The following is a 57671-nucleotide window of genomic DNA, read 5'->3' on the forward strand; positions in this document are numbered from 1 at the left end:
GGTTTCAGCATTTTCGCCCTGATAATGCTGCCATAACTGAATGAACTGTTGTTGCAGGCGAGGGTTCGGCATAAAAGAGGAACTCCACTGATTTTTCCATCAATTTTTATTTCCTTATATTAAGCCGATAATAAGTCAGATTTAAAGTCATTTATAAGTGGAAAGTTATCACTTACTGACTCCCGATTTTTTGAGTAATGGTATTTTTACCAGCCAGTAAGGCGACTTACTGGCCTATTTTCTTTTATACCAGTTTAATTTTGTTCGATGATATTTCTGGCAATAATATCACCCATTTCATCAGTGCTGATCGCTTTTCCGTTACCTGCTAAGTCAATGGTTCTATAACCCTGTTCCAGTGCAGTATTGACCGCTATTTCAATGGCATCTGCGACATCATCCCGTTTAATGCTGTAACGCAGCAAGAGGGCGGTGGATAAGATCTGGGCGATTGGATTGGCAATATTTTTCCCTGCGATATCGGGAGCAGAACCCCCGGCAGGTTCATATAAACCAAAGCCTTTTTCATTCAGGCTGGCAGACGGCAGCATACCCATTGAGCCGGTGATCATGGCACATTCATCAGACAAAATATCACCAAAGAGATTAGAACAAAGCAGTACATCAAACTGAGAAGGTGCTTTGATGAGCTGCATCGTGGCGTTGTCGATATACATGTGATTAATTTCAACGTCAGGATATTCTTTCGCAATTTCATTGACAATTTCACGCCACAGAACAGAACTTTGCAAAACATTGGCTTTATCAATCGAAGTCACTTTATGCCGACGTTTGCGGGCTGATTCGAAAGCAATACGGGCAATTCTTTCTATTTCAAACCGATGGTAGATTTCCGTGTCGAAAGCGCGTTCGTATCTTCCTTCTCCTTCCCGTCCTTTGGGCTGACCGAAATAAATCCCGCCAGTCAGTTCACGGACGCATAAAATATCAAAACCTTTTTCCGCAATATCATGACGCAGCGGGCAAAAAGACGCCAGACTGGTATATAAATGGGCCGGACGTAGGTTACTGAATAGTTTGAAGTGCTTGCGCAGTGGCAATAATGCCCCGCGTTCTGGTTGACTGGCCGGGGGTAAATGCTCCCATTTAGGGCCACCGACAGAGCCAAATAGAATGGCATCCGCTTTTTCACAACCAGCCACAGTGGCTTCAGGTAAAGGGCAGCCATGCCGATCAATGGCAATTCCGCCAACATCGTATTCACTGGTTGTGATGCGAATAGAAAAACGATGACGAATAGCATCCAGTACTTTATAGGCTTGCTTCATGACTTCAGGGCCAATACCATCACCGGGTAACACTGCAATATGATAATGAATTGTGTGATCGTGAACAGGTTCCTGCTGTTTTGCGATAGAGTGGGTAGACATTGTTATTCAGTTTCCTTTGTTGTGCTTTTGGAAATATTGTCTTGTATGCGTTGTTTTTCTTTCTTGACCTGTTCCGCCTGCCAGATATTGTTCAGCGCGTGGATCATTGCTTTAGCAGAAGACTCAATCACGTCTGTCTCTAACCCCACGCCGTGAAAACGGCGACCAAAGCATTCTACGATAATATTGACCTGACCAAGCGCATCCTTCCCATGCCCTTTGCCGGATAATTGATAGGAAAGTAATTTTATTGGATAGCCCGTAATCCGGTTCATTGCTTGATAGATAGCATCGACAGTCCCGTTTCCGGTTGCGGCTTCAGATTTAATTTCATCGCCACAGGCCAGACGTACTGTTGCTGTTGATACTATGCTGGTTCCGGACTGAATACTGAAATAATCCAGACGATAGTGCTCATCTTCCTGCTGTTGCTGGTTAATGAACACCAGTGCTTCCAGATCGTAATCAAAGACCTGACCTTTTTTATCAGCCAGTTTCAAGAAGGCTTCATACAGGGCATCCAGATCATAATCTTTCTCCTGATAGCCCATTTCAGTCATGCGATGTTTTACGGCAGAGCGGCCAGAGCGGGAAGTCAGATTCAGTTGGGTATCTTTCAGGCCGATGGAATCCGGCGTCATGATTTCGTAGGTTTCACGATTTTTCAGAACACCATCCTGATGAATACCGGATGAATGAGCGAAAGCATTGCTGCCTACAACAGCTTTATGAGCCGGGATCGGAGTATTACAAATTTGACTGACTAACTGGCTGGTGCGATAAATTTCTTTATGGTTAATATTGGTATGAACCCCTAACATTTGCTGGCGGGTTTTTATCGCCATAATCACTTCTTCCAGTGAACAGTTTCCGGCTCGCTCGCCCAGCCCGTTAATGGTTCCTTCAACTTGTCTGGCGCCTGCTTGGACGGCGGTAATGGAGTTAGCGACTGACATCCCCAAATCGTCATGACAATGAACAGAAATGATCGCTTTATCAATATTAGGTACGCGATTAAATAAGGTCTTAATAATACCGCCAAATTGGTAGGGAGTTGTATAACCGACGGTATCAGGAATATTGATGGTCGTTGCGCCTGCTTTTATGGCCTGCTCGACGATGCGGCACAAGTTATCAATATCAGAGCGTCCGGCATCTTCACAGGAGAATTCCACGTCATCAGTATACCTGCGCGCCCGTTTGATGGAGCGAACCGCCATTTCGACGATATCATCAAATCCTTTTTTTAATTTATGCTCAACATGCAGGTTGGAAGTCGCCAACACCATATGCAGGCGGAAAGCTTCTGCAACACTCAGGGCTTCTGCCGAAACATCAATATCATTATCAACACAACGGGACAGGGCACAGATACGGCTGTTTTTGATCTCGCGAGCGATAGTCCGGACTGATTCAAAATCGCCGGGGGAAGATACAGGGAAACCGGCTTCAATGATATCAACGCCCAGTCTTTCCAGTGCATACGCGATTTGCAGTTTTTCTTTGACACTCAGGCTGGCTTGTAACGCCTGTTCACCATCTCGTAATGTAGTATCGAAAATAATCACTTGCTGGCTCATAGTTGTGTTCCTGTCAATGGGTTGTGATGTTTTAGTTTTTAGGGCGCCGAGCAGGTATAAAAAAACCCGCGTTAGCGCGGGTTTTTATCTCTGGTAAAGATTAACTCTGAATTCAATCTACCAGCATACCGCGCACATTAAAGGCGTTTAGTAGTAGGCTTAGTAGACGGATATTGTGAATCATGTAAGTCAACCTTTGAAAATCTGTTAATTGAGTATTACCGTTTCGATATAATTATTGATACGTCATCTGAAAAACATTGTCAAGCAGTACAAATTTAGTCCGGGAATGAATAATGTGCATTAATAGGTTTTTTTTTGACCTCATCATAGCAAGAGTGACTATTTTTTACATTTTTAACGATGTTTTTATCTATTTTTCATATCTATATATGAAGTAAAATCCGGCCCTAATGGATAATAAATATAATGCTTATAATGTTACAAAGATGTTTATTAACGGGACAGGGATAGAATGAATACTCACTATGGTGTTCTTAGCTTACTAATCAATAATCACATTAATTATAAATATATTAACAAAAATAATTTATTCATCATATGAATAAATTGTGCCTCTATGCGTTGGAAAATGACCAACCATAGTTAACATAACAATTTAATCCTGCTGAAAATTTATATATATAAATTCACAAGGATTATTCTAATTCAGAGTTATGGGTTAATAATTTATTTTTGATTATTTTTAATAATATATAATTGTCTTTATACAAGGAAGGATCTCAATTAAATTATCATAGATTGAGATAAATGATCTTATTATTTGAAGTGGCTCTTTAAAATGTTGAAACTTACATGGTAAGGCAGTCTATATTCATTTATTAATAATAAGATCGCCGCAATAAATATAGTGGAGTGAAATTAAATAATGGCTGGATGCAACCTGGTAAACACAGGAAAAAAAGAACCATGTGAAGTTCAATTACGTAGTGTAGATCTCAATTTGCTGACTGTTTTTGATGCTGTTATGCAAGTACAGAATATTACACGTGCAGCTCAGGCATTAGGTATGTCACAACCGGCAGTCAGTAACGCAGTAGCTCGATTAAAAACGATGTTTGATGATGAATTATTTGTGCGGCATGGGCGTGGTATTCAGCCAACGGCGAGGGCAAAACAACTTTTCGGGCCACTCAGACAGGCACTTCAGATTGTACATAATGAGTTACCCGGAGCAGGGTTTGATCCCGATAATAGTGTAAGAACATTTAATCTTTCTATTTGTAGTCCACTTGATATTCGTTTAGCTGCTCAAATTGTTGGTGAAATAAAGAGGCATTCTCCCAATATCGATGTCGTGATTAAAACTCAAATAAACGACAATATTGAGAAGAAATTAAAATATCAAGAAATCGAGTTTGTTATCAGTTATACCCAATTTGAACATCCTGATTTTCAGCATCTTCCATTATTTGATGATGAATTGGTTCTGGCTGTTTCTCAAAGTCATCCCCGAATTGGGGACTGCATCAGTCAGCAGCAATTGCAGGATGAGAGGCATGCAATTGTAGCATTAGATAATTCAGATTCATTCAGCAAACCTTACTATGAAAACAGTGAACTAATAGATTCTATCTCTTATCAGGGAACTGATTTAAATAGTGTTCTTAATATCGTATCTCAGACTTATCTGGTTGCTATCGCGCCTAAATGGATGGTTGAGCACTATTCCGGGCAGTTAAATATCCGCGCTGTATCATTACCTAATAACCGTGTTTCCCGTCCGTGTTATTTAATATGGCATGCTTCGATGAACAGAGATAAAGGACATCAGTGGATGAAATCATTACTGAGTTGCCTTGGCGAGCGGTAATAAAACGGTATATACACCTGTCGTTATCTTTTAAGTTATATAGCCAATCTATTTCGAACCGTATTACGGTAGCAGGCCTTCCTCTTTTTAGGGAGGCCTGTCTTATTAAAAATACGCTTCCCCCTTTCACCAGGAATGGGTAGACTGCGCGGAAATAGCTAACACATGTAAGCTGAGAATTAGGCCGTTTTCTTGCTGAATGTGATGAACCAAAGATTTAGAACAGGAATATATTGTGGTAACAAATTCTCTCCACTCCTATCACTTGATCACGCGATTACAACAGCAAGTCAGCAAATACCCTGAAAAGATTGCATTTCGCCAATGGTCAGCATCAGAACAGCTTGAAATGAGCTGGCAGGATGTTGATAGTCAAACGAAATCCATCGCAAGATCCCTGCTGTCACTTGAGGTGGGAATTCAGGAAAAAGTCGGTATTTTTGCCGATAACTCAATGGCATGGTCATTATCGGATCTGGCTATTTTGCAGTTACGGGCCGTCACAGTACCGCTTTATGCGACAAGTAGCCGTGATCAGGCGGCATTTATTCTGAATGATGCGGGAGTACGGATATTATTTGTGGGAGGGCAGGAGCAATACGATATCGCGTTGACACTGTTAGCGCTTTGCACGCAGCTTAATCATCTGGTTGTTCTGGATGAATCTGTCGATTTGAAAGAATGTCCACAAGCATTGTATTTATCGGCATTTATTGCGGCTGACAGGTCACAGCATCAGGCTGAACTTGATAGCCGCATTGCCGAGTTGGATTTGCATGATCTTTTTACGCTGATTTATACCTCCGGTACAACCGGGGAGCCAAAAGGTGTCATGCTGGATTACCAGAATATCGCCGCCCAGCTTTATCTGCATGATAAGCGCCTAACGCTGACTGAACAGGATGTATCGCTCAGTTTTCTGCCGTTATCCCATATTTTTGAGCGAGCATGGAGTTATTACGTCATGCATACCGGCGCCTTAAATGTCTATCTGACCGACACCAATTTTGTTCGGGAGGCGATGGTTGATGTGCGTCCGACAGTGATGTGCTCCGTTCCTCGTCTTTATGAAAAAATCCATAGTGCAATTCTTGAGAAAGTTTCCCGCGCTCCATTCTGGCGCAGAATGATTTTCCAGTGGGCGATTAAACAGGGCGAACGCCGTTGGTTAAATCAATTAAACGGTAAAAAGGGCTGCCTGTTTTCTTTATGTGGTGAAAAACTGGCTGATCGTTTGGTGCTGAACAAACTCCGCCAGCTATTAGGCGGGCGGATCCGTTTTCTGCCGGTAGCCGGAGCACGCCTTGAAGATTCCATTATGCGTTTCTTCCTGTCCGTGGGTCTTAATATCAAATATGGCTATGGAATGACAGAAACCTGCGCCACAGTTTCCTGCTGGGAAGAGAAAGATTATCTGTTGGGTTCAATTGGGACTCCGTTGCCCGGAGTGGATGTTCGTATCAGCGCAGAGGGTGAAATTCAGGTACGTGGCCCTATCGTCATGAAAGGGTATTACAATCGGCCGGAAGATACGGTTCACGCCTTTACCGAAGATGGCTGGTTGCGGACTGGGGATGCCGGAGGGCTGGATGATACCGGGAACCTGTTCATTACAGAACGCCTGAAAGATTTAATGAAAACATCAACCGGAAAATACATTGCTCCGCAATTAATTGAAGGAGCACTGGGGCAGGATCGTTTTATTGAGCATATTGCTGTGATTGCCGATGCTCGTCAGTTTGTTTCAGCGTTGATTGTTCCCAGCTATGAAGCGCTGGAGGATTACGCAAAATCGATAAATATTCATTATCAGAGTCGTTTGGAATTACTGCGTAATCATCAGGTTATCGGATTATTTGAACAACGCCTGAAAGAATTACAGAAAAATATCGCCAAATTCCATCAGGTAAAACGCTTTACTTTGTTACCGGAGGCCTTTTCTATGGAAAAAGGCGAATTGACTCCGACGCTGAAATTACGGCGTAAGGTGATTTCTCAACGTTATCAGAGTGAAATAGAATCCATGTATCGGGATTGAATCATCACTGAATAATCACGCTCTTACTTTGGTTTAACTGAGAACAACGGAAACATTTTCATTAAAAAAATGTTTTCAATATGTGAATTGTTGTTTGATAACCTTGAGATCTGACGTTATGTTAATGGCTTAGTGTATTAATGAAATGCGTGTCATTACGAATGCTAATCTAATAATCACTGCGAATAAATAGAATGGGATAAATAAGGCCACTCTCATGATGGCCTTATGAAATCCTGACATTAACTTGCAAACAGAGCCTGGAGGCAAACTCAATGGAGATGTTGTCAGGAGCCGAAATGGTCGTCAGATCGTTAATCGATCAGGGCGTTGAGCATGTATTCGGTTATCCGGGAGGGGCCGTCCTGGATATTTATGATGCCTTACATACGATTGGCGGAATAGAACATATTCTGGTTCGTCACGAACAGGGCGCTGTTCATATGGCGGACGGGTATACGCGTTCAACAGGGCAAACGGGGGTTGTTCTGGTCACTTCAGGGCCGGGCGCAACCAACGCAATAACCGGAATTGCAACGGCGTATATGGATTCGATCCCAATGGTGGTGTTGTCTGGTCAGGTGGCCAGTTCTTTGATCGGTAACGATGCTTTTCAGGAATGTGATATGGTGGGGATCTCCCGTCCTATCGTCAAACATAGCTTTCTGGTGAAGAAAGCGGAAGATATTCCAAATATAATCAAAAAAGCCTTTTATTTAGCGGCAAGTGGCCGTCCGGGTCCTGTTGTTATTGATTTTCCTAAAGATACCGTTAATCCAGCGCTGAAATTTCCCTATATTTATCCAGAAAAAATCAATATGCGTTCCTACAATCCAACGATTCAGGGGCATAAGGGGCAGATTAAGCGAGCACTGAAAGCATTACAGGAAGCGAAAAAACCGGTGCTTTATGTGGGAGGCGGTGCGATTAATTCGGATTGTTCAGCAGAATTGCTGAAACTGGCGGAATCTCTTCGTCTTCCCGTGACCAGCTCGTTGATGGGGCTTGGTGCTTTTCCTGCTACGCATCAGCAGAGTCTGGGCATGCTGGGGATGCATGGCACGTTTGAAGCCAATAAAGCGATGCATAATGCCGATATTATTCTTGCTGTAGGGGTGCGTTTTGATGATCGCACGACCAATAATTTAGCAAAATATTGCCCGCAAGCGACGGTATTACATATTGATATTGATCCAACATCTATTTCTAAAACGGTGACTGCTGATATTCCGATTGTTGGTGATGCGAAACAGGTACTCGGCCAGATGGTGGAGCTGTTGAACACTACGGAAAGCCTTCAGGACCCTGATGCAATAAAAGATTGGTGGTTATCTGTTGAACAGTGGCGTAATCGCAAATGCCTTGATTATGATCGCACCAGTCCGAAAATAAAACCACAGGCAGTCATTGAAGCACTTTATCATTTGACCAAAGGAGATGCGTATATTGCATCCGATGTGGGTCAGCATCAGATGTTTGCTGCATTACATTATCCATTTGATAAGCCAAGGCGCTGGATTAACTCTGGTGGTCTGGGCACTATGGGCTTTGGTCTGCCTGCGGCTCTGGGCGTTAAGCTGGCAAACCCGGAAGCAACGGTCATATGTGTGACCGGCGATGGCAGTATTCAGATGAATATTCAGGAGTTGTCCACCGCATTACAGTATGGCTTACCCGTTCTGGTACTGAACCTGAACAACCGTTTCTTAGGCATGGTGAAACAGATACAGGATATCATTTACGCAGGTCGCCATTCTCAGTCCTACATGGAGTCACTGCCTGATTTTGTCAGGCTGGCAGAAGCTTACGGGCATATTGGTGTCTCCATCCAGCATTATGATGAGCTGGAAAGCAAACTGGCTCAGGCTTTGCGTGAAGTAACAGAAAACCAGCGTCTGGTTTTTGTTGATGTTACCGTTGATGAAACAGAACACGTTTATCCAATGCAGATCCGTGGAGGAGCAATGGATGAGATGTGGTTAAGCAAAACAGAGAGGACCTGATCATGCGCCGGATTTTGTCTGTATTACTTGAAAACGAATCGGGAGCGTTGTCTCGCGTGGTGGGTCTGTTTTCCCAACGGGGTTATAATATTGAAAGTCTGACAGTGGCACCAACGGAAGACCCGACACTGTCACGCATGACCATTCAGACTAAAGGTGATGCAAAGGTATTGGAGCAGATAGAAAAACAGCTGCATAAACTCGTGGATGTTCTGCGGGTCAATGAATTAACCGCCGGTGCTCATGTTGAGCGTGAAATCATGCTGGTGAAATTGCAGGCCAGTGGATACGGGCGTGAAGAAATTAAACGCAGCACTGATATTTTCCGTGGGCAGATCGTTGATGTGACTTCGTCACTGTACACTGTTCAGTTGGTGGGCACGAGCGAAAAGCTGGATGCTTTTCTTGATGCGGTGCGGGAAGTCGCGGAGATCGTGGAAGTGGCTCGTTCAGGCATTGTAGGTGTTGCGCGCGGAGAAAAAATTATGCGATGAAAATTCGCAATCTGCGGGTTAATATACAGATAATTACCGGGCCCTACTGTAACGTAGGGCTTTTTCTATCATATTACTGAGGGGTTAATGTGAAACTGGATGAGATCGCCCGCTTAGCAGGTGTTTCACGTACTACGGCCAGTTATGTTATCAATGGTAAAGCTAAACAGTACCGGGTCAGCGATAAAACAGTAGAAAAAGTGATGGCGGTGGTCAGAGAACATAACTATCACCCTAATGCTGTTGCTGCCGGTCTACGGGCAGGACGTACCCGTTCCATTGGTTTAGTCATACCGGATTTGGAGAATACGAGCTATACCCGTATTGCCAACTATCTTGAACGTCAGGCACGGCAGCGTGGATACCAGTTATTGATAGCCTGCTCTGAAGACCAGCCAGATAACGAAATGCGTTGTGTTGAGCATCTTTTGCAACGGCAAGTAGATGCAATTATTGTTTCCACTGCTCTGCCTCCTGAGCATCCATTCTACCAGCGCTGGGCGAATCGCTCCCTGCCTATTATTGCGCTGGATCGCGCATTGGACAGCGAACACTTTGTCAGTGTTGTCGGGGACGATCTTGAAGATGCGAAAATGCTGGCACAGGAATTACGCCAGTTCCCTTCAGAATCTGTTCTTTATTTGGGTGCATTGCCTGAATTATCCGTCAGTTTTTTACGTGAGCAGGGGTTCCGCGAAGCGTGGGAAAGTGATCCGCGTCAGGTGAACTATCTCTACGCGAACAGCTATGAACGTGAAGCAGCGGCTGACGTTTTTGCTTCATGGCTGGAAAAAAATCCTTTGCCTCAGATACTTTACACGACTTCATTTGCCTTGCTTCAGGGAGTGATGGATACCATCCTGAAACGCAGTGGGCGGTTGCCTGAACAGTTAGTCATAGCAACCTTTGGTGATCATGAGTTGCTTGATTTTCTTGAGTGCCCGGTCTTATCGGTAGCACAGCGTCATCGTGAAGTTGCTGAACAGGCTTTATCACTGGTATTGGCTAGCCTTGATGAAAAACAGAGGCCGGAACCGGGAATAACCCGTATGCGCCGTCATTTATGTCGTCGGGGAAGCCTGAGTCGTAAAGACTGATTGATGTACCCTCATTTCAGGTGAGGGTGCAATAGATGCTGCAAAAATCATTCAAATAGGTTCGTTGATTTAATTTTGAGATTATTCCGACTAAAATTTTTCTGAACGAAAACCTACGCGTGAAAAAATGGCAAATAGGCTATTGAAGGTGAAAGAAACGATATCTTTGCTCAATAAATATATTATAAATGCAAGTTATTTCTTTTTTAGGAGTTATTTGGTTATATACTTTGTATTCAAATAATTGCAGGTTTTTTTGTTCTGCTTTATTTCAGTTTATTATTACTTTTTATACTATTTTAATCTGAGTATATTTTTATTATTGATAGATTACGATTGATTAACAATTGTGCAATAATGAGATATGGATTGCATAAATTAATTTAAGTGATAATTATTTATCCTAAAAAAAATTTTTCAGGTTAGGCTTGGTGTTCTTCATAAATAATTCAGTTTTATCATGGTGTTAGCCGACAATAATATTGTCAAATCTAAGAAATCCTTCTTTTTCTCTCTTAAATCTTTCTGTAAATCTAGCTAAAGCATACTGGCTCTGGCTTGACAAGGTTTTCATACCATCCGTAAACTCTTAATTGTGGTGATTTGTGGGATAATGTGGAGATTTCGGCCATCAAGGGGTAACCTGAGTATGTTTCGTGGAGCAACGCTGGTTAATCTCGATACTAAAGGGCGACTTACTGTACCCGCCCGATATAGGGAAACGCTGAATACGGAATCAAAAGGTCAAATGGTTTGTACTATTGATCTTCACCAGCCGTGTCTGTTGCTTTATACATTACCCGAATGGGAAATCATCGAAGAAAAATTATCTCGCTTATCCAGCATGAACCCAGCCGAACGTCGTGTTCAACGTTTGTTATTAGGACACGCTAGTGAATGCCAAATGGACAGTGCAGGACGTCTTTTGTTAGCCCATACATTGCGTCAGCATGCAGGGCTAACAAAAGAGGTCATGCTGGTTGGGCAATTTAATAAATTTGAATTGTGGGATGAGCAGGTCTGGTATCAGCAAGTACAAAGTGACATCGCTGCTGAACAATCTACACAAGAACCTTTATCAGCAAGGCTACAGGATTTATCACTATAAACATGGCAAATGGTCATTTTAAGCATACCAGTGTATTACTGGATGAAGCTGTCAATGGACTGAATATCCGGGAAGATGGAATTTATATTGATGGAACATTCGGGCGAGGGGGGCACTCTCGCCTGATTTTATCAAAATTAGGGCCGAATGGTCGTTTGATGGCAATTGATCGCGATCCGCAGGCTATTGAAGCATCAAAGGCGATTACTGACCCGCGTTTTTCCATTACACATGGGCCATTTTCAGATTTGGCTACTTATGTAAAAGATGCAGGTCTGGCTGGAAAGATTGATGGTGTACTGTTGGATTTAGGCGTGTCTTCACCGCAACTGGATGATCCTGAACGTGGTTTCTCATTTATGCGTGACGGGCCACTGGATATGCGGATGGATACAACCCGAGGGCAATCAGCCGCAGAGTGGCTGATGAAGGCTGAAGCAGATGATATCGCGTGGGTACTGAAAACGTTTGGTGAAGAACGTTTTGCCAAACGAATTGCAAGAGCCATTGTTGCTCGCAATCAGGAAGAACCGATTACGCGAACCAGAGAATTGGCAGAGTTAATTGCGAAGGCAAGTCCAATTAAGGAGAAACATAAGCATCCTGCGACACGCAGTTTTCAGGCTATCAGAATCTACATTAACAGTGAACTGGAAGAAATAGAACGTGCATTGGACGGTGCATTGCAAGTTTTAGCACCACAAGGGCGATTATCAGTCATCAGTTTCCACTCGTTGGAAGATCGCATCGTGAAACGCTTTATCCAGCAACATAGTCAAGGGCCTAAGGTGCCGGCAGGTCTGCCGCTTACCGAAGTACAACTGAGGGCATTGGGGGGACGTAGTCTGAAATCAATTGGCAGGCTGAAACCCTCAGAGGATGAAGTGGCAACCAATCCGAGAGCAAGAAGTTCGGTATTGCGATTTGCTGAAAAAGCAGGTGATGAGAAGGCAGGTGAATAGTGGCAGGTGAACGTCATGGATTAGTGGGTGTTATTGGCCGGGATTTGTTCCGAAATGCCAAAATCCCACTGATTTTACTGGTGGCTGTTGTGGTTTCAGCTATCAGTGTAGTGACGGTCACCCATCAGACCCGCTTATTGACTGCGGAGAAAGAGCGCCAGGCAATTCAGATTGATGCTCAGGATATTGAATGGCGTAACTTGCTCCTTGAAGAAAATGCATTGGGTGACCACAGTCGGATCGAATCTATAGCGACTGAAAAATTTCACATGCAACATGTCGATCCAGCACAAGAAAATATTGTGATTACTCAATAAAGTCCAGTTGACAACTAAAAGGTAGGCGATGAAAGCTGCACGCTCTTTAAAGTTGAAAAAACAAGAAGATAAAGCCAGTTTTGTTAAGTGGCGTTTTGTCTTGCTCTGCGGGGGCATTTCGCTTGCTTTAATCGGGCTTTTGATTCGAGTGGCTTATTTGCAGATTATCAACCCTGACCGTTTGGTGAAAGAGGGGGATTCCCGCTCTTTGCGTGTCCAATCCATTCCGACCTCTCGTGGCATGATTAACGACCGCAATGGGCGTCCGCTGGCTGTCAGTGTACCGGTAGATGCCGTCTGGGCGGATCCGAAAGAAGTCTTTGAAAAAGGTGGGATCACGGATGATACCCGCTGGCAAGCGTTGGCGGATGCACTCTCCATTCCCCTGGATCAACTAACCAGTAAAATCAATGAATACCCCAAAGGCCGATTTGTTTATCTTGCCCGTCAGGTTAATACCTCAATTGGCGATTACGTCGGAAAACTGAAACTTCCGGGTATCTATCTGCGTCAGGAATCCCGCCGTTATTATCCGGCAGGTCAGGTGACGGCACACATTATCGGTGTGACCAATATTGATGGCAATGGTATTGAAGGGGTGGAAAAGAGTTTCGATAGCTGGCTGACGGGTAAACCGGGTAGCCGGACAGTCCGTAAGGATCGTAACGGGCGGGTTATTGAGGATATTTCATCTGTAGACAGCAGGGCAGCCCATGATTTGGCCCTCAGTATTGATGAACGTCTACAGACATTGGTTTATCGGGAATTAACCAAAGCCGTTGTACTTAATAAGGCTGAATCCGGTACAGCCGTATTAGTGGATGTTAATACCGGTGAAGTTCTGGCGATGGCAAACAGCCCGTCCTATAACCCGAATAATCTGGCTGGCACTCCCAAAGATGCGATGCGTAACCGGGCTATTACTGACATGTTTGAACCCGGCTCCACGATAAAACCGCTGGTTGTGATGAGCGCGCTGAATAATGGGATCGTCAAAGAAAATACCGTATTGGATACCAGACCCTATCGGTTGATGTATGGTTCGAGAGGCCATGAAATTAAAGACGTTGCCCCTCGTTCTGAATTAACCATCACAGGGATCTTACAGAAGTCGAGTAACGTTGGTGTTTCTAAACTGGCGTTAGCGATGCCTGCCTCAGAGCTGGTAGATGTGTATTACCGCTTTGGGATGGGAAAACCGACCGATTTGGGGTTGGTCGGAGAAAAGAGTGGCGTATTTCCAAAAAATAGACAAAGGTGGTCAGATCTTGAGAGGGCCACCTTCTCTTTCGGCTACGGGCTGATGGTAACACCGTTACAGTTAGCGCGAGTCTATGCAACGATAGGTAGTCTGGGGGTTTATCGCCCACTATCGATTACCAAAGTTGATCCCCCCGTTCCGGGAACCCGGGTATTTCCTGAGCATATTATGCGCACAGTGGTACACATGATGGAAAGTGTGGCACTGCCCGGTGGTGGTGGCGTACGTGCGGCGATAAAAGGCTATCGTATTGCGATTAAAACCGGTACGGCTAAAAAAGTCGGGCCGGACGGTAAATATGTCAATAAATATATTTCCTATACCGCAGGTGTTGCACCTGCGAGTAATCCACGTTTTGCACTGGTTGTGATTATCGATGATCCACAGGCAGGAAAATATTATGGCGGTGCAGTTTCAGCACCTATCTTCGGGGCCATCATGAGTGGTGTTCTCCGTACGATGAATGTTGAACCGGATGCTTTGCCTGCGGACGATAAAAAAGAGTTTGTAGTTGATAACTAATTAATCTGTGATGAATAAATAAAAAGAGGATAAAAGTGGAAGATCGTAATTTACGCGATTTATTGGCTCTCTGGGGGATTAATGCCCCTGAGCTTCCGCTACGAGAAATGACATTGGACAGCCGCAGAGCGGCTGCCGGAGATCTGTTTGTTGCGGTTAAAGGGCATCAGACAGATGGTCGAAAATACATTCCTCAAGCCATCGCTCAGGGGGTCGCTGCGGTGATCGCTGAAGCGGAGGGAAAAGCGGATAACGGCACCATTCAGGAAATGCACGGTGTTCCGGTTATCTATTTTGATGATTTGAATAATAAATTGTCGAAATTGGCAGGTGAATTTTATCAGCACCCGGGTAACAAATTAAAGCTGGTTGGCGTCACAGGAACCAACGGTAAAACAACAACAACACAATTGTTGGCACAGTGGAGTCAGGGGCTGGGAGAAACCAGTGCCGTGATGGGAACAGTGGGAAATGGTCTGTTGGGTATGACGGTTCCAACTGAAAACACGACAGGTTCAGCCGTTGACATTCAGCTTGATTTACAGCAACTCGTCAATCAGAAAGCAACGTTTGCGGCAATGGAAGTTTCATCACATGGTTTAATACAAAGCCGTGTAGCATCGTTACCCTATCAGGCCGCTGTTTTTACTAATTTAAGCCGTGATCACCTTGATTATCATGGTGATATGGGAAGCTATGAAGAAGCCAAATGGCTGCTGTTCAGTACGCATAACGTTAAACAAAAAATTATTAATGCTGATGATGGCATCGGTCTGAAGTGGCTATCCCGTTTACCTGCTGCTGCGTTATCTGAAACCGTTGCCGTCACGATGGAAAATCGCCTGCCGGAAAACTGGCAGGGGCGGTGGTTATCGGCAAAAGACATTCATTACCACGATAAAGGCGCGTCTATTACCTTCACATCCAGCTGGGGAAGCGGAACTATTGAAAGCCCTCTGATGGGAGCCTTTAATGTCAGCAACCTGTTATTAGCTCTTGCAACGCTATTATCACTGGAATATCCGTTAGAAAAACTGCTGGCAACGGTATCTTGTCTGATCCCGGTTTGTGGGCGAATGGAAGTATTTTCAGCCTCAGGCCGTCCTACGGTCGTCGTCGATTATGCCCACACACCGGATGCACTGGAAAAAGCGCTGGCAGCGGCAAGGCTGCACTGCAAAGGGCAGCTCTGGTGTGTATTCGGTTGTGGCGGTGATCGTGATAAAGGTAAACGTCCATTAATGGGAGGCGTTGCTGAACAAGAGGCAGATCGGGTGGTTGTTACTGATGACAATCCACGTAGTGAAGAGCCTCAGTCCATTGTTGCGGATATTCTGACAGGTTTCATTGATCCGGGCCGTGCGATGGTGATTCATGGGCGTGTTGAAGCAGTGACCAGTGCCATTATGCAGGCGGCAGAAGACGATGTTGTATTGGTCGCAGGTAAAGGTCATGAAGATTATCAATTGGTGGGGAACCGCCGTCTGGATTATTCCGATCGTCTGACGGTTGCGCGTTTGTTGGGGGTGGCAGCATGATCTCATTGACTCTACAACAGCTGGCACAAGTCACCGAAGGAACGTTACATCACGTTTCCGAGCAGCAGGCGGCTATTATCCGTATTGAAGCGGTGACAACGGATAGCCGTAAAATAGCACATGGCGATCTGTTCATTGCGTTAAAAGGGGAAAATTTTGATGCCCATAACTTCGCGGCTGATGTTGCGAAGCAGGGTGCCGCTGTTTTATTGGTCGAGCGGCCTCTTGAAGTTGATTGCCCTCAGGTGGTTGTAGAAGACACCCGTTTGGCGATGGGCAAACTGGCGGGCTGGGTTCGCAGGCAAAGCCATGCACGCATTGTTGCATTGACAGGGTCTTCCGGCAAAACCTCCGTGAAAGAGATGACCGCTGCGATTTTACGTCAATGTGGTAATACGCTTTATACCGCCGGCAACTTCAATAACGATATCGGTGTACCGTTAACCCTTTTCCGCCTCACGCCGGAACATCAGTTTGCAGTTATTGAATTGGGCGCTAACCATATTGGTGAAATTGCGTATACCACTGACATGGTTCGGCCTGAAAGTGCACTGGTTAATAACCTGTTTTCTGCCCATCTGGAAGGATTTGGTTCGCTGGCGGGAGTGGCCAAAGCAAAAGGTGAAATTTTTGCAGGGCTTTCGTCCACAGGCACCGCCATTATCAATCTGGACAGCAATGACTGGCATAATTGGCAACAAAGCATCAGTGAAAAGCAGACGGTATGGCGTTTTTCCATTACACCTGCGGCAGACGCCGATTTTTATGTGACAGATATTCAGGAGCAGCCGCTGGAAACGCATTTCTGCCTGCATACCCCCATCGGCAGTTGTGAAATCGCATTGCCTCTGCCCGGAAAACACAATATCGCCAATGTGTTAGCTGCCAGTGCGCTGGCGATTTCCGTTGGTGCTTCTCTTGATGATATCCGTACGGGTTTATTGGGGCTGAAAGCGGTGCCGGGGCGATTATTCCCGGTTCCTCTGGCTGCCGGAAAAGTGGTTCTGGATGACACTTATAACGCTAACCCCGGTTCCATGATTGCAGCCGCACAGGTATTAGCCCGGATGCCCGGCTATCGCGTGATGGTTGTCAGCGATATGGGGGAATTAGGTGAGCAGGCGATTGAGTGCCACCGTCAGGTTGGTGAAGCTATCGCATCGACAGACATTGAACAACTGCTTAGCGTCGGGCCTTTAAGTGCTCATATTAGTGATGCAAGTGGTCGGGGGCAGCATTTTTCCAGCAAGGCCGAGTTAGTTGCAGCACTGCTTCCTGTATTGAAGCAACACGAAACGATTTCTGTATTAATTAAAGGTTCACGCAGCGCCAAAATGGAAGAGGTAGTGGACTCACTGAAGGAGAACTTCCAATGTTAGTTTGGCTGGCCGAGTATCTGGTTAAGTATCATACAGGGTTTAACGTCTTTTCCTATTTGACGTTCAGAGCGATTGTCGGCTTGCTGACTGCGTTGTCTATTGCATTGTGGATGGGGCCGACTCTGATTGCTTATCTGCAAAAGTTACAGATTGGTCAGGTTGTGCGTAACGATGGGCCGGAATCTCATTTCAGCAAACGCGGAACCCCGACGATGGGCGGGTTGCTGATCCTGTTCTCTATTACTATTTCTGTTCTGTTATGGGCGCGTCTGGATAACCCTTATGTCTGGTGTGTGCTGGCTGTCCTGCTGGGTTACGGCATCGTTGGATTCGTTGATGACTACCGGAAGGTTGTTCGTAAAGACACTAAGGGATTGATTGCCCGCTGGAAATATTTCTGGCAGTCCGTACTGGCCCTTGGTGTGGCATTTGCGATGTACAGCATTGGTAAAGATACGCCGGCGACACAATTGGTTGTGCCGTTTTTCAAAGATGTGATGCCGCAGCTTGGCCTGCTGTACATCTTGCTGACTTACTTCGTGATTGTCGGAACCAGTAATGCTGTGAACCTGACCGATGGTCTGGATGGTCTGGCAATTATGCCAACCGTGCTGGTGGCAGCCGGTTTTGCATTAGTGGCATGGGCGACAGGTAACGTCAATTTTGCCAATTATCTGCATATTCCTTACTTGAGTCATGCCGGTGAATTAGTGATTGTCTGCACCGCAATTGTCGGGGCAGGGCTTGGTTTTCTATGGTTCAACACCTATCCGGCACAGGTTTTCATGGGCGATGTTGGCTCACTGGCTTTGGGCGGAGCGCTGGGGACTATCGCGGTATTGCTGCGTCAGGAGTTTTTGCTGGTCATTATGGGTGGGGTGTTTGTTGTGGAAACACTGTCCGTTATTTTGCAGGTCGGCTCGTTCAAGTTACGCGGGCAGCGTATTTTCCGTATGGCGCCTATTCACCACCACTATGAGCTGAAAGGCTGGCCGGAGCCACGCGTCATTGTACGCTTTTGGATTATTTCCCTGATGCTGGTACTGATTGGTCTGGCAACATTGAAGGTACGTTAATCATGACTGAACGGATCATGACAAAATACGAAGGTAAAAAAGTCGTTATTGTTGGGCTGGGGTTAACCGGCCTTTCCTGCGTTGACTTTTTCATGGCGCGTGGCGTGATTCCTCGTGTGATAGATACCCGTATCGTACCGCCGGGCAGTGACAAGCTGCCTGATAATGTTGAATGTCATACCGGAAGCTTCAATAAACAATGGCTGATGGAAGCTGACTTAATCGTCTCCAGCCCGGGTATTGCGCTGGCAACACCTGAACTACAGGCTGCGGCTGATGCTGGCATTGAAATAGTCGGCGACATTGAATTGTTCTGCCGTGAGGCAACAGCGCCGATTGTGGCGATTACCGGCTCAAATGGCAAAAGTACAGTAACCACGCTGGTGGGGGAAATGGCGAAAGCCGCCGGATGGCAGGTTGGCGTTGGAGGGAATATCGGTATTCCTGCTCTGGAGTTATTGAAACAACCGTGTCAGCTATATGTTCTGGAGCTTTCGAGTTTTCAGCTTGAGACGACTTACAGCCTGCGGGCAGCCGCTGCGACCGTGCTGAATGTCACTGAAGATCATATGGTTCGCTACCCTGAAGGGCTGGCTCAATATCGCGCTGCCAAGCTGCGTATCTACGATCAGGCCAAAGTATGTATTGTGAATGCGCAGGATGATTTGACCCTGCCGGTATCAGGTAAAGACAGCCGTTGTATCAGTTTTGGTGTCGGAAGTGGTGATTACTGGCTTGACAGTGAGCAACAACAATTCGTTGTCAATCAACAGTCCATCCTGTCTACACGAGAGATGTGTCTGACAGGTCAGCATAACTACACTAACGGGCTTGCTGCGCTGGCACTGGCCGATGCGGTTGATATTCCCTGTGAAGCCAGTTTGCGGGCACTGCGTACTTATCAGGGGCTGGCGCACCGTTTTCAGGTCGTCCATATGAGAAACGGTATTCGCTGGGTTAACGATTCGAAAGCAACAAATGTCGGCAGCACTCAGGCAGCACTGAATGGCCTGATACTGGAAGGCACACTCTACCTGTTAGTTGGTGGTGACGGGAAAGAGGCAGATTTCACACCTCTTCGGCCTTATTTATCCGGAAATAACATTCGTCTTTATTGTTTTGGTCGTGATGGAAATCAACTGGCGCAGCTGCGTCCGGAAATTTCCAGACTGACGGATACGATGGAACAGGCCATGCGGGAAATTACGCCCAAATTGGTTAGCGGAGACATGGTTTTATTGTCACCGGCCTGTGCGAGCTTTGATCAGTTTAGTGGTTTTGAACAGCGGGGTTATGAGTTTTCCCGCTTGGCGGAGGAGTTGGGTTAATGATCATTCCGGGCCTTGGTAAATTTAAAAATTGGCTGGCGGGTAATGTGGAAAACGATTCCACAGATATCGTCATGTATGATCGTACCCTGGTCTGGATGGTGCTTGGGTTAGCGGCGATTGGTTTTGTGATGGTGACATCGGCTTCAATGCCAGTCGGTCAGCGTCTTGCTCAGGATCCATTTATCTTTTCGAGTCGCGATGCCACTTATCTGGGGCTGTCATTCGGCCTGTCACTGATTACGCTGCGTATTCCGATGGCGTTCTGGCAGCGTTACAGCATCATTATGTTATTAATGACGATCATGATGTTGGTTGTCGTGCTGTTTGTGGGTAGCTCGGTGAATGGTGCATCTCGCTGGGTAGCCATTGGCCCTTTACGTATTCAGCCGGCGGAACTGTCGAAGTTGTCACTCTTTTGTTACCTCTCCAATTATCTGGTGAGAAAAGTCGAAGAGGTGAGAAACAACTTCTGGGGGTTCTGTAAACCCATGGGAGTCATGATTGCGTTGGCTGTCTTGTTACTGGCCCAACCCGATTTGGGTACCGTGGTGGTACTGTTTGTAACCACGCTGGCTCTGTTATTTCTGGCGGGGGCAAAGCTGTGGCAGTTTCTTGCCATCATTGGCTGCGGGATCTTTGCGGTTATCGTGTTGATTATTGCAGAGCCATACCGTGTGCGAAGGGTAACTTCTTTCCTGAATCCGTGGGATGATCCTTTCGGTAGTGGCTATCAGCTGACACAGTCCCTGATGGCATTTGGTCGCGGAGACTTTTTCGGGCAAGGGCTTGGGAATTCAGTTCAGAAACTGGAATATCTGCCGGAAGCGCACACTGACTTTATTTTCTCCATTTTAGGAGAAGAATTAGGTTATTTAGGTGTGGTTTTAGTATTGGCAATGGTATTCTTCGTCGCTTTCCGCGCAATGATGATTGGCCGCCGTGCGTTACAACTCGATCAGCGATTTGCAGGATTTCTGGCCTGTGCCATTGGTCTCTGGTTCAGCTTTCAGGCATTCATCAATGTGGGTGCAGCTTCAGGAATGTTACCGACGAAAGGACTGACATTGCCTCTTGTAAGTTATGGTGGTTCGAGTTTGATCGTGATGTCAACGGCCATCGTTTTATTATTGCGAATTGATTATGAAGTGCGTCTGGCAAAAGCGCAGGCGTTCGTAAGGAGCCCTAAATGAGTGGCAAAAACCGGCGGTTGATGGTAATGGCGGGCGGAACCGGAGGCCATGTGTTTCCGGGACTGGCGGTTGCCCATTATTTGCAAGAACAGGGCTGGGAGATTCGCTGGTTGGGAACAGCTGATCGCATGGAGGCTGATTTAGTTCCGAAACATGGCATTGAGATCGAGTTTATTCAGATTTCAGGGCTACGAGGCAAAGGGATAAAAGCGCTACTTGCTGCCCCTATCCGAATTTTTAAGGCTATCCGGCAGGCAAAAGTGATTATCCGACGCTATCAGCCGGACGTTGTGCTGGGAATGGGTGGATACGTCTCAGGGCCGGGCGGTATTGCAGCATGGTTGTGTGGTGTTCCGGTCGTTCTTCATGAGCAGAATGGTATCGCAGGGTTAACTAATCGCTGGCTGGCTAAAATTGCAAAAACTGTTTTGCAGGCTTTTCCGGGAGCATTTCCTGATGCCCCGGTAGTCGGTAACCCGGTTCGTAAAGATGTGTTGGCATTACCTGCACCGGCACAGCGCCTTGCAGACAGACAAGGGCCTGTGCGTATTCTGATTGTTGGTGGTAGTCAGGGCGCAAGGGTTCTGAACCAGACAATGCCAGAAGCCGCTTCCCGTCTGGGAGACAGCATCTCTGTATGGCATCAGGCGGGAAAAGGCGCTCAGGCAGAAACACAGAAAAAATATGCTGATTCAGCTGCTGTTGATTTCAGGGTGACTGAGTTTATTGATGATATGGCACAGGCTTACGCGTGGGCTGATATCGTTATTTGCCGCTCCGGTGCATTGACCGTCAGTGAGATTTCAGCGGCGGGTTTGCCTGCGATTTTTGTACCGTTTCAGCATAAAGATCGTCAGCAATACTGGAATGCGTTGCCACTGGAAAAAGCAGGAGCAGCAAAAATACTTGAGCAATCTCAATTTACTGCCGATGCCGTCGTGGAATTACTGAAACAGTGGCAGCGTCCACAATTGCAGGAAATGGCAGAAAAAGCCCGTTCTGTTGCCATTATTGATGCGACTGAACGAGTGGCTGCGGCATTAGTTGATGCCGCTAAAAAATAGTATTCAGGCCGTTTTGTGGGTTTAACTATACCGGCAGAGCGGAGAAGTAAACATAACTAGTGAAGATTAAAACGTGAATATACAACAGTTGGCGAAATTAAGAGCTTCAGTGCCTGAAATGAGAAAAGTCAGGCATATCCACTTTGTTGGCATTGGTGGTGCTGGCATGGGTGGGATCGCCGAGGTGTTGGCCAATGAAGGTTATCAGATAAGTGGTTCTGATCTCGCTCCCAATCCGGTGACACAGCAACTGATTGAACTGGGAGCAACTATTTATTTTAATCACCGCGCGGAAAATGTACGCAATGCCAGTGTGGTTGTTGCATCAACAGCAATCCCTGCTGATAACCCAGAAATTATTGCGGCCCGTGAAGCTCGTATTCCGGTTATCCGTCGTGCAGAGATGCTGGCAGAGCTGATGCGCTACCGACATGGAATCGCGGTTGCGGGAACACATGGCAAAACGACGACGACAGCAATGATTGCAGGTATCTATGCTCAGGCTGGTCTTGATCCTACCTTTGTCAATGGTGGGCTGGTCAAAGCTGCGGGCACTCATGCTCGTCTTGGCTCCAGCCGTTACCTGATCGCTGAAGCGGATGAAAGCGATGCGTCTTTCCTGCACTTGCAACCCATGATGGCAGTGGTAACCAATATTGAACCCGACCATATGGATACCTATCAGGGAGACTTTGAAAACCTGAAGCAGACTTTTGTAAACTTCCTGTATAATTTGCCATTTTATGGTCGGGCCGTGATGTGTATTGATGACCCGGTTGTGAAAGAGTTAATTCCCCGTATCGGTCGTTATGTGACGACTTATGGCTTCAGCAAAGAGGCTGATGTTCACATTACCCATTATGAACAGAAGGGTGCGCAGGGCTTCTTTACCATCAGCCGTGAAGATTTACCTGAACTTCATGTTGTCCTGAATGCTCCGGGAAAACATAACGCACTGAATGCGACAGCTGCTGTGGCTGTCGCGACGGAAGAAGGTATTGATGATGCTGCGATTCTGGCATCGCTGGCTGAATTTCAGGGAACCGGACGCCGTTTTGATTTCTTGGGTGATTTTTCTCTCAGGAATATTAACAACAAAGAAGGCAGTGTCATGTTGGTTGATGATTATGGTCATCACCCGACTGAAGTTGATGCGACAGTTAAGGCTGCGCGGGCTGGCTGGCCAGATAAACGTATCGTTATGGTATTCCAGCCTCACCGTTATACCCGAACGCGTGATTTGTACGATGACTTTGCCAATGTATTGAATCAAGTGGATGTTCTGTTAATGCTGGATGTTTATTCTGCCGGGGAAACGCCGATACCGGGTGCGGACAGCCGTTCTTTATGCCGTACTATTCGCAGCCGAGGGAAGTTAGACCCGATTTTGGTGTCAGAACCGGAGCAAATTTCGGTCATGCTGTCACAAATAATGGAAAACAACGACTTAGTATTAGTACAGGGTGCCGGTAATATCGGTAAAATAGCGCGCAATTTGGCTGAAACAAAATTACAGCCGTCTTTTAATGAAGGGGAGCATCATGGCTGATAAGGTCGCTGTCTTGTTGGGAGGGACTTCTGCTGAACGTGAAGTTTCACTGCAATCCGGGCAGGCTGTTGTAGCTGGGTTGAAGGAAGCAGGTATTAATGCACATTCAGTCGATACAAAATACTTTGATGTGACTAAACTCAAGGAAGAGGGGTTCAGCAAAGTCTTTATCGCCCTGCATGGACGTGGTGGGGAAGATGGAACAGTACAGGGTGTACTGGAATTTTTGCAACTCCCTTATACCGGCAGCGGCGTAATGGCATCCGCTTTATCAATGGATAAATTGCGCACGAAGCAGTTATGGCAGGGGGCAAAACTGCCTGTTTCCCCTTATGTTGTATTTAATTCCCATCAATTTGAACAAGTTAATGATTTTCAAATCAAAGAATATGTTCAAGAATTAGGGCTGCCGTTAATGGTTAAGCCAAATCTGGAAGGTTCCAGTGTTGGCATGACTAAAGTGAATGACTACTCCGAATTACGTGGAGCACTGGAGCTGGCATTCCAATATGACCAAATTGTCTTGGTTGAGAAATGGATGTTCGGCCCGGAATATACAGTGGCATTTCTTGGTGATGAAGTTCTTCCCTCCATCCGCATTCAGGCACCGGAAGTATTTTATGACTATGATGCGAAATATATCTCAAACGAAACTAAATATTTCTGTCCGAGTGGTTTAAGCGCAGAAAAAGAGCAGGAGTTGGCGGATCTCGCATTAAGAGCCTACAAGATCGTGGGATGCAGTGGTTGGGGAAGGGTTGATATCATGGATGATGGAAATGGCAATTTCTATCTACTGGAAGTGAACACTTCTCCGGGTATGACAAGTCATAGTCTGGTGCCTCAGGCTGCGCGTCAGACGGGATTAAGTTTTTCACAATTAGTAGCGAGAATTCTGGAGCTGGCTGATTGATATGTCACAGGCAGCCCGGAATACGCGGGAAATTGAAGTTCGGAGTTCCCGCCCCAGCAATGGTTATTATCTGGCAGGGTTTCTCTTCTTCCTGATGGTGGTTGGCACTGTCATATGGGGAGGCTGGGTAACCTTAGAGTGGATGAAGGATTCAAACCGGCTGCCACTCTCAAAGCTGGTGCTGACAGGCCAGCGGCATTACACCACGGATGATGATGTCAGGCAGGCTATCCTGTCACTGGGCACGCCAGAGACATTTATGACACAGGATGTCAATGTCATTCAGGGTCAGATAGAGCGGCTGCCATGGATTCGTCAGGTCACTGTACGTAAACAATGGCCTGATGAACTGAAAATTCATCTGGTAGAATACGTTCCTTATGCGCGTTGGAATGATACGCAAATGCTGGATAAAGAAGGAAGAGTATTCAGTTTGCCTATTGAGCGTAGCGCCGGAGGGCATTATTCGATGCTCTATGGCCCGGAAGGCAAAGAAAAAGTCGTATTGGCAGAATATCGCACAATGGCTGAACAGCTTGCTGCACATAAAATGAAATTGAAAGCAGTGATCATGACGGCTCGTAATTCCTGGCAACTGGTACTGGATAATGATGTCCGGCTGGAATTGGGTAATAAAGATCAAGAAGGGCGCATTCAGCGTTTTATTGAACTTTACCCTGTGTTGCAGAAAAACACGCAAAAACGTGTGGCTTATGTGGACTTACGTTATGACAGTGGTGCTGCGGTTGGCTGGGCTCCTTTATTAACTGACGCACCGGCTTCAATGAACGGGCAAGAAAATAAATAGTGACCGGCAATAATACAGAGACAGGCAGAACAACGATGATCAAATCAACGGACAGAAAATTGGTAGTTGGCCTTGAAATCGGGACAGCAAATGTATCTGCCCTGGTTGGTGAAATTCTGCCCGATGGTATGGTTAATATTATCGGAGTGGGGAATTGCCCATCCCGCGGCATGGATAAAGGTGGCGTCAACGATCTTGAATCAGTCGTTAAATGCGTTCAGCGGGCGATTGATCAGGCTGAATTAATGGCAGATTGCCAAATATCTTCAGTTTATCTGGCGCTGTCTGGCAAACATATTAGTTGCCAGAACGAAATTGGCATGGTGCCAATTTCAGAAGAAGAAGTAACACAGGATGATGTGGACAGTGTTGTCCATACAGCCAAATCGGTTCGTGTTCGCGATGAGCACCGTATTTTGCATGTGATCCCACAGGAATACGCTATCGATTATCAGGAAGGTATCAAAAACCCGGTCGGGCTTTCCGGTGTGCGTATGCAGGCGAAAGTGCATTTGATTACCTGCCATAACGACATGGCAAAAAATATTGTAAAAGCTGTTGAGCGTTGTGGGCTGAAAGTTGACCAGCTTATTTTTGCAGGATTAGCGGCAAGTTATGCTGTTTTGACAGAAGATGAGCGTGAATTAGGGGTATGTGTCGTTGATATCGGCGGCGGAACGATGGATATCGCGGTATATACCGGCGGTGCATTGCGTCATACCAAAGTGATCCCATATGCAGGAAATGTTGTTACCAGTGATATTGCCTATGCATTTGGTACACCGCCGAGTGATGCTGAAACCATCAAAGTACGCCACGGTTGCGCACTGGGCTCGATAGTCAGCAAAGATGAAAGCGTTGAAGTTCCGAGTGTGGGAGGACGCCCTCCCCGCAGTTTGCAACGCCAGACTCTGGCTGAGGTTATTGAGCCACGTTATACCGAACTGCTGAATTTAGTCAATGATGAAATTTTACGCTTGCAGGAACAATTGCGTCAGCAGGGGGTTAAACATCATCTGGCCGCGGGGATTGTTTTAACAGGTGGGGGTGCTCAGATAGATGGATTGGCTGAGTGTGCTCAAAGAGTATTCCATACTCAGGTACGTATTGGACGTCCCCTGAACATTACCGGCCTGACAGATTACGTGCAGGAGCCTTGCTACTCAACAGCAGTCGGGCTTCTGCATTATGGCAAAGAATCCCACCTTGGCGGTGATTCTGATGCTGATAAAAGAACTTCAGTAAGCGGCTGGTTCAAAAAAGTCAGTAGCTGGCTGAGAAAAGAATTTTGATTTTTTATACAGAGGCCGTGAAAATGATGTCGGCCTCGACATAAAGGCACAAAACGGAGAGAAATTATGTTTGAACCACTGGAATTAACCAATGACGCGGTGATTAAAGTCATCGGCGTTGGCGGTGGCGGCGGTAATGCTGTTGAGCATATGGTGCGTGAGCGTATTGAAGGTGTAGACTTCTTTGCGGTTAACACTGATGCTCAGGCATTGCGTAAAACAGCTGTCGGTCAGACCATCCAGATTGGCAACGGCATTACAAAAGGATTGGGCGCTGGTGCGAACCCTGAGGTCGGACGTACAGCGGCGGAAGAAGACCGCGAATCGCTGCGTACGGCACTGGAAGGGGCCGATATGGTATTTATCGCTGCCGGTATGGGTGGCGGCACAGGAACTGGTGCTGCTCCCGTTGTGGCTGAAATTGCTAAAGAGCTTGGAATTCTGACCGTTGCTGTTGTCACCAAGCCATTTAATTTTGAAGGCAAAAAACGTATGGCCTTCGCGGAGCAGGGGATCACTGAGCTGTCCAAACATGTGGACTCACTGATCACTATTCCAAACGACAAATTGCTGAAAGTGCTGGGTCGTGGCATCTCTCTGTTGGATGCATTTGGTGCAGCCAATGACGTGCTGAAAGGTGCGGTTCAGGGTATCGCTGAACTGATTACTCGTCCCGGCTTGATGAATGTTGACTTCGCTGACGTTCGTACTGTGATGTCCGAAATGGGTTATGCCATGATGGGCTCTGGTATTGCGCAAGGTGAAGACCGTGCGGAAGAGGCGGCTGAAATGGCTATTTCCAGCCCATTGCTGGAAGATATCGACCTGTCCGGAGCGCGTGGTGTACTGGTCAACATTACAGCGGGCTTTGATCTGCGTCTGGATGAATTTGAAACCGTGGGTAATACTATCCGTGCATTTGCTTCAGACAACGCAACGGTGGTTATCGGTACGTCACTGGATCCGGATATGAATGATGAGCTGCGTGTCACTGTGGTTGCCACGGGTATTGGGATGGATAAACGTCCTGAAATTACACTGGTGACTAATAACAAGGCATCTCAGCCAAATACATTGGATCGCCGCTATCAGCAAATACCTGGTGGAATGTCATCATTAGCTGATGAAAATAAACCAGCTGCAAAAGTAGTTAATGACCAAAATGCACAGACAAGTAAAGAACCTGATTATCTAGATATTCCGGCATTTTTGCGCAAGCAGGCTGACTAATAGCTAAAAAATTGGCTTCTCCGCTTTTTGTGTTAAAATATTCTGCCAATCATATTTTATAGTGATTGGCAGGATTAGTAATATTGCGAGAGATAAACGATGATCAAACAAAGGACATTAAAGCGTATTGTTCAGGCGACAGGTGTCGGTTTACATACCGGTAAAAAAGTCACATTAACAATGCGTCCCGCGCCGGCTAACACCGGGGTCATCTATCGTCGTACTGACTTGAATCCTCCGGTAGATTTCCCGGCTGATGCCAAATCCGTGCGTGATACTATGCTCTGCACTTGTCTGGTGAATGAACAAAATGTGCGAATTTCAACCGTTGAGCATCTGAATGCAGCATTGGCAGGTTTGGGTATCGATAATATTGTTATTGATGTTGACGCGCCAGAAATCCCGATTATGGATGGTAGCGCCAGCCCGTTTGTCTTCCTGTTATTGGATGCAGGTATTGAAGAGCTGAACGTTGCGAAAAAATTCGTACGTATGAAAGATACAGTTCGCGTGGAAGAGGGTGATAAATGGGCTGAACTGGCGCCATATCACGGTTTTAGTCTGGATTTCACCATTGACTTTAAACATCCGGCGATTGATTCCAGCACTCAGCGTTATAGTCTGGATTTTTCAGCAGATTCTTTTGTTCGCCAGATTAGTCGTGCGCGTACTTTTGGATTTATGCGTGACATTGAGTACCTGCAATCTCAGGGCCTGTGCTTAGGCGGCAGCTTTGATTGTGCGATCGTGGTAGATGATTACCGCGTACTCAATGAAGATGGCCTGCGCTTTGAAGATGAGTTTGTCCGACATAAAATGTTGGATGCTATCGGTGACCTGTTTATGTGTGGTTATAACATTATTGGCGCATTTACTGCGTTTAAATCAGGTCATGCATTGAATAATAAACTGTTACAGGCAGTTTTAGCGCAGGAAAGTGCTTGGGAGTTTGTCACATTTGAAGATGAAGCTGAAATGCCACTGGCTTTCCGCGCACCATCAACAGTGTTGGCATATTAATACAGTCGATTATTAAGACAGTCGATTATTAATACAACTGTTATTGATAAATCATGTATTGAGAATATTCTTATGATTCATCAGTGGGTTATGTTATCTATAACGCTCCTCTCGCTGATGTTTTTTATTCAGCGCTAACGTTTCATCTTGGCTGTTCTGGTACTCTCTCCGGCCAGCGCAGCCAATCGCTCCAACCTTCTTTTCAATTTTTCAGGGCTACGTTCGGCCAATGCTATTAATGTTTCTGCACTTTCATGGCTTAATTGGCGAGTTGGCAAGCTCTGACTATCATTATTAAGTTTTCTTTCTGATATTTTTTCGACACTCTGTTCATTATTATGACTTTTAACCATTAATGATGGATTAATCCTGATGTCGATAGAAGATAAAGATGGTAGAATTTCACTTCTTAATGCGGAGAGTAAAACGGGAATTTCATAGTAAAGTCTGGTTTTCCAGCTGGCATTACCTGTTTCCAGCACCAAAATATGTTTACGATAATTTGCGACCCTGCACCAAGGGCGTACTTGTCCCGGAAGCAGGCTAAGAACAGCCCGGTTGAGTTTCAGTAATGCAATGGCATGTCGTTGAATGGCCTGAAGCGGGCTTTTTCCGGCAGCTGCCGCATTTTCTGGCTGATTTTCAAACAATAACAAGTCCAGTGATTGTGGGCGGCTATCTCGCATAATAAAGGCGGTTCCAGTATTTATTAATGAAGGTTTCATGAGTATTCTAAATCTTTGGCGACAATTTGGCAGGCGTTATTTTTGGCCTCACCTTTTACTGAGCATGGTTGCTACAGGAATTGGTGTGCCTCCTATTCTTGCCGGAGCCGCGGAAAGCCTGCCACATACAAATACCTCATCTGCCCAGAGAAACCAAAATCGGGCACTTTCATCATTTGAGCATTTGTTTCAGTTACAAAACGCTCAACGCCAACCGTCCAATTACTTAAATTATTGGCAACAACACGCCGTTCGTAATGTTATTCGGCAACTTTCTTTTGCTTTTTCTATTTCTGAGCCTGTCAGATATGAAGAAGCAAAAGAAAGTATCCGAGTTGCAGTACCTTTTATGCAACAGATCATGCTGGATACACTGCATGCCATGCTGATACAGGCACCGACCCGATTTGAATCTGCGGTCAGTGCTGGGACTGTGGCAGTAATTTCTCCGGATGTCCATACACCGGCACTTTGGGTTGCTCAAATTCAGGGTATCCGAGCCGGGCCAGCGGTTGACCATCAATCTTTATTGTAATGTATCTGTCTGATTTCTGATAATAAGACAGTAACTAAATTCGAGTCATATACCCAAATCGACTTCAAGTTGCCTGGCAGCAATTTGAATAATAATGGATATAAAAGACACAATTGATTGGCTGTAATTATGGCCTCATTTGAGATGTATTAACTATGTTGATTAAATTACTTACTAAGATTTTTGGTAGCCGTAACGATCGTACCCTACGTCGTTTGCGTAAATCGGTTGATGTGATCAACCGTATGGAACCTGATTTTGAAAAGCTGTCTGATGAAGAATTAAAAGCTAAAACAGAGCAATTCCGTGCTCGCCTAAAAGAAGGCGAATCACTGGAAAAAATTCTGCCAGAAGCCTTTGCTACAGTACGTGAAGCCAGTAAACGTGTGTTTGGTATGCGCCACTTCGATGTGCAGTTACTGGGTGGTATGGTACTGAATGAGCGCTGTATTGCAGAGATGCGTACAGGTGAAGGCAAAACCCTGACCGCAACATTGCCAGCTTATTTGAACGCACTGAGTGGACGTGGTGTCCATGTTGTAACCGTGAACGATTATCTGGCACAACGTGATGCTGAAAACAATCGCCCGTTGTTTGAATTTTTGGGGCTGAGCGTTGGTATTAACTTACCAAACATGCCAGCACCCGCAAAGCGTGCTGCTTACGCTGCCGATATTACTTATGGTACCAATAACGAATACGGTTTTGATTACCTGCGTGACAACATGGCATTCAGTCCGGAAGAGCGGGTACAACGCAAACTGCATTATGCACTGGTGGATGAAGTTGACTCCATTCTGATCGATGAAGCGCGTACCCCACTGATTATTTCCGGCCCGGCAGAAGACAGTTCTGAGCTTTATATCAAAGTCGATAAACTGATCCCTCAATTAATCCGCCAGGAACAAGAAGATTCAGACACTTTTCAGGGCGAAGGGCATTTCTCCGTTGATGAAAAAACACGTCAGGTTAACCTGACCGAACGGGGTCTGGTGCTGATTGAAGAGCTGTTGGTGAATGCTAAAGTGATGGATGAGGGTGAATCCCTTTATTCTCCATCCAATATTATGCTGATGCACCATGTGACTGCTGCATTGCGGGCACATGTCTTGTTTACCCGCGATGTCGACTATATCGTTAAAGATGGTGAAGTCATTATTGTTGATGAGCACACCGGGCGTACCATGCAGGGGCGTCGCTGGTCTGATGGTTTGCATCAGGCAGTGGAAGCCAAAGAGCACGTTGAGATCCAGAACGAAAACCAGACACTGGCTTCTATCACATTCCAGAACTACTTCCGTCTGTATGAAAAACTGGCAGGTATGACCGGTACGGCTGACACGGAAGCATTTGAATTCAGTTCTATTTATAAACTGGATACCATTGTCGTTCCAACTAACCGCCCTATGATCCGTCAGGACTTACCTGATCTGGTTTACATGACGGAAGCGGAAAAAATTGATGCGATTATTGAAGATATCAAAGAGCGCGTTAATAACAACCAGCCAGTGTTAGTGGGAACTATCTCGATTGAGAAATCAGAAGTGATTTCTAATGCCCTGACCAAAGCGGATATTGCGCATAATGTTCTGAACGCGAAATTCCACGCAATGGAAGCTGATATCATTGCACAGGCTGGTCAGGCGGGTACTGTTACTATAGCAACCAACATGGCCGGGCGTGGTACGGATATCGTACTGGGTGGAAGCTGGCAGGCAGAAATTGCTAAGTTGGACGAGCCGACAGAAGAACAAATCGAGCAAATTAAAGCGGCATGGCAGGAACGTCATGATGCCGTGCTGGCAGCCGGTGGTTTGCATATTATAGGTACAGAGCGTCACGAATCACGCCGTATCGATAACCAGTTGCGTGGTCGTGCAGGCCGTCAGGGGGATGCGGGTTCTTCACGCTTCTACCTCTCAATGGAAGATTCCCTGATGCGTATCTTTGCTTCAGAGCGTGTAACAGGAATGATGCGCAAGTTGGGAATGCAACCGGGTGAAGCGATTGAGCACCCATGGGTCACCAAAGCCATTGCTAATGCACAGCGTAAAGTTGAAAGCCGTAACTTCGACATCCGTAAACAATTGCTGGAATATGATGATGTTGCCAATGACCAGCGCCGGGCGATATATGCACAACGTAATGACCTGCTTGATGTGAGCGATGTCAGCGAAACCATCTCCAGCATCCGTGAAGACGTTTTCAAAGTGACCATTGATGCGTATATCCCGCCACAATCTCTGGAAGAAATGTGGGATATTCCGGGCTTGGAAGAGCGTTTGGTCAATGATTTTGATCTGCATTTGCCAATTAAAGAGTGGTTGGATAAAGAGCCTGAACTCCATGAAGAAACATTGCGAGAGCGTATTCTTGAAAAGGCGATAGAAGTTTATAAGCAGAAAGAAGAAATCGTCGGTGAAGAAATGATGCGTAACTTTGAAAAAGGCATCATGCTGCAAACGTTGGATACATTGTGGAAGGAGCATCTGGCAGCAATGGATTATCTGCGTCAGGGCATCCACCTGCGTGGTTATGCGCAGAAAGATCCAAAGCAGGAATATAAGCGTGAATCTTTCGCTATGTTTGCCAACATGCTGGAATCACTGAAATATGAAGTTATCAGCACGTTGGGCAAAGTTCAGGTCAGAATGCCGGAAGAAGTGGAGGCGCTTGAACAGCAGCGCCGTGCAGAAGCGGAGCGTCTGGCAAGTCAGCAGCACTTAAGCCATGAAGTTGAGCAAGGCGCTTTGATGTCAGAAGCCGAAGCACAAATGGTAAGCGGTTCCCGTAAAGTTGGTCGTAACGATCCTTGCCCATGTGGTTCAGGCAAAAAATATAAGCATTGCCACGGTCGTTTATAATTAAAGTCAGCGATAAGCAGCCAGAGATAAATTATCTCTGGCTGTTACCCACCTTCAAAGCCCCCCAACGCGACTCATATATGAGGAATCATAGAATCTTCATCCCTGATATTTGGGTTCAACGATCTATACTTCGAGAGTCGGGCTTACCCTATTGATATAAAAAATAGGATTAATTGTCTTCTCCAGAAAAAGCCAGTTTTTTAATATAGTGACGGAGATCTTCAGGCCATGATTTTATGCATTGTTTCAGCTCTGTCTCATTTCCTGCAAATAATGCCCGCAAAGCGGATTCATATTCGGGCAGATCTCCGGCAATGGCTGACATAAACAGATATGCTCGTTCATGGCGAAGACGCTTATCATCTTCATCACGATTTTCTTTTCTGGCTTTTTCAACCAAACGACGAAGAGTTGCAGAAGCACCACCGGATTGTTGGGATAACCATTCCCAATGCCGTGGCAGCAATGTGACCTCTTTTGAAACCACACCTAATTTTGGTCTTCCTCGTCCTTTGATTGAGTTACCGAGATCTATCGATGAATCGATGGTTAAAGGTGTTAATTCTGGATAACAGGCGATAGTCCGCTGATAAATTTCTCCAGCAGTACCGCGTATGTCTAAATCCAGTTGCTTACCGTTTAGATCGTTAAAAATAAGAAATTGCCCTGAGGGATAAGATGAACTCTGTAACTGTTCAATCAATTCGGCTAGTGTTCCAAAGGCAACTCGTTTGTTCTGAAAAAAAGCGGTGAATGTCATTAGTATTATCTACTCTATTTTTATCTGGGTAAAAATAATGTAGATCGTTTTTTGAACTCTGTCAAATATACCCGGGTAAAATAAATTTAGCCAAAAAAAGCGGTGCCATTGGCACCGCTGCAATCAGGGCAGAACTTATTATTTCTTATCGGCGGCGATACGACTACGAACGTGTTCAGCACGTTCCTTTGAAGGTGGGTGTGAATCAAACATGCTGGTTTCACCACTGCCCAGCTTAGCCAGTTTTTCGAAGCTAGTTGCTAAACCTTCCGTTTTAATATTGCGCTTTTTCAGCAGGTCATAAGAGAAATCATCAGCCTGACTTTCCTGATGTTGTGAAAATTGCGAGTTGAGTAGCTTTTGCCCCAAATCGGCAAGTTGAGAATCGCTCAACTGTGCTGCGACACCACCGGCTGATGCTGCTGCGGTACGGGCAGCAACGGCTGCATAAGCAACCTGCATTGCTTTACGCGAGTGGCCCAATGCGACGTGCCCCATTTCATGGCCCAGAACACCTTCGACTTCATTATCATTCATCATATTCATCAGGCCGCTGTATACACGTACACAGCCATTAGCCATTGCCCACGCATTTACATCATCAGTCAGATAGACCTTATAGTTAACTGGGGTACCATTAACTTCGTGTCCTAATGCTTTGGCGATTTTGTTCAGACGCTTAGTGTATTGGCTGGATGCGGGGGCAATTTTATTCTGTGCATCCATATCCCTACATGATTGGTCAGATAGTTGTTTAACATCAGAATCATTTAGCGTCGCTGCTTTGAATAATTGCATCCCAGAGCTAGCCAGCATTCCATGATCAAGATTCTGACACCCCGTCAGCATGACAGCAGAAACAGCTACCGCAACAAGAGCTTTCATTTTCATAACGTTGTTTTTTCCTTTGCAATACACGCTGCCCTATTTATTTTTAGGGCATTATAAAGATGATGCATTTTGCTAAAAATGATAATAGGAATAAACTCTAATAATGGTGATTATGTGAATTTGATAACGTTTTAAGCAAAATAATCAAACCATAAGAAGAGTGATTTAGTTTAAATTAACTTAACAAATATAGCACAGTATGCGTCACCCTCTTGCCGTAAATGATCGTCGGTCAGAAAAAATAATGCTGATAGCCAGAAGGGGAGCATCCATCACGATGGTCTCTTTAGCCGAGGCAATAAGCTGGCTGTATTAGCTCATCTTGGCTACTTTTCATAGACATTTATTCTGGTGATGAAATAAATAATAACCATTGAGATAGGAAATGACATTAATACCCAATTTAGAGATTGGTCTTTAAAAAATGGGAAATCGTTGAAAAGTTCAGGATGTAAATTAGTGTAACGAGATTATTTATAACACTAATCAAAATAGCAGAAAAAATAAGGTGCAAACTTCGTTTTAAATTATTTCGAAACAAAAAAATAGTAATACAAAAAATAAACAGTAAGTTGTTAGTCAGCATGAGATAATCAGCACTGCAAATAAGAAAGGATAGTTCATCTATGGTGTATTCATTGTTTGGCCATAAAGTGAATATCTCCTTGGTAGTTAAATCGATAGAAATAAACCCTATGTTGCTAATAATAAATAAAAACATTATTAGAAATGTATACAATAATGACTTAATCGACATTCAACCCTCCTTGCATCTTCCTGAATAGATTACCAGAAATACATTTTATTTTAAAAAACAATCAGTATTTATATGAATTAAATATTCGTTGAATGACTGTCTCTATTAGCAATGATAGAGTTACTGTCTTAAAGGAATTTTATACTTAACGGGTAAGAGCAGACTACTTCTAAATTAAAATAGCGATAGGGAATTTTATGCGAGTCCAAAAACCAATCAATTCAGGGTTTAGTGCATCATCAACAGCCTCGGATGTACTTAAAGGTATTGATATTAAAGGTAAGACAGCTTTTATCACCGGTGGACATTCTGGGCTGGGATATGAGGCCACCAAAGCACTATCAGAAGCAGGTGCTCATGTGGTCGTGGGGGCAAGGGATATATTGAATGCTTCTAAGACATTAAGTGAGCTAAGCAATATTACAATTCTTCCACTTGATCTTTCCGATGTTAATTCTGTTAGGAAATTAGCGAATTATATCAATGCGAATAAATATCTCTTTGATTATGTGATTTGTAATGCCGGCATTATGGCTTCTCCGGAAAAACGGGTTGGCCCGGGATGGGAATCACAGTTTGCCACAAATTATGTTGGCCATTACGTACTGATCAATCTCATATGGAATAATATCCGAGTAGGAGGGAGGGTAGTGTGTGTTTCATCGGCTGGGCATCATAACTCTCCAATCAGATGGGATGATATTCAATTTATCAGTGGTTATGACAAGTGGTTAGCATATGCACAGTCTAAAACTGCGAATATACTTTTTGCATTACAGTTGGATGAATATGGGAAAGATAAAAACATCAGGGCGTTTTCTCTGCACCCGGGGAAAATATTTACTCCTCTTCAGCGGCACTTGTCTCATGAAGAGATGGAGAGAGAGGGATGGATGGATAAAGATGGTAATCCAATTGATTCAACCTTTAAAACTCCGGCACAAGGTGCTGCGACTGAGGTATGGGCTGCAACAAGCTCAGCGTTGAATGGACTGGGAGGACTTTATTGTGAAGATTGTGACGTTGCTGGGCTTGCATCAGATTATAAAGAGGCTTTTGCCGGTGTTTGTGAATACGCAATTGATCTGTCAGAAGCCTTAAAGTTGTGGAACTTCACAGCTAATCTCACTGGTGTAAATGCATTTGTAACCAAAGACTAAATTAAAAAGCGAAGATCATAAAAAACGGATATTGCATTTAGAATAAATACTAAATAATTTAATTAATTAACTTATTTTTCTTTCACCAGAAGAAATGGTGCTCTTTTTCTTATCCACCAGTTATGTCACTCACTATATTGAGCAGGAAGGTGGTGAGTTGTATTTCAATGAATTTATGAGGAAGGTGATTGAGATAGGAGGTACTGAATCAGTAGCTGTTAACTTTGATATTCATGCCGTTACTGCGGTTAATCGTTAGAAATAATTGTTGATGTTGTGATGAGTGGCTAATTATTGAATAGATAAGAAATAAGCCAAATAACGAGGAGCAGAACTCCAATTTATTGATTGTGATGTGTTAATGTTTTTCATGATTACTTTCTCTTTGATTTAAGCATACTGGAACGAAAGAAATAATTGCACAGATAATCAAAACCCAACTCCACCCATACATGGTATAAATATAGGATGAAATAAACCCGCCGAAGGCCCCACCGATTACAAAGCTTGTCATATAACAACTTGCAGCGCGCGCCTCATTCCCTTTACAGGAAAGATACAAGTTCCTTTGATTGTTGACATGTATTAATTGAATAAACGCATCAAGCAGCAATGCACCTATTATAGTACTTAAAATGTATTTTTTAGAACTAGCCATAATGATTAATGCTATAACAGATAATAAGTAGAGGATTTTGTTTTTATAATTTATTAGTTTTAAAATATAAGATGAAAACAGTGCCGAGGAAGCACCTGCAACACCAATCAGTGAAAAAAAACCTATTTCTGATTGGCTAAAACTAAAGGATGATGACAGAAACATAGATATATTACTCCAGAATGCAGAGAATACGAACATAATGACAAAGGCGTTAAAACAATAATACCGGATAATGTCACTTTTAATGATTCCTGTTATATTCAGAAATAAAATGTTTCGATAATTTTTAACCGTATTTTTTTCTGTGCTTTCTGGTGTCGAATACTTTTTTAATAAAAAATAACCAGAAAGAGCCATCAAAATACTTGAAATAATATATATTGATTTCCAACCCCAAATTTCACTAAGGATACTTGACAAAAATCTTGAAAAAAGAATACCAATCAGTACCCCTGCCATGATCCTGCCAATATATATCGTTCCATTTTTTTGTTTACTTAATCCTGCAATAATCAATGGAATGGCTGAGGTTCCAACGCCAATTAAAAAAGACATCAATAACAGGGCGTAATAGTTGTCGCATACAAAAAAAACTAATAACGACAATGATGAAATAAGGTAAAGAATAGCTATTAGTTTCTTTTTATTATAAAAATCACCTAATGGTATTATAAAAAATAGTGACGCAGCATTACCCACCAGAGATAACGAATATAGCATGGATGCTTTCTCATAAGATACCAGTAGGTTATCCCGGATGATGGGGATTAGTGGCTGAACATAATACATATTAGCAGCAGTAAAACCACATATTATGGCTATTAATGTTATTAATATATTATCATTAATTTTTTTCATGCTCATATTTCACTTATTTAAACAGTTAGATACAAGTAAAATACCGTTAAAATGATGTATGATCTATCCTAAAAATTTTATTGTTAATAAAAGGTTTTTTATATGAAAATATCGAATAAAGTCGATTAAATTCTGTTTTCATGGAAGGTGATCAATAAATTCATCAATATGTTTGATACTAAAGTTAAATGAGAAAAAATGAAATAAACACTCATTCAATGTGAAGTGAGTTTACAATAAATAATATTTATTGAGTTATATTCTCTGATGTAAGTAATAGTTTATTTTATTCATCGGCTTACTCGGCGATATTGCTGGATAAACATTAAATTCTAGGTGGTTTTCTTTTTTAATAGTTCAATAAATTTATAGTATTTAAAGTGAACTTTTGCATTTATCATACAACTGATTTTTAGTTCGAATTTATTTTATTGCCTGCAAATCAGAACGCAAATTCATGCGCATGATTTTAGGTAATCCACTTTTATTATATGAGGAGACTATATGCAAGCAGCAGGAATTCAGGCTATTGCCGTATATTTGCCTGATGAGGTGCGTACAAATGATTGGTGGTGTGAAGATATACCTCAAGAACAGTCAATAACAGCAGCGGGAGTGCGTGGTGTATCCAGTCGTCGTAAAATCAACCCCTATGATGCTGCAATGGAACGTTATCTGAACGATCCTTTTTTCGGTAGTGTCGAACGCCGAATCGCAGCAACTAACGAAGGAAGTGTGGAGCTCGGGGTTAAAGCCGCACATCGTGTACTGGGAGCTGCGGGTGTTTCTCCGGCAGAGGTAGATTGCCTGATTTCAGTGTCAATGTTCCCCGATCGGATCGGCTCAGGTGATGCCGGGTATCTTGCTCAGTCACTCGGAACTGGCGGCGGTGCTTTTAACATAGAAGCAACCTGTGGTGGTTCCATGACGGCATTATTGACAGCCTGTGCCTGGGTGCAAGCAGGATTAAAAGAACGAATTTTAGTCATAACAACATCCAGACTATCGCGGGCGATCGAACCTGATGATGTCACCCTTCGTTTATGTGGAGATGCTTCGGCAGCATTTTTGGTCGGGCCGGTTGAAAATGGTTTTGGTCTACTGGGTGCTGAATCTTTGCATACAGGAAAAACCTGTGGCACCTGGCTGCTTGATGCAGTCGAGGATACCTCAGGAACAAACCCCCTCAGGCAAAAAATCCGCTTGCGCGTAGATCCTTCTATCTCCCACGTATTACGCGCTACGGCTGAAGAGTATCTCGTACAGACAACTGAGGGTGCTCTGGCAAAAGCCGGGCTTGAATTGAAAGATATTGACTTTGTCGTTGTGAATACTCCGACAGCCTGGCACGCAGAGTTTTCGGCCAGTGCATTAGGCGTAGAACTTAATCGTGTGGTAAATACTTTCCCACAGGTTGCTAATATCGGGCCGGTGCTGATGCCATTCAATGCATATACTGCCGCTGCTGCCGGTGATATTAAACCCGGTGATACTGTACTTCTGTACGGGTTTGGTGGTCAGGCAGAAGCTTCAGCAGCCATACTCCGCTGGCCTGACGTCATTCTGGCACCCTTCATGCAAGGATGAGCCTGCTATAAATCCACTGTGAATACTTTTCATTCATTAACATTAATCGCTGACTGATAGAGAAAGTTATGATGACTAATACCTTGACTAAAATCCGGGCTTTTATTATCGACGATATCCTCAAAGGAAATGATCTTGATATTACTGATGATTTGAATTTAGGCGAATCAGGGATACTTTCATCCTTGGCAATGATGCGTCTGGTTTCATTTATTGAAGATGAGTTCAATATTATCGTTGGTGTCAGTGATCCCAGAACACGTTTTACGACTATTCGTGAAATATCACGCTATGTCATTGAAAAGTCATTGGATGATTCTACATCAGAAGCAGACAAGCAATGATAGCGACAGTATCAAAGGCACAAACTGAATCTTCAGTCGATCTGGCTAAATACTTAGATGATGCCGTCTTACGATATCCCGAAGCTTGTGCAGTCATTGGTTCTGACGATTCAACAATGAGTTATAAGCAGCTTTCCGATGCTGCGGATCAAGTTGCAGCTTTCCTTGACCAAAAAGACGTTGTGATGGGAGATCGTGTTGGTATTTTCATGCACAAGAAACCACAAACACTTGCCGCCATTTTTGGTGCACTCCGTTTAGGTGCAGTGTACGTCCCCGTCGATGTGGATAGCTCCGCTTCACGGGCATCCACTGTCTTTGATAATTGTCATGTTCGTTGTATTCTGGCCGATTCAGAATCCGCTGCACACTTGATACAAGTTGCCCCTCACCTGCAACCCCGGATCATTGTAATACAGGCAACGGAAGAAAAAGCAAGCAGGGCATTACAGGTACGAAATGTTTTATCTATAGGAAAACGAACCACAGAAAAAAGTGAAAAAGAGCCTAATTATCCACGCGGTACACCAGATGCAAATCATCCTGCCTATATACTGTACACATCTGGTTCTTCTGGTATCCCGAAAGGGGTAGTTATAACCCATCGTAACTCAGTTAGTTTCGTTGAATGGGCTTCAGATTTCTTTCGGGTGACGGCAAAAGATCAAATATCCAGTCACGCCCCATTTCATTTTGACCTGTCTATTTTCGACATTTATGTCTCTGTGAAGAATGGAGCCTGCATTCATCTGATTGATACTGATCTTGCCGCAAGCCCACGCCATCTGGCTTCATTTATTGCCCGCAGAGCAATTACCATCTGGTATTCTGCGCCTGCAATTTTGGGTATTTTGGCTGAGCAGGGTCAAAAAGGGCATATCCCTAACCAGCTACGCCTCGTACTATTTGCAGGAGAGGTTTTCCCTATTCCCAAATTACGTCAGTTGATGCAGTTGTGGCCTGAAGCCGATTACTTCAACTTGTATGGTCCCACAGAAACCAATGTATGTACTGTCTACCAAGTACCCGTGCCCATTCCGGAAAACCGTCTGGAGCCATTATCCATCGGTAGTCCTTGTACTCATTGTGAAACTATGGTTGTCAATGAACATCTTCAGCCTGTGCCGGAAGGTGAATCAGGTCAGTTATGTGTTTCAGGCGATGCTGTTTTTGCTGGTTATTGGAACGATCAGGAGAGAACTGCTCAGCGTATCTTTTACCTTAACGGCAAATATTGGTACAACACAGGAGATGTGGTTCGCTCCTCAGCAGAAGGTTACATTTTCATGGGGCGTCTCGATCGCATGATTAAGCGCCATGGATACCGGATAGAACTGGATGAGATTGAGTCATGCCTGATAACTCACCCTAAACTCTCTGACAGTGCAGTTATCAGCACAGAGATTGATGGAGAAGTGGCAATCTCTGCTTTTCTGGTGTCTTCTGATCCCCAGCTATCATTGACAGAGCTGAATCAGTATTGTCATAAACGACTTGCACGATACATGCTCCCTGACCATTTCAGTTGCCTGCCTGAACTTCCACGTACTTCTACGGGTAAAACTAACTATCAATTTTTGAAACAACGATTTCTGGAGCAACGAAACCATGGTAAATCAACCAGATGAAAAACGGCTATTATTGCGTGATAAAGCCGAACGTTTTGCTCATGAGCAATTGAAGACAGATATCTCAGCCTCTGATCGTAACGGGACGTTCTTCCTGAAAGGTTGGCAAAAATGCGCAGATTTCGGGTTACTTAAAATGGGCATACCGGAAGAATATGGTGGTGACGGAGCCCCATTATCTGATCTTCTGTCTATCATGGAAGGTCTGGGATACGGTTGCGAAGATATGGGGCTATTATTTTCACTCAACGCTCATCTGTGGACAGTGACGATGCAACTGGCTATTCACGGTACGCCGGCCCAACGTTCCCGTTTCTTACCTGGTCTATTAAAGGGAACGCTAATCGGTGCTAATGGCTCGACAGAAGATGAAGCGGGTTCGGACGTATTCTCCATGCGCACTCACGCAGTAAGAAGGGGTGATTGTTATATTCTTAATGGAGTGAAAACTTATATCACAAATGCTCCTATTGCTGACCTTTATGTTATCTATGCCACAATTGATCCCACTCTTGGCCCTATGGGTATAACCGCCTTTCTTGTCGAATCATCCACACCAGGTATAGAAGTCAGTCAACCGCTGGAAAAAATGGGGTTACGTACCGCACAAATGGGGCGGGTTATACTCAAGGATTGCCGTATCCCCGCAGATGCCATATTAGGGCGGGAAGGGCGTGGTATTAAGATCTTTGAAAGTGCCATGGAGTATGAGCGTGGATGTATTCTCGCTACCGCCTTGGGAGCGATGCGCCGCAACCTTGAAGCATGCATTACCCATGCACGCACACGGAAACAGTTTGGTCAGCCCATCGGGAAAAATCAGGCTATATCGCATCGTATCGCAGACATGAAGGTTAATCTGGATGCTGCACGTGAACTTGTCTATCGAGTGGGACGCTTAAAAGACGCAGGGAAAGATGCCACGATGGAAGCGGCTTGTGCAAAATTGTTTGTGTCTGAAACGTACACACAGTTATCAATGGATGCATTACGGATCTACGGAGCAAAAGGTTATCTTGTTGACAGTCATACCGAAAGAGAATTACGCAACTCCATAGCTTCCGTCATTTATTCAGGAACATCGGATATTCAGCGGAATATCATCGCTAATGAACTCGGCTTATAACTTTCATAACGACAATGTCCAGAGGAAGTATTTTTTGAGATGTTGTCGCTAAAATGAAATTGGACAAAAACTTCTGAACCATTAATGCCAATATAGAAAGAAGATTCTATATACCTTATTCATAATCGTGAGAGTATCCGCATGCGGTATCCCTTACCCCGCGTGACACGCGGGGTAAGGGATACTCTTATCATTTTGAAAAACTATTTATAATCACATTATTTAATACTTTAATAACAATATTTATTGCAGCGCAATCTAATAAAATAATGTGAAATTACACGCCAAATTTTAATTAGTATTTAGAGGGGGCAGAATTATCAATTAAATAGCAGGACTAAAGGAACGCATTTTGATCGTCATCTTAATGAAGGAGAGCATATGGCTGAAAGAATAAAATTTAACCCACGTTCTAAAAAATTCCAGAGTAATCCCTATGATATTTATCGACAATTAAGGATAAATGAACCTGTCAGCAAAGTAGGTGGTAATTGGCTAATAACAAAGCACAATGACATAAAAAATTTATTGCTTAATAAAAATATTCAAGCAATAGGCGCATTTCATACTTATGAAAAATATATCCGCGACAGACAAAGTCCATTACCTGAAAATGTTCGGAATATGCTGAATAATGTTCTTCTTCTTCAGGAGGAAGAATCTCACCGGATGCATAAAAAAGCATTAATGCCTCTCGTGACTGGAATATATATGAAGGAGCTGGAAACCATTATTGAGCAGGAGGTGAATATTATTCTGAATAATATTACTGGCCGGAGTAATATTGAAATAATGAGTGATATAGCGACTAAGTTCTGGCAAAAAATATTTTCACAGTGGTTGAATCTTAATGATGATCAACTGAATTTTTTCGTTGAAGCTCAGAAGAAAGTACGTCCTTTGCTTGAAGCGCCAGGCATACTCTCTTTTGAAGATTTTAATGACGGGATTGAATTCCTGCATCGTGCCTCAGTATTGTGTGATGCGATGCTGGATGAAGGGCAGCCGCTAAAAAATTCTCTTTTTTACAGGGCACTTTTAAGTGGTTATGGAAATAATCATGACGAGGTTAAGAAAAATATTTTTGCGGATATCGTTAATATTCTTGTTGCCACCAGTGAAACCAATGAATCGTTGACGGGCAGTTTTTTTCTGGAGCTGGCCTGTGATAACGGGTTACAAAACCGACTCCGCAGAGAACCGCAAAAAATTAAGTTGGCTATAAACGAAACCATGCGCTTGCACTCACCAGTACAGATAACCAGAAGAGTGGCGACCCATTCTTGCCGGGTTGGTGACAGCGAGATTGCAGCAGGTGACGTACTTCTGCTTTGTTTGGGTTCAGCTAACCGGGATGAGGATGCTTTTTTTAATGCCGACAGGTTTGATATAGACCGCAGTAATATAACCAGACACATTGGTTTCAGCACCGGGCTACACAATTGTCTGGGGCAACAATTGGCCATCAAGCAAATGGATATCCTGTGTCATGCTTTTTTGCAGCGGTTTCCTTCCTTTACTGTCAGTTCACCAGTGGTGTGGCAGACCGAAAACTTGGTTCTGAGAAGTCTCAAAACATTAAACGTTAAGTTTGAACAGACCTTAATTAGTTAATAAATCAGGAGATAACGTAGTGGGTTTTAATCTGCGGGTTTACTACGGTGATACAGATGCCGAGGGTGTTGTATATCATGGGGCATATGTTAACTTCTATGACCACGCCAGAACTGAGTTTTTCCGTTCACTCGGCATCGAATCAGGAAATTTAGTTGCCAGAAACTGTGTTTTTGCTGTCAAAAAAATAAGCCTCGAATATCTTTCTCCGTCTTTTCTGGATGATTTACTTCACATAAAAACAGTAATAACTGGAATGGGAAAGACACGTCTGAAGATAGAGCAGTCCATCAGTAACAGTCGTGGAGAAGTCATTAACCAGTGTGAGGTAGTGTTGTTTTTTGTGGATCTTCTGAAAAAGAAAGTAGTTGCAATACCCTCTGATATTTTTGACAGACTCATTCAGTCTGAAAAAAAGGTGGTTAATAAAGAATATTAATTTGTTGATTTATCATTAAATAATGATTTTAAGTAACCACTTAACGGTGGTTGCTGTTCTGTTTCTCCTTAATCCTTTGTTATTGAAAATTTGAGATGTCACTCTGTTCTCTAAAATAGAGATTATTTTTACTCCAGAAGAAGAGTTGGGAGAATTCTTACCTTTATAGACTTTCTCTAAACTCATCAGAGCTAGCCAATACTGGATTGATAACGCTGAGTTGTTCTTAGATTCCAGCTTGAGATAAGCATAAGTATCTTGGCATTGCTTTACTTTGGTTACCTCGGTGTTCCAGATCATCCATTTTCGTCTGACCCAATTTTAAAACTATTCCAAGACTTTTATGATCAATGAGTTAATCTTTGAGTATTGTAACCGAAACAATAATATTGGTATCGCTCCCTGACCGTTTTCACAATAATTTGTTGATGCCAGAGAGGGATAAATTTTTGGCAAAAGCCATCGATACAGCAGTAAAACTCCTCTAAATTGTACATGCCTGAGGAGATCCAAGATTTGTTTTATTTAACAAAAACTTTGATCGTACCTCAGGCACTTTAGTTCCCTTCTTAAGCGACGCTCAGGTTACTTATGGTGGTAAGTTGTGGCTGATTATCCAAAAATAGTATTTTGTTAAAAGCACTAGGCTGGCGCAATGCCGCTATAAGCTGATTAATCAGTTCATCTGTCACATGAGGCATAACGAAAAGGTGTGCATACTTAATACCATTTTTAACTTCCGTAGACAGTGAGAACTCATCGACAATATCACTGCTAGGGCAAAGGAACAGGATACTGAGGGAAAGTGGGGAGCGGTGGGTGTGAAGATCAATCCCCAGCTCGTCACCTAATGCCCGCAATTTCTGATAAACATTTTCACTCATCCGAAGTCGATGGACGATACTTTCAATTTGGTCATTATAAGAATATCTGGCTAGATAATGCCAAAGCAGCAGCGCAGAAAAACCATTTCTCGAACCCGCTAAAGTAGAATCTTGAGCACCGATATAATCCACACTAAGGAAGTTCAACAGATATTTTTGTTTGGTCAGGTAAACACCTGTTGGCCACGGTGTCCCCATTTCTTTATGACCGCTGGTTACAATTGAGTGAATTGGATTTCTGAAGTCAAATGAAGGAAGCGTCCCTACACCAATATCAATTCCTTGCTCTCTCGCTTTTTCTAAGAATGGACCATAAGAAGCACCCAGTGCACCATCAATGTGGAACCAGTAGCCATTTCGAGGACTTTTGACAACTTTGCCATTTTCCAGTGTGATTTGAAGGGTTCTATCCTTAAGACCGTATTTTTCAAGTATGGGGAGCAGCAAATCAATCGCGCCACTGACATCATCAAGCGCACCTTTAAAGGTTGTGCCATAGTTGAAATTTACCACTATCGGGAAACCCTGTGACGCAAAAAACTCTACTAATATGCTCAGTGCATTTAGATCAATCGACCCTGTTGGTAGAGATGGAACTTTTGTCGGCCATTTTCCATTACTCGTTTTAATAGGGCACTGACCCGGATAACGCGACTCCCCTATTTCAGCGAAAGTAGGTAGTGCTAAAATATCTTTGGCTTTATCAATTGAGTAATGTGTATCTTCGGAGTAAAAAAGTACGGGGGTTAGCGAATTATCATTGCCTTCCAGATAAGCGCCTTGTTCAGTGTGATTATTTGAATTAAGATCAATCCAGAGCGCTTTCCCAGCTAGGTAGTCACGTGCATTACGTAGTGCATATAAATTCCCTTCAGTGCTTCCCATGGACAAGACATAACCCCAATAGCCCTCTCCCTGTTCGGCGCTATCTCGGTCAGGAGCATTCCAAAGTTTAGCAAAATAATCTAATACCGCGCATTCAAAAACTTTTGAGTTAAGCCTAAAATCACCCGCCACAAACGGATCACCAACATTGTTTAACTGAATATCTAGGTATTCACTTAGTTCTGGTGAATAGCGGAGAGATTGATTGGTTTGATAACCCAAGAATTTATCACGTGTTTTCGTTACATATGACCTCAGCTCTGTCAATGCTTTCCCACGTTCAGTATCTGTTAAACCCTCTTCAGATAATTTAAATAAAGATTTATCAGCGTTAGCATAGATTTCATGATTCATATTTGGTCCAGATGCAATAATTTATAGATTTTTTAGCTGGTAAATTATAGGGTTAATTTAAAATCCCATAAAATTAATAAACAAAAAAACTGTAACTAATTGATATAATTTATAATGTAATTTATATAATTAAATTGTTACTTAAGGTGTTTATATTATATTTACATATGTCACCATTCAATAATAATCTTGTTTAATGATTTTTATTAATGCATTAAAATATGTAAGACGTTTATATATTTTAACTAGGGCGTGTTGACATTTTGTACTCATCATTTACTTGATCCATATGGGTAGCCATATAATTACAAATGCCAGTGCTGGAGTAATTTCGAACCAATTTATCGTATCTTGTTGCGATTGCACGGAAATGTTTGATTATAGTAAACACGTTTTTGATTAAATGACGATAACGATATAACTCTTTATCCATCTTTTTATCCGAATTTCAGTTATTTTTTCGGTAGGGAATAACTGTTGTTATCCCTTCTTCTTCTATATAATTTTCATACTGAATGGAATAAATAATAAATGTAGTGGCATGATAATTCTGGACACCTCAAAAGCCTGCTAATGTTAATCAACTGACAACACACATCGAACAAGATGAGGGAATTACTGCGCTAAATGTGGTGCGGGTTGACCAAAAGGATTTTCAGTATACTGCCGTCAAAACGGAAGTGAATAAAGCCTTACGTTTGAAGGGATTATATATTTTTACTAAAACGTTTATTCCGTCATTACATTTATAGAAAAATGCCGTGCGCTATTATGGCGACATCACCACTATCAGCTGATTATGGATAATTTGATTGTCAGTTTCAGTTATCATATCCGTGCTGTTATGAATGTAGGCAAAATCTATGCATCAATGGCACAGATGGATCACAGTTATGGGGTGGTGATTCATTTTCCTAAGCTGGCGAAATTTCTGAAATGGTTTCCGAACAGAAACCCTCATTTGATGCCGGAAGAACTGAACGAAATAGCTTACAGCTTCTTACCCAAAGTATGACTCGGTATCTGAAACGTAAATCAACCGATATTCACCTCGATCCGTATCTTTTCGAGTTCTTTGTTTATAAAAAATTTATCACGAGATCGAACGGGGAAGATTGTATTGTAATGACAGCGTATCTTACTGTGATATTGATGCCAATCTGATTGACGACGTAGAGAAGAACGCTGCGGAGTTTGGCTATCCAAAAATTGCCGTTTATTGTGGTCAACGCCTCAATGACGCGCTTCAAGAGCTTAATGATGCTTCCTTCAAAAAACTACCCAAAACCGATATCGCTAATATCGTGATGTTTATTGGTGAACTGACAGATATATGGCGAGGATGTATCCCACTACTTTTCAGAACTGGCAAAGGTCATTATAAAGCCTTTGACGTCATATTAAGATAATAAATTCAACCAAAACAACAAGATAACAGACATTATCGCTATAAATCAACTAACTGATTTATACATATGATTATTTTATAAAAAATTAATCGATGCTTGTAATTATTTATTGATAATGATAATAATTATCAATTCGGTTTAGGTAGATATCTTTAGATATTATGACTGATTTTTGCTCAAAAACAGCCAAGGGATTACTGGAATGATTTATATGTCGAAAGACTTCGAAGAATTGCTCAATACTCTGATCGATCAACAGATCAAGGCGGCGGGTCGTCAGACTGAATGGTTTAACATGGATACCAACGCGCGTGCCAACTATATCAAGCAGGTAAACGAACGGTTGCAAGAAATGCAGCAGAGTACCCTGAGTGTATTGGCTGCACAGCATTTTCAGATGCAGGAAAATCCTGTTTCTATCGAGGATCATTTGCAGACACTAGAGAGAAGCCGGCAGGAACTGGACAAACGACCTAAAACGCCGGCAAGAGAGGCCTACAAGCTGCAACTGGAGCGCGATATCCGGATATACAGAACGCAGCAGGCGGCCATCACACACTTTGACAACGCTAGGAAAAAGGCCTTGAGTATTCTCAGTGATGATCTCCCCTTGGATGCGGAGACTCTGAGGAAGAACGCAGCAGGCAAGCAGGCTCAGTTAGATACCGAGATCACGTCTCAGGAAACGTTTCTGAAACCGCTTCTGGAACAGCAACTCGCTATACAGGAGAAGGCTGACCCTGAGTTAAATTCAAAAGACGTGAAGCGCATTTTAGAAAAGTTAAGCTCAAAATACGTGAAGTACTTTTCCAATCTGCAGGCCTACAAGTATGTCAAAACTCGCTACAACGACTTTCTCAAGGCAACCCCTACGGAAGAAGCTGAGGCCCTCAACAAGCTGACCAAAATACCCCAAACCTCCGATAATCTGCCGGTAAATGTTTCACTGTTAATGATGGAGGAACGTCCTGGATACATCCGCATGAGTGTCGCTCTGGTTGATACCAGCCCCGATGGACGCTTCAAGGACTTCTTCATGAGGGACGGCAGGCTGGTCGTGCCGGAGGGCAGGGTATTCAACTTTTCCTTTGGTACTCCAGCCCGCTCTCTGGCTTGGCAACAACAATACCGGCTCAAGTATGAGCCATCCTTGCGCTCCCCGACCTATGCACCAATTCGCTCAGTACTGGTCAAAATCAAATTCGTCGAGAAGTTTTTCGCTAACTATCTGGTTTCGGAAAACTCCGAGCGCGAAGGCCTCAAGGAGCATTTTCTGGATAACGATCGCAAAATATTATTGAGCAACGTTGACCGCAAGGTACCGAACCAAATTGGAATTAAGGTGTCCAGCAGATCCGATAAGTTTCCATTGGCTAGCACCTTGAGTGACTTAATCAACCAGAATGCTGACATCACCAGCTTCCGGACTACCAGCTTGGAGGATTTTCGCAATAACCGTTATGACCCGGATCGTGATGGGCTTTTCACCAATATCCATGAGCTGGAACGCTCGGTTGGTTTTACCGATCGCCAGTACTTGCTGGAAATGCCACAGGGCGAAACCTACCTGTCCGCAACGCCCTTTTTGAAGATAAGCGTTGAAGGCGACAAGATCGACAGTAAGCACTTGACTCAGACGCAGACCGCCGAATTGTATCAATACAACGCCGCATTTTTCGAAAAGCTAGATCTATTGCGAGATAAGGGTGCGCAAGCCAGCCATTTGTTTGAAGGCAGCGGAGAACGCAACGTGTTCGAGCAGCAACTGGTGCGTTTGCTCGAACGTAACCACATCACCCCCGCAGCGGTGTTGGAGTCGAAGAACTTCAATGCCAAAACGCGCGATATCAAGGGTAATAACCTGAACAAGGTGTTGTGGGAAAAGGAATTTGCTACTTCAGTCTGGGAAAACATCGAAAATGACCCACTATTGTTCAAATTGGCGAAGAAACTGAATACTCTCGTGTTCTCCTCCAAGATGGTGGACAAGATCCTAGAAAATAACTATGTGCAAAGTGACATCGCCCAATCGAAGGAGTTACTGGCACAGCAGTACGAACAATGGCGCATTCAGGCCATCGAAGAAGAAACCCAGCGGATCAACCAACAGCATCCAAACAACCCGAAAAAACAGGATGTCAATCATACCGAAGTTGAGCGCTCGGTGAACAAAAAGCTACTCGCCTTGTTATTGGCTGGTCCCGAGAGCCTTGAGAGCAACGAGGTACAACAGGATCTGACGGCTGAAAAGTCGCGAGAGGCACTGTTGAGCAATAAGGGCAGAAGCCTGCGCAAACAGGCCTTGTTCCATGTCTTGCGCCCAGTAGCCGATAGCTACTCCAAGCGTGCAGTCCCGATAAATCCCCATGCTGAGCTGATGTCGGAAAACGGTGAAAACAAGGTCATAATCAATAATCGGCTGAATCAGCCAGACCCGTATCTGCTCCTCAATACCCGCCCTGAAGAGCGGGTATATCATGATGGTTCGTACCTAATCAAGGACGATAAGTACCGCAGCTACAACCAATTCCGTCCTGACCCTGAAAATAAAGCCACGCGCTACATGAATGACCTGGACACCCCGTTTATAGGCGGAATTTCAGGAACTACCCAGACTGTCAGCAATGTCTTACCGGAATTGTTTGATGGTGCGTTGAGTGTCAAGGAATACTGGGATTTCCAGATGGCCAATGCCGCCTTCATGATCCATAACGGTTATCACTCGTTCTTTGAAACCTTCTACGTCGCTGCACGTTACGAACCGGAAGGGAAGGGCAGTATCGGCAAGGACATGTTACAGATGTTCGACAAGTACCGCGATATAGGCAAAGAAAAAACGTTACAGGGTGAACTGTATGCCGGAGTGATAGATCTCATCAATAAGGGCTTACCAGAGTCTGAGAAGTTCCATTTACCACATTTTGTCCGCTATTTTAATCCGGAGAATAGTATATGGGAGAAGGCAAGAACAGTAACACCAGATAAATCAGTCCCTATAAGGGATAGGGTTAATCCACCACTGGAAAATAATCCAGACAATGCGCAGATGGATATCAGGCTGCTGGCGATGCTTAATCGTGCCGAAGATTTTCAGCAGGCTATGGCGCAGCTGTACAGCAAAAATGCACTGTCCGCAGAAGAATGGCTGCCAGTACTGGGTAGCCTCAGGGAGGATGAGTCCCGGCCCGGAAGTTATTCTTTATGGTTTACTAATAGGGTACGGTCTGAGCTTCCTCCCCGGATATTCACGACGGATGACCAACGTATTATGGATTTTATTCATTCTTACGATAAAGAGCTCGAGACTGTCAGAAAAACACACGAGTATAGCAAAGGGAAACTAACCCAGCGCACAGGTATCCTCGAAGCAGATGCTGTTCACGGACTGAATACCGCCTTTCTGGTTAAGACTCTGATCCCATGGTTTGCCGATAGAAATCGCACCACCGTATCCAGTGATAAGATGCCCAATACGTTAGAGACCGCACTACAGGTGCACACTTATGTTAACTTGGCGCAGATGGCTCATGGTGCGCTGGAGGACGGCGCTAAACTCGCCAGTTTGTACAGAGCGGTGGCCAGTGAAGGCCGGGGAGTGACCAGCAGCCTGTTTTCATCGCTGTCCCATGTCAGCACGGGTGTCGGAGTGGGGTTAAATATCGCCAGTGTGATACTGGACAGCCTAGAACTGGCGCATGCACAGAATGAATCCCAGAAGGCTGTTTATGGTACTCAGCTGGCGTTTGACAGTGCTGGTCTGGTGACAACGGGTGTGGGTATTGGCGCTGGGATCTTAGGCGCCCCGATTGTTGCTGGTTTTGCCTCTTCGTTGGCAGTGCCACTGGCTGGTTTGGGTATTGGTTTCACGGCTCTGGCCGAAGCGTTCGGCAGGGTAGCCAGTGATGCTCGGGCGGTAGGCAATTATTTTGCCGATCTGGAAGTAGCTTATCAGCAGGGTGGATACCGGCAGGCGGAAAAAGTGGCAAAAGATGGCAGTCGTTATACGGTGATGGAACCAATCCCTGGCGCCGTAATCCGTCAGCTCGATTTGCGCCATGGTAATCTGACTTTTGACAGCCAGTATCTCTATCGCAACGACCCGACTTACTCATGGGGTTCAGGCCGGAGTAATTACTTTGGCTGGTGGCCCGGCAGGCCAGCTAATACTGATAAAAAACAGGCAATTAATATCCGTGAAGGCATCGGCTACAAACAGGCGCAGATCGACTTCCATTTCTCTCCCAGAAGCCGAGACATATTGATCTTGCCCGTTACCATGAAGTCCTACATTAATTACGAATATATGACCCTGCCCTTCGTCACTGCTCGCAACGACCGGGGATTTGACGTTCTGCGACGACTGGAAGAAGACGGACGATTCGACTTTGATTTTTATGCTTTTCCCTCAGAACGCGTGGTACGTCGTATAAAGCCAGAATTTGTTGAAACACCGGTTGACATTATTCTGGACGATGAAGACCGGGATATTGTCATCCCGCAGTTACCGAAAGAGATTCACGGGATCTTGTCCTACTCGTTGACTGGCGGAAAGGGCAAATACCGTATCAGCTTGCAGGAGGGTGTCTCTCTGTCCTTACAGGGGAATGACACCGCTACCCATTGGGTACTGGATGCCCGTCATATCCATTCTGATGATAACCCCAGTCTCAACAAAGAAGATAACAGACAACTGCATATTGGTAATATAAAGATAACCCTGCCTGAAACGTCGGTTAATATTTCCCTGATAAATAATGCGGGGGTATTTTCTGTCAAGCAGGACGAAAAGAATCAGCAGTGGCAGATAAAAGAGATTGAAACGAATGCTGAGCGATTTAACAGCCTTCAGGCTTTGCATGCTCATCTCAGGCAGTTAAGCAATTCTGATCATCACAACAGGCCATATGTAGTGGTGGAACACTACCGACACTCACCACCGGAAAGCCGTTCTGTCGGCCGTGCATTCTATGAAACCGGTCGTGATCGCATGATTTACACTAACGTCCCTGACGCAGCAGATTTTCTCAACAATGTAGAGCTGGCGAGCGTTAAGGGTGATAAGGCGTGGTTTTACCGGGATACCACGCTCTGGCAAGTGGATATTGTCAGTGGCGAAGTTCTGCGGCAGTATCTGCCTATAATGTTTCCGGAAAGTGATCAGGGGAAAATCAGCAGTCACGTGATGCAAAGCAATGACCAGCTTTGGTTTGTAGTGGAACAGCAGCTGGATGAAAACCTTATCTCGTATACTTATCAGGTGGAAGAGGAAGCACTGAAACTGGTGGCAGTTGACGGGAATACGACCATGCTGGCGACTCTGGATGAAGTCAGTAAAAAAATCTCGTTGCCTGTTCTTCTCGGTTCCAGTGACGGTGAGTTTAATGGTCTGCTGGCACCACAGGCAGCGACGCAGAGGTTAACCGTCGAGCTCTGCGCGCCGGAGCGTCAGGTTAAAAGCAGCCCGGCGGAGGTGATCAGCCTTTCTGGGAAAGTCGCGGGTGTGAACAGACATTACTGGTTACAGACTGATGGAAAACAGCTGCAAAATGTGGTCAGAATGAATCGGATAAATCCGGCTCAGGAGGATGCCGACATTTTGACTGAGCTGAAAAAGAAAAATCCGGACTTGCTGACCCTAACGGAGGATTTCACCCGCGTTTTCACCACGGCCGGTGATAAACCGGGTTATTATTTTTACAGCCATCAGAGACATAGTCTTTATTTTCAGCAGGATAATGGCCTGTCCAACACCCCGGCCAGCAAGGTGCCAGTTGATGATATCAGATCCGTATCCATCGTGAACAAGCAGTTGGTTGCACTCTCCAGCAGTGGGAAGTTGTGGCTGGCAGATGATCAGGGCAGTATCCGTCTGATCGGGGTGACGGTAGACTGGCTGCTGCAACCTCACCAGCAGGGTCTGACGACCGCACTGAGACAGCTGGCACGAGATACTCCAGATCAGTTCAGTACTCTGCTGCTATTGGGATTGCAGGACAGAGACGGAAAACCCGTCAGTGCCTGGTATGACTGTAAGGCAGATTTGGTGGTGCAGGGCAGAGTTGGGCTCAATACAGAACACACTCTGGTCTATCTTGGTTTAGCGGAAGCGGAAGATGGCAGGCAGGCATGGATTTTTGACACTGACAACCATCAGTTATATCGCCAGCCTCTGTCGACGGAGACTGACCTTAAGTTGAGTGAAAAGCGGGTACTTTCTGGGGAACCTGCCGCGGCACAACCCTGGCTCCGGGCCAGCCATCAATACGCTAGTGTGGTTCGTCAGGGCAAAACACTCCGGCTGGAAACCCCGGATGGCGCGGTCTTACTGCTGTCAGCTGATGCCAAGATGACAGACCGTCCGGTGTTGATTGCCTGGCATGTGCAGGATCGCTCGGACAGTCAAATTGCCTCAGCTATTGTGGCACTCAGTAATGAGGCTGAATTATCGCAAGCCGTTAGACTGTTTTCTGAGCATGGTTATCCTGCGTGGTATCTGCCGAAAGAAAAGAAAACGCTTCGTTCCGCCGGTATACTTAACTCGGATCATGTTCTGCATTATCTGGGGCAGGTCGCCGGGCAGGAGGCCAGTTATGTCCATGACCAGACTACCGGAGATTTGTGGCAAATCAGCGAAGGAGAATCCGGCTCCGCCCGAGTAGTGGGGAATTATCGTTTTGTTAACCGAACACCGGAGAGGCTGGTATTGCAGGTAGGGCAAGTTCCTCCGGGAACAAAAATCCACCTGCCGCAGCTAGCGGACATCGATAGGCTGGCTATTACCGGACGTTCAGAAAAATCGTATTACTGGTTTTCTAACCCCGAAGTGTTGGCCCATTACCAACATATCACGATAGATGATCGGGGTCAGGATTCAATCATCCGGTTTTCTGATACCGGCATAGCCAACCTGTCACGGCAGCGCAGTGATCAAGATCTCGTGCTGCTTCATCAGGCAACAGAAGACACCAGTATATGTATTGTCAATATTGAACAGTCGGCGCAGCGCGATATGAGGTTTGAAATCACGCTGAAGAGAATGAAGGTAATTTACTTACTAAAAAGAATGGCTAATTTGATGGAATTAAACCCTGATGTCAGCTGTTTCGCGCTGGTATCAGAGGAAGGTGAACTCAGGATAAAACCAGCTGAGTGTACAGAGAAGTTAGAGTCGTTTTCATCTATTCTGACGAATTCAGTATTGTAACGCCTTACCGCAGTTATGATAGAACTGGAGTTGGTGAAAAAGTCTCCAGAGCGCAGTGTTTAGCAACTGGGTAAATCTGTATCTGCCCAATCCCGTCGCTAATATTGCATCTCCACCAGCAAGTTCAACATTGCTGGTGGAGTGTAAAGGCAGTTAACGCATCACGTACATAAGTAATGTCGAAATCTTTACCATTACTGATCCAAGTTAAGAACAGATTGTCATCAGCGATGAAGTGACCTAATTTGTTTTGAATATATTTGAGGGTGTCGCTATCGCCCTCATTCAAATCTTTGATCGATTGCTCATCAAATTCGTTTTGGATTAAGAACTGAATTTGCTTATCAGACAAAAAGTGATGAAAAATGAAGCCTAAGATATCATCTTTGTAGTCGTTTGCTTCGATTTTAGAACGCATTTGGTTGGTCGATTCCCAAATCTTGGCGGTCAGTTGTTGTTTATTCATGTTTTACTCTAATTATTTTGATTCATCTATAGTAGTTCGGCTAAACCGAACTGTTATGTTTTTTATTCACACAGAGTGTGAATAAAAAAACATACGTAGAACCTCAATCTGCAGTTTTTCTGCTGGAAGGGTTGTGCCGACAACTGGAATCGGAAGATGTGACGATGCTGACCAGCCAGTTGCAGGCGCTGCCCACTGAACAGGCGCAGACCGTGCTGAGTTGTCTGGATAAGGCGCTACGGGCAGGGAAAATCGGTAATCCGGTCGGCTGGCTGCTGACGATGATGAAATGGACACGGGAGGGGAAGCTGTATGGGCAGATCGAACCGACTATTGCTACGCCCGCTCCGGCTAAGAAGTCTGCTGAATTCACACGGAAAGCAGAGTGTTCCATAATTCCATCTTCCCAATCCCATGTTCGCAGTGTGGTGAAAGATATCCGGCAGCGGCTGGCATTGGCGAACTATCAACAAGATTAAAAGCAGTTTAAAAGCATATTTTCTGTCACTGCCTGAAAATATAAAAAACAGACCTTCACAGAAGAGTAATAATGAAAGAATATCCGATTTTGAGAGTAATTAAATATAAGGAAGTTATTTAATTATCAAGAATAATTGATCCCAATTTGGGATAAAAAATATCAAGGAAACAAGTAATGACATTATTTTTTAACGTAGCTAATAATCAAAATTAGAATAGTATTTTGATGTTTATACTGTTTTAGTATCGAACGAAAAACGCACTGAGCATATGAATGCACTATAAGTTTTTTATTCGTTAAATCATGAAGATGAATTGATCGTTATCCCGAGTTCAGGTTAAATTCATTTGGTATTCAGCGAAATAATGGTTTTGGTTATCTCGCTTGTTGAAAATAAAACGCAATAATAAAATATAGGATACTCAGTTAAAATGGGGTTTATATCAAATTTTTTCCAAAAGCAACCATCAACACCTGTACAAGCAAGGCTAGAAATAAATCGTACTTACCCAAATGACCAAGTGAAAAGAGTGCGGCTCAAGCTACCTTTAGCATTAAAAGTAGATAAAAAATTTGAATTATTCGCTGCTGATAGACACAAATACGAGTTAAATCCACCTATCGAGATGACGGAAATTCACAAGTGGCAAAAAAGAACAGGAGCACAATTGCCCGAAGACTTTATTTTGTTTCTGACTCAAATAGGGAACGGAGGTGCTGGGCCATATTATGGTATTGCACGTTTTGAAGATAGCGAAAGCCGTTATGATCAAACCGCCGCATTACCTTCTATTCTGTCACCAACCATGAGTGACCAAGAATGGCAGGCTATCAGCCAAATTGATGATGATTGCTCTGATGAAGAATATGATGAAAGATATAATCTGCTCCATCAAGGAGTATTTTATTTAGGCACTTGTGGTTGTGAATACGATTTATTGTTGGTGATTACCGGTGAATATGCAGGCCGAATTTTATATACCCATCATTGGTGTGACTCTGAGAAGCCTTATTTTTTCTCTTATGAAAAAAACTTTCT

At 44.3% G+C, this 57671-nt stretch carries 45 protein-coding genes and 2 pseudogenes (2 of these 47 running past the window's edge); 36 read left to right on the plus strand and 11 right to left on the minus strand.

The genetic code is table 11. From position 1 onward, the window contains the following. The 3 genes from sgrR to leuA form a co-directional block, all read right to left on the minus strand. Positions 1–72: the 5' portion of an HTH-type transcriptional regulator SgrR gene (gene sgrR, locus AAC855_RS03460; RefSeq protein WP_340608215.1), read on the minus strand. The gene continues 1590 nt to the left of window position 1, outside the view; only the first 72 of its 1662 coding nucleotides appear in the window; the start codon lies at positions 70–72; its stop codon lies off the left edge, out of view. A gap of 182 nt (positions 73–254) precedes the next feature. Continuing rightward, positions 255–1391, minus strand: a complete 1137-nt coding sequence (leuB, locus tag AAC855_RS03465; protein ID WP_340608216.1) for a 3-isopropylmalate dehydrogenase — start codon at positions 1389–1391, stop codon at positions 255–257. Between the two features lie 2 nt (positions 1392–1393). After that, positions 1394–2971 (minus strand): 2-isopropylmalate synthase, encoded by a 1578-nt coding sequence (gene leuA / locus AAC855_RS03470; protein ID WP_340608217.1) that lies wholly within the window; start codon positions 2969–2971, stop codon positions 1394–1396. Between the two features lie 889 nt (positions 2972–3860). On the opposite strand from leuA, the gene leuO reads away from it, so the two are divergent. The 21 genes from leuO (at position 3861) to lpxC (ending at position 28997) form a co-directional block, all read left to right on the plus strand. Beyond that, positions 3861–4805, plus strand: coding sequence for a transcriptional regulator LeuO (gene leuO, locus AAC855_RS03475; protein WP_340608218.1), 945 nt, complete (start codon positions 3861–3863; stop codon positions 4803–4805). Between the two features lie 235 nt (positions 4806–5040). Continuing rightward, on the plus strand, positions 5041–6843 hold the full coding sequence (locus AAC855_RS03480) for an AMP-dependent synthetase/ligase (protein ID WP_340608219.1): 1803 nt from the start codon (positions 5041–5043) through the stop codon (positions 6841–6843). 275 nt (positions 6844–7118) lie between these two features. Then, positions 7119–8846: an acetolactate synthase 3 large subunit gene (gene ilvI / locus AAC855_RS03485; protein WP_340608220.1), complete on the plus strand. Its 1728-nt coding sequence runs from the start codon at positions 7119–7121 to the stop codon at positions 8844–8846. After that, positions 8846–9340: an acetolactate synthase small subunit gene (gene ilvN, locus AAC855_RS03490; RefSeq protein ID WP_086956589.1), complete on the plus strand. Its 495-nt coding sequence runs from the start codon at positions 8846–8848 to the stop codon at positions 9338–9340. The genes ilvI and ilvN overlap by 1 nt, the downstream gene beginning before the upstream one ends. Positions 9341–9429: 89 nt before the next feature. Continuing rightward, complete coding sequence (gene cra / locus AAC855_RS03495; RefSeq protein ID WP_340608221.1) at positions 9430–10437, plus strand: catabolite repressor/activator; 1008 nt, start codon at positions 9430–9432, stop codon at positions 10435–10437. A gap of 649 nt (positions 10438–11086) precedes the next feature. Then, positions 11087–11545 (plus strand): division/cell wall cluster transcriptional repressor MraZ, encoded by a 459-nt coding sequence (gene mraZ / locus AAC855_RS03500; protein ID WP_086955542.1) that lies wholly within the window; start codon positions 11087–11089, stop codon positions 11543–11545. A gap of 2 nt (positions 11546–11547) precedes the next feature. Then, positions 11548–12507, plus strand: a complete 960-nt coding sequence (gene rsmH, locus AAC855_RS03505; RefSeq protein WP_340608222.1) for a 16S rRNA (cytosine(1402)-N(4))-methyltransferase RsmH — start codon at positions 11548–11550, stop codon at positions 12505–12507. Next, positions 12504–12824: a cell division protein FtsL gene (gene ftsL, locus AAC855_RS03510; RefSeq protein ID WP_099109915.1), complete on the plus strand. Its 321-nt coding sequence runs from the start codon at positions 12504–12506 to the stop codon at positions 12822–12824. The genes rsmH and ftsL overlap by 4 nt, the downstream gene beginning before the upstream one ends. Positions 12825–12852: 28 nt before the next feature. Next, positions 12853–14607, plus strand: coding sequence for a peptidoglycan glycosyltransferase FtsI (locus AAC855_RS03515; protein ID WP_099109914.1), 1755 nt, complete (start codon positions 12853–12855; stop codon positions 14605–14607). 35 nt (positions 14608–14642) lie between these two features. Beyond that, positions 14643–16145, plus strand: a complete 1503-nt coding sequence (gene murE, locus AAC855_RS03520) for a UDP-N-acetylmuramoyl-L-alanyl-D-glutamate--2,6-diaminopimelate ligase (protein ID WP_340608223.1) — start codon at positions 14643–14645, stop codon at positions 16143–16145. Beyond that, a complete protein-coding gene (gene murF / locus AAC855_RS03525; protein ID WP_340608224.1) occupies positions 16142–17524 on the plus strand; it encodes a UDP-N-acetylmuramoyl-tripeptide--D-alanyl-D-alanine ligase in 1383 nt (460 codons plus the stop codon). The genes murE and murF overlap by 4 nt, the downstream gene beginning before the upstream one ends. Continuing rightward, a complete protein-coding gene (gene mraY / locus AAC855_RS03530; RefSeq protein WP_099122653.1) occupies positions 17518–18600 on the plus strand; it encodes a phospho-N-acetylmuramoyl-pentapeptide-transferase in 1083 nt (360 codons plus the stop codon). Before murF ends, mraY begins: the two co-directional genes overlap by 7 nt. Before the next feature lie 17 nt (positions 18601–18617). After that, positions 18618–19928: a UDP-N-acetylmuramoyl-L-alanine--D-glutamate ligase gene (gene murD, locus AAC855_RS03535; protein ID WP_340608275.1), complete on the plus strand. Its 1311-nt coding sequence runs from the start codon at positions 18618–18620 to the stop codon at positions 19926–19928. Beyond that, the gene (gene ftsW, locus AAC855_RS03540; protein ID WP_340608225.1) at positions 19928–21121 is read left to right on the plus strand and encodes a cell division protein FtsW; all 1194 of its coding nucleotides are present in this window, start codon (positions 19928–19930) and stop codon (positions 21119–21121) included. The genes murD and ftsW overlap by 1 nt, the downstream gene beginning before the upstream one ends. Then, the gene (murG, locus tag AAC855_RS03545; protein ID WP_340608226.1) at positions 21118–22185 is read left to right on the plus strand and encodes an undecaprenyldiphospho-muramoylpentapeptide beta-N-acetylglucosaminyltransferase; all 1068 of its coding nucleotides are present in this window, start codon (positions 21118–21120) and stop codon (positions 22183–22185) included. The genes ftsW and murG overlap by 4 nt, the downstream gene beginning before the upstream one ends. 73 nt (positions 22186–22258) lie before the next feature. After that, a complete protein-coding gene (gene murC / locus AAC855_RS03550) occupies positions 22259–23734 on the plus strand; it encodes a UDP-N-acetylmuramate--L-alanine ligase (RefSeq protein ID WP_340608227.1) in 1476 nt (491 codons plus the stop codon). Then, the gene (locus AAC855_RS03555; RefSeq protein WP_340608228.1) at positions 23727–24647 is read left to right on the plus strand and encodes a D-alanine--D-alanine ligase; all 921 of its coding nucleotides are present in this window, start codon (positions 23727–23729) and stop codon (positions 24645–24647) included. The genes murC and AAC855_RS03555 overlap by 8 nt, the downstream gene beginning before the upstream one ends. Before the next feature lies 1 nt (position 24648). Further along, entirely contained in the window at positions 24649–25455 is an 807-nt protein-coding gene (ftsQ, locus tag AAC855_RS03560; RefSeq protein ID WP_340608229.1) for a cell division protein FtsQ, read from the plus strand. 35 nt (positions 25456–25490) lie between these two features. Continuing rightward, the gene (gene ftsA / locus AAC855_RS03565; protein WP_086955564.1) at positions 25491–26747 is read left to right on the plus strand and encodes a cell division protein FtsA; all 1257 of its coding nucleotides are present in this window, start codon (positions 25491–25493) and stop codon (positions 26745–26747) included. A 66-nt stretch (positions 26748–26813) separates the two neighbouring features. Continuing rightward, positions 26814–27977: a cell division protein FtsZ gene (gene ftsZ / locus AAC855_RS03570; RefSeq protein WP_340608230.1), complete on the plus strand. Its 1164-nt coding sequence runs from the start codon at positions 26814–26816 to the stop codon at positions 27975–27977. Between the two features lie 99 nt (positions 27978–28076). After that, positions 28077–28997, plus strand: coding sequence for a UDP-3-O-acyl-N-acetylglucosamine deacetylase (gene lpxC, locus AAC855_RS03575; RefSeq protein WP_099109904.1), 921 nt, complete (start codon positions 28077–28079; stop codon positions 28995–28997). A gap of 134 nt (positions 28998–29131) precedes the next feature. Here the strand turns inward: lpxC and AAC855_RS03580 are convergent, their stop codons facing one another. Beyond that, a complete protein-coding gene (locus AAC855_RS03580) occupies positions 29132–29683 on the minus strand; it encodes a DUF721 domain-containing protein (RefSeq protein WP_340608231.1) in 552 nt (183 codons plus the stop codon). 37 nt (positions 29684–29720) lie between these two features. On the opposite strand from AAC855_RS03580, the gene secM reads away from it, so the two are divergent. Further along, a complete protein-coding gene (gene secM, locus AAC855_RS03585; RefSeq protein ID WP_340608232.1) occupies positions 29721–30257 on the plus strand; it encodes a secA translation cis-regulator SecM in 537 nt (178 codons plus the stop codon). A 155-nt stretch (positions 30258–30412) separates the two neighbouring features. Next, positions 30413–33121 (plus strand): preprotein translocase subunit SecA, encoded by a 2709-nt coding sequence (gene secA, locus AAC855_RS03590; protein ID WP_340608233.1) that lies wholly within the window; start codon positions 30413–30415, stop codon positions 33119–33121. Between the two features lie 172 nt (positions 33122–33293). Here secA and AAC855_RS03595 read toward each other — a convergent pair whose 3' ends face one another. Together AAC855_RS03595 and loiP are read right to left on the minus strand one after the other, a co-directional pair. After that, the gene (locus tag AAC855_RS03595; RefSeq protein WP_340608234.1) at positions 33294–33884 is read right to left on the minus strand and encodes a DUF2239 family protein; all 591 of its coding nucleotides are present in this window, start codon (positions 33882–33884) and stop codon (positions 33294–33296) included. A 138-nt stretch (positions 33885–34022) separates the two neighbouring features. Then, positions 34023–34775 (minus strand): metalloprotease LoiP, encoded by a 753-nt coding sequence (gene loiP / locus AAC855_RS03600; RefSeq protein ID WP_340608235.1) that lies wholly within the window; start codon positions 34773–34775, stop codon positions 34023–34025. 954 nt (positions 34776–35729) lie between these two features. On the opposite strand from loiP, the gene AAC855_RS03605 reads away from it, so the two are divergent. Then, positions 35730–36692 (plus strand): oxidoreductase, encoded by a 963-nt coding sequence (locus tag AAC855_RS03605; protein ID WP_340608236.1) that lies wholly within the window; start codon positions 35730–35732, stop codon positions 36690–36692. A gap of 94 nt (positions 36693–36786) precedes the next feature. Beyond that, positions 36787–36951, plus strand: a complete 165-nt coding sequence (locus tag AAC855_RS03610; protein ID WP_340608237.1) for a hypothetical protein — start codon at positions 36787–36789, stop codon at positions 36949–36951. A gap of 99 nt (positions 36952–37050) precedes the next feature. Here AAC855_RS03610 and AAC855_RS03615 read toward each other — a convergent pair whose 3' ends face one another. Further along, on the minus strand, positions 37051–38211 hold the full coding sequence (locus AAC855_RS03615; protein WP_340608238.1) for an MFS transporter: 1161 nt from the start codon (positions 38209–38211) through the stop codon (positions 37051–37053). Positions 38212–38715: 504 nt separating this feature from the next. Here AAC855_RS03615 and AAC855_RS03620 point away from each other — a divergent pair. The 6 genes from AAC855_RS03620 to AAC855_RS03645 all read left to right on the plus strand — a co-directional run bounded on the left by AAC855_RS03620 (position 38716) and on the right by AAC855_RS03645 (position 44949). After that, positions 38716–39798, plus strand: coding sequence for a 3-oxoacyl-ACP synthase III family protein (locus AAC855_RS03620; RefSeq protein WP_340608239.1), 1083 nt, complete (start codon positions 38716–38718; stop codon positions 39796–39798). Between the two features lie 68 nt (positions 39799–39866). Beyond that, a complete protein-coding gene (locus tag AAC855_RS03625) occupies positions 39867–40142 on the plus strand; it encodes an acyl carrier protein (RefSeq protein WP_340608240.1) in 276 nt (91 codons plus the stop codon). Further along, the gene (locus tag AAC855_RS03630) at positions 40139–41770 is read left to right on the plus strand and encodes an amino acid adenylation domain-containing protein (RefSeq protein ID WP_340608241.1); all 1632 of its coding nucleotides are present in this window, start codon (positions 40139–40141) and stop codon (positions 41768–41770) included. Before AAC855_RS03625 ends, AAC855_RS03630 begins: the two co-directional genes overlap by 4 nt. Then, positions 41751–42896: an acyl-CoA dehydrogenase family protein gene (locus tag AAC855_RS03635; RefSeq protein WP_340608242.1), complete on the plus strand. Its 1146-nt coding sequence runs from the start codon at positions 41751–41753 to the stop codon at positions 42894–42896. Before AAC855_RS03630 ends, AAC855_RS03635 begins: the two co-directional genes overlap by 20 nt. Positions 42897–43277: 381 nt before the next feature. Then, on the plus strand, positions 43278–44510 hold the full coding sequence (locus AAC855_RS03640; RefSeq protein WP_340608243.1) for a cytochrome P450: 1233 nt from the start codon (positions 43278–43280) through the stop codon (positions 44508–44510). 19 nt (positions 44511–44529) lie between these two features. Continuing rightward, positions 44530–44949 carry a YbgC/FadM family acyl-CoA thioesterase gene (locus tag AAC855_RS03645; protein ID WP_340608244.1) on the plus strand — a complete coding sequence of 140 codons (420 nt, stop codon included), beginning with the start codon at positions 44530–44532 and terminating at the stop codon, positions 44947–44949. A 389-nt stretch (positions 44950–45338) separates the two neighbouring features. Here the strand turns inward: AAC855_RS03645 and AAC855_RS21565 are convergent. From AAC855_RS21565 to AAC855_RS03655, 3 genes and pseudogenes are all read right to left on the minus strand, one after another. Beyond that, a pseudogene (locus AAC855_RS21565) lies at positions 45339–45446 on the minus strand (IS982 family transposase); the annotation flags it as partial. A 72-nt stretch (positions 45447–45518) separates the two neighbouring features. Then, positions 45519–47072, minus strand: coding sequence for a pyridoxal-dependent decarboxylase (locus tag AAC855_RS03650; protein ID WP_340608245.1), 1554 nt, complete (start codon positions 47070–47072; stop codon positions 45519–45521). A 276-nt stretch (positions 47073–47348) separates the two neighbouring features. Beyond that, positions 47349–47493, minus strand: a pseudogene (locus tag AAC855_RS03655) (IS5/IS1182 family transposase); the annotation flags it as partial. 378 nt (positions 47494–47871) lie between these two features. Here AAC855_RS03655 and AAC855_RS03660 point away from each other — a divergent pair. The 3 genes from AAC855_RS03660 to AAC855_RS03670 all read left to right on the plus strand — a co-directional run bounded on the left by AAC855_RS03660 (position 47872) and on the right by AAC855_RS03670 (position 55685). Further along, entirely contained in the window at positions 47872–48087 is a 216-nt protein-coding gene (locus AAC855_RS03660) for a hypothetical protein (RefSeq protein WP_340608246.1), read from the plus strand. Between the two features lie 100 nt (positions 48088–48187). Then, positions 48188–48481 (plus strand): hypothetical protein, encoded by a 294-nt coding sequence (locus AAC855_RS03665; RefSeq protein WP_340608247.1) that lies wholly within the window; start codon positions 48188–48190, stop codon positions 48479–48481. Positions 48482–48692: 211 nt separating this feature from the next. Continuing rightward, positions 48693–55685: a TcdA/TcdB pore-forming domain-containing protein gene (locus AAC855_RS03670; RefSeq protein ID WP_340608248.1), complete on the plus strand. Its 6993-nt coding sequence runs from the start codon at positions 48693–48695 to the stop codon at positions 55683–55685. 124 nt (positions 55686–55809) lie between these two features. Here the strand turns inward: AAC855_RS03670 and AAC855_RS03675 are convergent, their stop codons facing one another. Next, a complete protein-coding gene (locus tag AAC855_RS03675; RefSeq protein WP_340608249.1) occupies positions 55810–56151 on the minus strand; it encodes a type I restriction-modification system subunit M N-terminal domain-containing protein in 342 nt (113 codons plus the stop codon). Between the two features lie 77 nt (positions 56152–56228). Here AAC855_RS03675 and AAC855_RS03680 point away from each other — a divergent pair, with 77 nt between their 5' ends. Next, positions 56229–56630 (plus strand): hypothetical protein, encoded by a 402-nt coding sequence (locus AAC855_RS03680; protein WP_340608250.1) that lies wholly within the window; start codon positions 56229–56231, stop codon positions 56628–56630. Positions 56631–57063: 433 nt separating this feature from the next. Further along, positions 57064–57671 carry the 5' portion of an SMI1/KNR4 family protein gene (locus AAC855_RS03685; protein ID WP_340608251.1) on the plus strand. It continues 784 nt past the right edge of the window, so 608 of the gene's 1392 nt are visible here — the first part of the coding sequence; it begins with the start codon at positions 57064–57066; its stop codon lies off the right edge, out of view.

Source organism: Xenorhabdus bharatensis (genome assembly GCF_037996705.1).
Classification (GTDB): domain Bacteria; phylum Pseudomonadota; class Gammaproteobacteria; order Enterobacterales; family Enterobacteriaceae; genus Xenorhabdus; species Xenorhabdus bharatensis.

Coding starts and splice junctions, on each gene's coding strand:
- leuB (WP_340608216.1), bottom strand. CDS start 1,391: ATGTCTACCCACTCTATCGCAAAACAGCAGGAACCTGTTCACGATCAC.
- leuA (WP_340608217.1), bottom strand. CDS start 2,971: ATGAGCCAGCAAGTGATTATTTTCGATACTACATTACGAGATGGTGAA.
- leuO (WP_340608218.1), top strand. CDS start 3,861: ATGGCTGGATGCAACCTGGTAAACACAGGAAAAAAAGAACCATGTGAA.
- ilvI (WP_340608220.1), top strand. CDS start 7,119: ATGGAGATGTTGTCAGGAGCCGAAATGGTCGTCAGATCGTTAATCGAT.
- mraZ (WP_086955542.1), top strand. CDS start 11,087: ATGTTTCGTGGAGCAACGCTGGTTAATCTCGATACTAAAGGGCGACTT.
- rsmH (WP_340608222.1), top strand. CDS start 11,548: ATGGCAAATGGTCATTTTAAGCATACCAGTGTATTACTGGATGAAGCT.
- AAC855_RS03515 (WP_099109914.1), top strand. CDS start 12,853: ATGAAAGCTGCACGCTCTTTAAAGTTGAAAAAACAAGAAGATAAAGCC.
- murF (WP_340608224.1), top strand. CDS start 16,142: ATGATCTCATTGACTCTACAACAGCTGGCACAAGTCACCGAAGGAACG.
- mraY (WP_099122653.1), top strand. CDS start 17,518: ATGTTAGTTTGGCTGGCCGAGTATCTGGTTAAGTATCATACAGGGTTT.
- murD (WP_340608275.1), top strand. CDS start 18,618: ATGACAAAATACGAAGGTAAAAAAGTCGTTATTGTTGGGCTGGGGTTA.
- ftsW (WP_340608225.1), top strand. CDS start 19,928: ATGATCATTCCGGGCCTTGGTAAATTTAAAAATTGGCTGGCGGGTAAT.
- murG (WP_340608226.1), top strand. CDS start 21,118: ATGAGTGGCAAAAACCGGCGGTTGATGGTAATGGCGGGCGGAACCGGA.
- AAC855_RS03555 (WP_340608228.1), top strand. CDS start 23,727: ATGGCTGATAAGGTCGCTGTCTTGTTGGGAGGGACTTCTGCTGAACGT.
- ftsQ (WP_340608229.1), top strand. CDS start 24,649: ATGTCACAGGCAGCCCGGAATACGCGGGAAATTGAAGTTCGGAGTTCC.
- ftsA (WP_086955564.1), top strand. CDS start 25,491: ATGATCAAATCAACGGACAGAAAATTGGTAGTTGGCCTTGAAATCGGG.
- ftsZ (WP_340608230.1), top strand. CDS start 26,814: ATGTTTGAACCACTGGAATTAACCAATGACGCGGTGATTAAAGTCATC.
- lpxC (WP_099109904.1), top strand. CDS start 28,077: ATGATCAAACAAAGGACATTAAAGCGTATTGTTCAGGCGACAGGTGTC.
- AAC855_RS03580 (WP_340608231.1), bottom strand. CDS start 29,683: ATGCGAGATAGCCGCCCACAATCACTGGACTTGTTATTGTTTGAAAAT.
- secM (WP_340608232.1), top strand. CDS start 29,721: ATGAGTATTCTAAATCTTTGGCGACAATTTGGCAGGCGTTATTTTTGG.
- secA (WP_340608233.1), top strand. CDS start 30,413: ATGTTGATTAAATTACTTACTAAGATTTTTGGTAGCCGTAACGATCGT.
- AAC855_RS03595 (WP_340608234.1), bottom strand. CDS start 33,884: ATGACATTCACCGCTTTTTTTCAGAACAAACGAGTTGCCTTTGGAACA.
- loiP (WP_340608235.1), bottom strand. CDS start 34,775: ATGAAAATGAAAGCTCTTGTTGCGGTAGCTGTTTCTGCTGTCATGCTG.
- AAC855_RS03605 (WP_340608236.1), top strand. CDS start 35,730: ATGCGAGTCCAAAAACCAATCAATTCAGGGTTTAGTGCATCATCAACA.
- AAC855_RS03610 (WP_340608237.1), top strand. CDS start 36,787: ATGGTGCTCTTTTTCTTATCCACCAGTTATGTCACTCACTATATTGAG.
- AAC855_RS03615 (WP_340608238.1), bottom strand. CDS start 38,211: ATGAAAAAAATTAATGATAATATATTAATAACATTAATAGCCATAATA.
- AAC855_RS03620 (WP_340608239.1), top strand. CDS start 38,716: ATGCAAGCAGCAGGAATTCAGGCTATTGCCGTATATTTGCCTGATGAG.
- AAC855_RS03625 (WP_340608240.1), top strand. CDS start 39,867: ATGATGACTAATACCTTGACTAAAATCCGGGCTTTTATTATCGACGAT.
- AAC855_RS03630 (WP_340608241.1), top strand. CDS start 40,139: ATGATAGCGACAGTATCAAAGGCACAAACTGAATCTTCAGTCGATCTG.
- AAC855_RS03635 (WP_340608242.1), top strand. CDS start 41,751: ATGGTAAATCAACCAGATGAAAAACGGCTATTATTGCGTGATAAAGCC.
- AAC855_RS03640 (WP_340608243.1), top strand. CDS start 43,278: ATGGCTGAAAGAATAAAATTTAACCCACGTTCTAAAAAATTCCAGAGT.
- AAC855_RS03650 (WP_340608245.1), bottom strand. CDS start 47,072: ATGAATCATGAAATCTATGCTAACGCTGATAAATCTTTATTTAAATTA.
- AAC855_RS03660 (WP_340608246.1), top strand. CDS start 47,872: ATGGATAATTTGATTGTCAGTTTCAGTTATCATATCCGTGCTGTTATG.
- AAC855_RS03670 (WP_340608248.1), top strand. CDS start 48,693: ATGTCGAAAGACTTCGAAGAATTGCTCAATACTCTGATCGATCAACAG.
- AAC855_RS03675 (WP_340608249.1), bottom strand. CDS start 56,151: ATGAATAAACAACAACTGACCGCCAAGATTTGGGAATCGACCAACCAA.